The 56,319-nt window shown below is 51.5% G+C and carries 52 protein-coding genes, 1 tRNA gene and 1 pseudogene; 27 read left to right on the top strand and 27 right to left on the bottom strand.

Annotated elements, in window-relative coordinates:
- A pseudogene (locus Q1A69_RS14700) lies at positions 1-395 on the bottom strand (hypothetical protein); the annotation flags it as partial.
- Positions 396-674: 279 nt separating this feature from the next.
- A complete protein-coding gene (locus tag Q1A69_RS14695; RefSeq protein WP_299586850.1) occupies positions 675-905 on the bottom strand; it encodes a hypothetical protein in 231 nt (76 codons plus the stop codon).
- A 101-nt stretch (positions 906-1,006) separates the two neighbouring features.
- Between Q1A69_RS14695 and Q1A69_RS14690 the strand changes: the two genes are divergently transcribed.
- Positions 1,007-1,666, top strand: a complete 660-nt coding sequence (locus tag Q1A69_RS14690; protein ID WP_299586847.1) for a LexA family transcriptional regulator — start codon at positions 1,007-1,009, stop codon at positions 1,664-1,666.
- A gap of 1 nt (position 1,667) precedes the next feature.
- On the opposite strand, the gene Q1A69_RS14685 is transcribed toward Q1A69_RS14690, so the two are convergent.
- Complete coding sequence (locus Q1A69_RS14685) at positions 1,668-2,537, bottom strand: exonuclease domain-containing protein (protein WP_299586845.1); 870 nt, start codon at positions 2,535-2,537, stop codon at positions 1,668-1,670.
- Positions 2,538-2,667: 130 nt separating this feature from the next.
- Between Q1A69_RS14685 and Q1A69_RS14680 the strand changes: the two genes are divergently transcribed.
- From Q1A69_RS14680 to Q1A69_RS14635, 10 genes are all read left to right on the top strand, one after another.
- Positions 2,668-3,009 (top strand): LuxR C-terminal-related transcriptional regulator, encoded by a 342-nt coding sequence (locus Q1A69_RS14680; protein WP_299586842.1) that lies wholly within the window; start codon positions 2,668-2,670, stop codon positions 3,007-3,009.
- A complete protein-coding gene (locus Q1A69_RS14675; RefSeq protein ID WP_299586840.1) occupies positions 3,006-3,194 on the top strand; it encodes a hypothetical protein in 189 nt (62 codons plus the stop codon). Before Q1A69_RS14680 ends, Q1A69_RS14675 begins: the two co-directional genes overlap by 4 nt.
- The gene (locus Q1A69_RS14670; RefSeq protein ID WP_299586837.1) at positions 3,191-3,493 is read left to right on the top strand and encodes a hypothetical protein; all 303 of its coding nucleotides are present in this window, start codon (positions 3,191-3,193) and stop codon (positions 3,491-3,493) included. Before Q1A69_RS14675 ends, Q1A69_RS14670 begins: the two co-directional genes overlap by 4 nt.
- A gap of 166 nt (positions 3,494-3,659) precedes the next feature.
- Positions 3,660-3,809 carry a hypothetical protein gene (locus tag Q1A69_RS14665; protein WP_299586834.1) on the top strand — a complete coding sequence of 50 codons (150 nt, stop codon included), beginning with the start codon at positions 3,660-3,662 and terminating at the stop codon, positions 3,807-3,809.
- Entirely contained in the window at positions 3,806-4,093 is a 288-nt protein-coding gene (locus Q1A69_RS14660) for a phage antirepressor KilAC domain-containing protein (protein WP_299586832.1), read from the top strand. The genes Q1A69_RS14665 and Q1A69_RS14660 overlap by 4 nt, the downstream gene beginning before the upstream one ends.
- Positions 4,094-4,178: 85 nt before the next feature.
- Positions 4,179-4,448 (top strand): hypothetical protein, encoded by a 270-nt coding sequence (locus Q1A69_RS14655; RefSeq protein ID WP_299586829.1) that lies wholly within the window; start codon positions 4,179-4,181, stop codon positions 4,446-4,448.
- A 67-nt stretch (positions 4,449-4,515) separates the two neighbouring features.
- Complete coding sequence (locus tag Q1A69_RS14650; RefSeq protein ID WP_299586826.1) at positions 4,516-4,962, top strand: hypothetical protein; 447 nt, start codon at positions 4,516-4,518, stop codon at positions 4,960-4,962.
- Entirely contained in the window at positions 4,959-5,891 is a 933-nt protein-coding gene (locus Q1A69_RS14645) for a hypothetical protein (RefSeq protein WP_299586823.1), read from the top strand. The genes Q1A69_RS14650 and Q1A69_RS14645 overlap by 4 nt, the downstream gene beginning before the upstream one ends.
- The gene (locus Q1A69_RS14640; RefSeq protein WP_299586820.1) at positions 5,884-6,129 is read left to right on the top strand and encodes a hypothetical protein; all 246 of its coding nucleotides are present in this window, start codon (positions 5,884-5,886) and stop codon (positions 6,127-6,129) included. The genes Q1A69_RS14645 and Q1A69_RS14640 overlap by 8 nt, the downstream gene beginning before the upstream one ends.
- A 30-nt stretch (positions 6,130-6,159) precedes the next feature.
- Positions 6,160-7,362 (top strand): tyrosine-type recombinase/integrase, encoded by a 1,203-nt coding sequence (locus Q1A69_RS14635; protein ID WP_299586817.1) that lies wholly within the window; start codon positions 6,160-6,162, stop codon positions 7,360-7,362.
- A gap of 60 nt (positions 7,363-7,422) precedes the next feature.
- Here the strand turns inward: Q1A69_RS14635 and Q1A69_RS14630 are convergent, their stop codons facing one another.
- The 3 genes from Q1A69_RS14630 to gltX form a co-directional block, all read right to left on the bottom strand.
- A complete protein-coding gene (locus tag Q1A69_RS14630) occupies positions 7,423-8,286 on the bottom strand; it encodes a DUF4238 domain-containing protein (RefSeq protein WP_299586814.1) in 864 nt (287 codons plus the stop codon).
- 352 nt (positions 8,287-8,638) lie between these two features.
- Positions 8,639-8,714: transfer RNA gene (locus Q1A69_RS14625), tRNA-Ala, on the bottom strand.
- Between the two features lie 146 nt (positions 8,715-8,860).
- Entirely contained in the window at positions 8,861-10,336 is a 1,476-nt protein-coding gene (gene gltX / locus Q1A69_RS14620; RefSeq protein WP_299586812.1) for a glutamate--tRNA ligase, read from the bottom strand.
- A 276-nt stretch (positions 10,337-10,612) separates the two neighbouring features.
- Between gltX and Q1A69_RS14615 the strand changes: the two genes are divergently transcribed.
- The 6 genes from Q1A69_RS14615 (at position 10,613) to Q1A69_RS14590 (ending at position 19,181) form a co-directional block, all read left to right on the top strand.
- Positions 10,613-11,140: a hypothetical protein gene (locus tag Q1A69_RS14615; RefSeq protein ID WP_299586809.1), complete on the top strand. Its 528-nt coding sequence runs from the start codon at positions 10,613-10,615 to the stop codon at positions 11,138-11,140.
- Between the two features lie 48 nt (positions 11,141-11,188).
- Positions 11,189-13,705 (top strand): TcfC E-set like domain-containing protein, encoded by a 2,517-nt coding sequence (locus Q1A69_RS14610; RefSeq protein WP_299586806.1) that lies wholly within the window; start codon positions 11,189-11,191, stop codon positions 13,703-13,705.
- Positions 13,692-14,642 (top strand): hypothetical protein, encoded by a 951-nt coding sequence (locus Q1A69_RS14605; RefSeq protein ID WP_299586804.1) that lies wholly within the window; start codon positions 13,692-13,694, stop codon positions 14,640-14,642. The genes Q1A69_RS14610 and Q1A69_RS14605 overlap by 14 nt, the downstream gene beginning before the upstream one ends.
- A 479-nt stretch (positions 14,643-15,121) precedes the next feature.
- A complete protein-coding gene (locus Q1A69_RS14600) occupies positions 15,122-15,655 on the top strand; it encodes a hypothetical protein (RefSeq protein ID WP_299586801.1) in 534 nt (177 codons plus the stop codon).
- A gap of 56 nt (positions 15,656-15,711) precedes the next feature.
- Complete coding sequence (locus tag Q1A69_RS14595; protein ID WP_299586798.1) at positions 15,712-18,219, top strand: TcfC E-set like domain-containing protein; 2,508 nt, start codon at positions 15,712-15,714, stop codon at positions 18,217-18,219.
- Positions 18,219-19,181 (top strand): hypothetical protein, encoded by a 963-nt coding sequence (locus Q1A69_RS14590; protein WP_299586796.1) that lies wholly within the window; start codon positions 18,219-18,221, stop codon positions 19,179-19,181. The genes Q1A69_RS14595 and Q1A69_RS14590 overlap by 1 nt, the downstream gene beginning before the upstream one ends.
- Positions 19,182-19,601: 420 nt before the next feature.
- On the opposite strand, the gene Q1A69_RS14585 is transcribed toward Q1A69_RS14590, so the two are convergent.
- Together Q1A69_RS14585 and Q1A69_RS14580 are read right to left on the bottom strand one after the other, a co-directional pair.
- Positions 19,602-20,285, bottom strand: a complete 684-nt coding sequence (locus Q1A69_RS14585; protein WP_299586793.1) for a fimbria/pilus periplasmic chaperone — start codon at positions 20,283-20,285, stop codon at positions 19,602-19,604.
- 103 nt (positions 20,286-20,388) lie between these two features.
- Entirely contained in the window at positions 20,389-20,712 is a 324-nt protein-coding gene (locus Q1A69_RS14580) for a hypothetical protein (RefSeq protein WP_299586791.1), read from the bottom strand.
- 451 nt (positions 20,713-21,163) lie between these two features.
- Here Q1A69_RS14580 and Q1A69_RS14575 point away from each other — a divergent pair, with 451 nt between their 5' ends.
- The 5 genes from Q1A69_RS14575 (at position 21,164) to Q1A69_RS14555 (ending at position 25,636) form a co-directional block, all read left to right on the top strand.
- Positions 21,164-21,856, top strand: coding sequence for a glycerophosphodiester phosphodiesterase family protein (locus Q1A69_RS14575; RefSeq protein ID WP_299586788.1), 693 nt, complete (start codon positions 21,164-21,166; stop codon positions 21,854-21,856).
- Positions 21,840-23,048: a glycerol-3-phosphate dehydrogenase/oxidase gene (locus Q1A69_RS14570; protein WP_299586785.1), complete on the top strand. Its 1,209-nt coding sequence runs from the start codon at positions 21,840-21,842 to the stop codon at positions 23,046-23,048. Before Q1A69_RS14575 ends, Q1A69_RS14570 begins: the two co-directional genes overlap by 17 nt.
- A 121-nt stretch (positions 23,049-23,169) precedes the next feature.
- Positions 23,170-24,147 (top strand): tRNA dihydrouridine(20/20a) synthase DusA, encoded by a 978-nt coding sequence (gene dusA, locus Q1A69_RS14565; protein ID WP_299586783.1) that lies wholly within the window; start codon positions 23,170-23,172, stop codon positions 24,145-24,147.
- A gap of 54 nt (positions 24,148-24,201) precedes the next feature.
- On the top strand, positions 24,202-25,197 hold the full coding sequence (gene tal / locus Q1A69_RS14560) for a transaldolase (RefSeq protein WP_299586780.1): 996 nt from the start codon (positions 24,202-24,204) through the stop codon (positions 25,195-25,197).
- Positions 25,178-25,636 (top strand): TerB family tellurite resistance protein, encoded by a 459-nt coding sequence (locus Q1A69_RS14555; protein ID WP_299586777.1) that lies wholly within the window; start codon positions 25,178-25,180, stop codon positions 25,634-25,636. Before tal ends, Q1A69_RS14555 begins: the two co-directional genes overlap by 20 nt.
- A 61-nt stretch (positions 25,637-25,697) precedes the next feature.
- On the opposite strand, the gene Q1A69_RS14550 is transcribed toward Q1A69_RS14555, so the two are convergent.
- The 7 genes from Q1A69_RS14550 to hrpA all read right to left on the bottom strand — a co-directional run bounded on the left by Q1A69_RS14550 (position 25,698) and on the right by hrpA (position 34,868).
- Positions 25,698-26,216: an STAS domain-containing protein gene (locus tag Q1A69_RS14550; protein ID WP_299586774.1), complete on the bottom strand. Its 519-nt coding sequence runs from the start codon at positions 26,214-26,216 to the stop codon at positions 25,698-25,700.
- A gap of 206 nt (positions 26,217-26,422) precedes the next feature.
- Positions 26,423-27,601 carry a response regulator gene (locus tag Q1A69_RS14545; RefSeq protein ID WP_299586772.1) on the bottom strand — a complete coding sequence of 393 codons (1,179 nt, stop codon included), beginning with the start codon at positions 27,599-27,601 and terminating at the stop codon, positions 26,423-26,425.
- Positions 27,602-27,639: 38 nt separating this feature from the next.
- Positions 27,640-28,545, bottom strand: a complete 906-nt coding sequence (locus Q1A69_RS14540) for a VacJ family lipoprotein (protein WP_299586770.1) — start codon at positions 28,543-28,545, stop codon at positions 27,640-27,642.
- Between the two features lie 174 nt (positions 28,546-28,719).
- The gene (locus Q1A69_RS14535; RefSeq protein ID WP_299586768.1) at positions 28,720-29,502 is read right to left on the bottom strand and encodes a putative DNA-binding domain-containing protein; all 783 of its coding nucleotides are present in this window, start codon (positions 29,500-29,502) and stop codon (positions 28,720-28,722) included.
- The gene (locus Q1A69_RS14530) at positions 29,483-30,328 is read right to left on the bottom strand and encodes a DUF692 domain-containing protein (protein WP_299586766.1); all 846 of its coding nucleotides are present in this window, start codon (positions 30,326-30,328) and stop codon (positions 29,483-29,485) included. The genes Q1A69_RS14535 and Q1A69_RS14530 overlap by 20 nt, the downstream gene beginning before the upstream one ends.
- Before the next feature lie 80 nt (positions 30,329-30,408).
- A complete protein-coding gene (locus tag Q1A69_RS14525; RefSeq protein ID WP_299586763.1) occupies positions 30,409-30,723 on the bottom strand; it encodes a hypothetical protein in 315 nt (104 codons plus the stop codon).
- Positions 30,724-30,953: 230 nt separating this feature from the next.
- Positions 30,954-34,868 (bottom strand): ATP-dependent RNA helicase HrpA, encoded by a 3,915-nt coding sequence (hrpA, locus tag Q1A69_RS14520; RefSeq protein ID WP_299586760.1) that lies wholly within the window; start codon positions 34,866-34,868, stop codon positions 30,954-30,956.
- 150 nt (positions 34,869-35,018) lie between these two features.
- Between hrpA and Q1A69_RS14515 the strand changes: the two genes are divergently transcribed.
- Positions 35,019-36,515: a peptide MFS transporter gene (locus Q1A69_RS14515; RefSeq protein WP_299586757.1), complete on the top strand. Its 1,497-nt coding sequence runs from the start codon at positions 35,019-35,021 to the stop codon at positions 36,513-36,515.
- A gap of 86 nt (positions 36,516-36,601) precedes the next feature.
- On the opposite strand, the gene Q1A69_RS14510 is transcribed toward Q1A69_RS14515, so the two are convergent.
- The 10 genes from Q1A69_RS14510 to dnaX all read right to left on the bottom strand — a co-directional run bounded on the left by Q1A69_RS14510 (position 36,602) and on the right by dnaX (position 45,280).
- Positions 36,602-37,783: a VWA domain-containing protein gene (locus Q1A69_RS14510; protein ID WP_299586754.1), complete on the bottom strand. Its 1,182-nt coding sequence runs from the start codon at positions 37,781-37,783 to the stop codon at positions 36,602-36,604.
- Positions 37,784-37,880: 97 nt separating this feature from the next.
- Complete coding sequence (locus Q1A69_RS14505; RefSeq protein WP_299586751.1) at positions 37,881-38,726, bottom strand: MoxR family ATPase; 846 nt, start codon at positions 38,724-38,726, stop codon at positions 37,881-37,883.
- A gap of 142 nt (positions 38,727-38,868) precedes the next feature.
- On the bottom strand, positions 38,869-39,549 hold the full coding sequence (locus Q1A69_RS14500; protein ID WP_299586749.1) for a YEATS-associated helix-containing protein: 681 nt from the start codon (positions 39,547-39,549) through the stop codon (positions 38,869-38,871).
- Between the two features lie 379 nt (positions 39,550-39,928).
- Complete coding sequence (locus tag Q1A69_RS14495) at positions 39,929-40,309, bottom strand: hypothetical protein (protein WP_299586747.1); 381 nt, start codon at positions 40,307-40,309, stop codon at positions 39,929-39,931.
- 56 nt (positions 40,310-40,365) lie between these two features.
- Complete coding sequence (locus tag Q1A69_RS14490; RefSeq protein ID WP_299586745.1) at positions 40,366-40,815, bottom strand: YcgN family cysteine cluster protein; 450 nt, start codon at positions 40,813-40,815, stop codon at positions 40,366-40,368.
- Between the two features lie 7 nt (positions 40,816-40,822).
- The gene (locus tag Q1A69_RS14485; protein WP_299586743.1) at positions 40,823-41,110 is read right to left on the bottom strand and encodes a YcgL domain-containing protein; all 288 of its coding nucleotides are present in this window, start codon (positions 41,108-41,110) and stop codon (positions 40,823-40,825) included.
- Positions 41,107-42,237, bottom strand: a complete 1,131-nt coding sequence (gene rnd / locus Q1A69_RS14480; RefSeq protein ID WP_299586740.1) for a ribonuclease D — start codon at positions 42,235-42,237, stop codon at positions 41,107-41,109. Before rnd ends, Q1A69_RS14485 begins: the two co-directional genes overlap by 4 nt.
- A gap of 5 nt (positions 42,238-42,242) precedes the next feature.
- Entirely contained in the window at positions 42,243-42,851 is a 609-nt protein-coding gene (recR, locus tag Q1A69_RS14475) for a recombination mediator RecR (RefSeq protein WP_299586738.1), read from the bottom strand.
- A gap of 29 nt (positions 42,852-42,880) precedes the next feature.
- Positions 42,881-43,225, bottom strand: a complete 345-nt coding sequence (locus Q1A69_RS14470; protein WP_299586735.1) for a YbaB/EbfC family nucleoid-associated protein — start codon at positions 43,223-43,225, stop codon at positions 42,881-42,883.
- Positions 43,226-43,288: 63 nt separating this feature from the next.
- A complete protein-coding gene (gene dnaX, locus Q1A69_RS14465; protein WP_299586732.1) occupies positions 43,289-45,280 on the bottom strand; it encodes a DNA polymerase III subunit gamma/tau in 1,992 nt (663 codons plus the stop codon).
- 237 nt (positions 45,281-45,517) lie between these two features.
- Here dnaX and Q1A69_RS14460 point away from each other — a divergent pair, with 237 nt between their 5' ends.
- From Q1A69_RS14460 to Q1A69_RS14445, 4 genes are all read left to right on the top strand, one after another.
- A complete protein-coding gene (locus tag Q1A69_RS14460; protein WP_299586729.1) occupies positions 45,518-46,045 on the top strand; it encodes an RNA polymerase sigma factor in 528 nt (175 codons plus the stop codon).
- Between the two features lie 288 nt (positions 46,046-46,333).
- Positions 46,334-47,377 carry a FecR family protein gene (locus Q1A69_RS14455; RefSeq protein WP_299586726.1) on the top strand — a complete coding sequence of 348 codons (1,044 nt, stop codon included), beginning with the start codon at positions 46,334-46,336 and terminating at the stop codon, positions 47,375-47,377.
- A gap of 109 nt (positions 47,378-47,486) precedes the next feature.
- The gene (locus Q1A69_RS14450) at positions 47,487-50,396 is read left to right on the top strand and encodes a TonB-dependent receptor (RefSeq protein ID WP_299586724.1); all 2,910 of its coding nucleotides are present in this window, start codon (positions 47,487-47,489) and stop codon (positions 50,394-50,396) included.
- Between the two features lie 236 nt (positions 50,397-50,632).
- Positions 50,633-53,644 carry a TonB-dependent receptor gene (locus Q1A69_RS14445; protein ID WP_299586721.1) on the top strand — a complete coding sequence of 1,004 codons (3,012 nt, stop codon included), beginning with the start codon at positions 50,633-50,635 and terminating at the stop codon, positions 53,642-53,644.
- A 77-nt stretch (positions 53,645-53,721) separates the two neighbouring features.
- On the opposite strand, the gene Q1A69_RS14440 is transcribed toward Q1A69_RS14445, so the two are convergent.
- Both Q1A69_RS14440 and Q1A69_RS14435 read right to left on the bottom strand, forming a co-directional pair.
- Positions 53,722-55,392: a tetratricopeptide repeat-containing sulfotransferase family protein gene (locus Q1A69_RS14440; RefSeq protein WP_299586718.1), complete on the bottom strand. Its 1,671-nt coding sequence runs from the start codon at positions 55,390-55,392 to the stop codon at positions 53,722-53,724.
- Between the two features lie 92 nt (positions 55,393-55,484).
- Complete coding sequence (locus Q1A69_RS14435) at positions 55,485-55,790, bottom strand: hypothetical protein (protein ID WP_299586715.1); 306 nt, start codon at positions 55,788-55,790, stop codon at positions 55,485-55,487.
- Positions 55,791-56,319: the final 529 nt, after the last annotated feature.

The following is a 56,319-nucleotide window of genomic DNA, read 5'->3' as shown; positions in this document are numbered from 1 at the left end:
GGTAAATCCGTATCCGGTAAATCCGTATCCGGTAAATCCGTATCCGGTAAATCCGTATCCGGTAAATCCGTATCCGGGTTTTCAGGAAGTGGATCAGCATCTCGTGAGGTATCAGAGATTTCATAGTCTGTACCGACTATTTTTCCCCGCTCACCACGCCGAGTCATTCGCTTGCAATATCCAGCATTAATCAACTCACCTAACAGCTTGTAGATCTTATCCCTGCCCTCCTGAGCCTCTTTAGCCAATGCCGAAGGGGAAACTTCCCAATGATCAGGCTTTGACAACAAGTGCAGCAGCAAGCCGCCAGCCGCGAAAGAAATACGGCGATCACACACAACCGAATTAGCAACCACCAAGTAATTTGATGATGGCCGAGCACTTCGACGAATCATGCCGCAGCCCCCTTGGAACAAAGTAATTTGAACATAGTTTTTTTACCTATCCTTGATTTCACTCGTCGTGCATAGTGAATTCCACGATCAGAAGCACCCAAGACGCAGAGAATTGTTATCGTTTTTCCCCGGTCGTCAGCTGGTTCTCCGACCCTGTATGAATCCCCATATACCGCAATGCATTCATCCCAACCCTCATTCACCGCAGAATGGCAGGGCTACAAAATGGGGATTTGAAAATGATCGTTATTCTGGTTTCACCCACAAACCCGCACCGCCTTAACTTGCCTCCCGAACTTCTGCTGGCTCTTCGTAGCGCTCGGGATACAAAGATTCAAGTTCGGATATCTGCCCATGCGAGGCCCTACAAAGCCGCTCAGCCAAACCTCGGCCAACGGACCCACGAGCAATAGCAATTTGCTTAAAGTTGGCGAAAGTGGTGCCCGCATCCCTGGCAACTTGTTCCACCCTCTCTTTGGGATATGCGTAGTAGAACTGTCGTGGTGTCATAGTTAATCCCCTCCTTGACGAAACAATAGGGAATTACTATTCCTCGGTCAATAGGGTTTTCCTAATAACGGGTAGTGTTTTACTAATGGCATAATTGACCGATGGAAATCAAAGACATCCGCAAAGACAATCTCAACCTGTTGGCCGACAAGCACGGCAGGACCGCTATTTCTGAAAAGCTGGGTTATCCAGACAATAACTACATCAATCAGCTTTGTGGCGGGCACACCAACATTGGCTCACGCACCGCCAGAAAAATAGAAGCCGCGCTAGATTTGAAAGCGGGCTGGATGGACTGGCCCCAGTCCCCTGATTCCAACACAGCCACCTCTGAAAATGTGTCAAAAGGGCCAGAGATTAAGGGGCGCATTCCGCTCATCAGCTGGGTGCAAGCAGGGCAATTCTGTGAGGCTATGGACATATTCCAGCCAGGCGATGCTGAAGAATGGCTTCCCTGCCCCGCGCCTCACTCTGACCTCGCTTACGCATTGCGCGTAAAGGGTGACAGCATGGCAAGCCCCTACCCAGGGCAAAGAAGCTACCCAGAAGGCATCATTATCTTTGTCGATCCAGAAAAACGTGTGATCAACGGCAGTCGAGTGATCGCCCGCCTAAACGGCGAAGCCACATTTAAGACTTTTGCGGAAGATATGGGACGCTTATTTCTACGCCCCATCAATCCTAGCTACCCCACAATGGATATCACGAGTTTGGACGTGACTTTTTGTGGCGTGATTATCGGCTCATACTACCCGGAGTAAGTCACTCCGGGTCCACTCCGCTAGCCAACGCCATAAAATCACCTTCTGTGACTATGCGAATGTGGTGCCCGGTGGAAATCAGCTGTTCAGCTTTTAAGTGTTTACTACTCTTCTCTTTACCCGCCAACTGAGACACATCCTGGTCGCCTACAACCAGCATTGTCACTTTCTTCGACACGCCTCCACGCACCTCACACCCTAACTCAGCTGCAAAAGATTGCGCATCGCGTCTGGGGATCGTGAGACTACCGGTAAATACAACGACTTCCCCCCAAAGTGGGCCTTGCGGATTAGCTTCCAGCGACTCCGGACGAACCCTTTTCACCGCTTCAGGACGCAAGAGCCTTTCGATAGCTGCAAGCCCTGCACCTAATTCAGAAGCTGCGGCTAACACTATTTGCGCAACCACCTTGGCATCTTCAAGCGCATCATGGTGCTGAAACTGGACCCCTAGGTGAGCAGCCAAATTTGAAAGACCATAACCAGAAAGCGCAAACTGCTCCCAAGTCCGGCGAGCCAACATCATAGAGTCCAGCCACCGAACCTCACCTAGATCATCTCCGTGAGATTCAAAAGCCTTCAGCAAAGCACGGCGATCAAAGCCCGAATGGCTTGCGATCACCCGCCCCCCAAACAACCTTTTAAGTTGATCTATGACATCTGAAAACTTTGGAGCCTCAGCTACATCTGCAGCATTAATCCCATGAATAGCAATGTTCGCAAAGTAAAAATCCACTTCAGGATTAATTAGCGTTTTCCACTCTTTGGTAACTTTCCCATTTTCGACAACAACCACTCCTAGCTGGCAAATACTCGCCGCATCAGGGTTTGCCGTCTCCACATCTACCGCCACAAAACTCAATTCATCCATAAATCATGCTCCGCGTGTTGAGCATCTGAGCTTATCAGTGGCAACAAATACGACAAAATAGTAAAACCCTATTGACGGAAAAATAGGATTTTACTATTGTCGACATGTCAACTAAGGACAGGGCACCCAAATGGACACCGCCACTCACCTCAGACCACTGGCCCCACGCCAAGCCGAAGCGCTGACGCATCGAGCGCGTGGACTCTCCAATCGCGAGACCGCCCAGGCGATGCAGTGCTCCGTCACCAACGTTACCAACCTGCTTGCCGAGTGCTTTTACAAGCTGCACGCCCGCAACAGCACAGACGCGGTGGCCAAAGCGGTTAAACACGGATTAATTCAGCTCGCCTTAATCGCCTCGATCATTAGCGGTATTGGTTCCGATGCACAGGATCAACTGCGCACCCGCATCCAACGCCGCCCCTCTGCTCGAACTATCCGCATCCGCAACAACCGGGAGGGAATCGCATGACCGCCACCGTATTTGTACACCCAACGGCTATGAGTAAAAGCAATATTGAACGCCTTAAACGCCGTATTGCATTGATCGACTGCGGCAGCCACAAATCGCAACGTATCCACTTAGTGCAGCCAAAGCCCGCCGCTGCACAGCCTGCTCACAACGACTGGCTACCGTTTGGAGGTGATGCCGCATGAATACTTTCAGTCCCACCCAGAGCGTAGAAACCCTACTCCACGTAGCCAATGGAAACTCCGGCGCGAGTGAAGTCGCCGCACAGGTTTTGCTTTCGGCCTGGAATAGCAGGGATTTCGCCGTCCCCGTTGCCAGCCTCTCCCTGCTGGATGGCGACAACTATGAACACGCAATCAACGTAATGAATCTGCGCTACCACGGCAGAGCACCGCAAAGCGTAATTGCAGACGGCGAGAAAAAACTAAACGCCCTCTACCGCGAATGGAACCACCTGGAAATACAGAGGAAGGAAGCCGCGTGAGCCAAACCCAGCCGCTCCCGCAAATGCCTTGCCGCCAATGCGGGAACCCCGCAGAACCCGTATTTAACGGGCAATTGCAATTACGCAGCTGGAACTGTCAGCCCTGCCGATACTGGGAGCAGGCCATCGGCAGAGAAAGGACGTTCAAAAAAAACGGGGTTAAGCCATGAGTCAATTTAGCCGGATTTTAGAACTTTACGAAGAGCTAGCACGCACAGTACAGCTACAACAAATCCAAATAAATCAACTGCGCAAACTCGCAGCTCAACAAGCCCAAACCCCACAAATAAAACCCAAAAAACAGGAGGCAGTGTGAAAAAGGTAAAAACCTTCACCATCACCCAAGCCGCCAGAGAGGTAAAACTGGGTAGAAATACCCTACTGAAATTAATGCGGGAAAACGGCTTGCTGTATAACCGCGAACCCATGCGCAACACGCCAACAAAACAGGCTGTTTCGCAGCAACTGCTCATTGCAGAGATCTCCGAATATAACCGTGGTCCGGTAAAGGTGCAGTACATCACCACCAAGGTAACCGCTAAAGGCATGGTCTGGATCCGCGACTTTGTTGAAGACAAGCCAATACCCAAAGCCAGCTAAAAATTTAACCGCGCCCAGGCGCATCAGTCAGCTGTAACCGTTAGGGCTGCCGGTATGGAGCCCATTTTAAAAATGGGAGAAACCAATGAAACGATACGCTCTATTTAGCGGCGCCTACAACCTAATGATGGGTGGCGTGAAAGATTTTAAGCAGTCATACCACACAGAAAAAGAAGCCTTTGAAGTGGCAACACAAATTGCTAAAAACGATATTTTCGCCAGCTGGGTACAAATATTCGACAAGAAAACAGACACCGCAAAAATTTACAGCGTAGTGGATGGAAAGCTAAAGGAACGGAAAGAAAAGACCTGCCCAGCAGGGTTTTTCGAAAGCACCCAGCCCCAGGCCTGCTGAACACTAAATTCCGATCCAAGCCCGCCCAGTGCGGGCTTTGTGGGTAGAAGAGATTGAGTAATAGAGAATGGCCAAGTGTAAACCCCGCAAACCCATGAGCAGACAGGCTCAACATGCCCGCTTGGTTAACCGCTGGCTACCCGGTTTAATCCTCACCGCGCGTAGCAGTACCGGCCTGGATACAGAGGGCGATCCCATTTTAAAAATCACCCATCGACGCCAACGCGGTGCTGTGGGTGATATCGCCCGCGCCAAGCTCCAGCACGAAATCCTCAATTGGCAACACCACTGGCTGGTAACGGTATTTGTTGAGTGTAAAACCCCAGAAGGTGAAACCTACACTGATTCAACCGAATTCGAAGCCTACGGTGTCCGCCTTAATGACCTTGCCGAATTAGTGCGCCCAGAATTAGACACCATCCAAAACCAAGCCAACCCCAACCACTACAAAGACCACGGCTGGCAGGCGGAGATTCTGCCAAGTCGCAAACAGGAAAAAGGGAGAGCCGCGTGAAGCTCTGGCAATCCCTCACCGGCATCGCCGCGTTGATCTTCTGCGGCACCAGTCTCGTGTTTACCGTGCAGCTGTGGGTATCCATGCCCGCAGGCTTGGGCGGGCAGCTGGTGGCCGGTGCCACGGCGGTGGCCCTGGAGCTGTGCAAGTTCAGCTTCGCCCCGCTCGGGCTTTGGTTGCGCAACCAGGGCCAGGTGAGTGGTTATGCCCTACTCAGCCTTTGGCCCCTGCTGGTACTGATCAGCATTGTCGCTACCGTTGGATTCCTCGCCACCCACAGCGAAGAGCAGCAACAACGCAGTGCCCGCAACAGCCAGGAATACCGAGCGTTGCAACAGCAGCTCAACAGCCTGCAACAGCAGATCAACACCTTAAACGGCCTGATCAATACCGATGCCAACAACGGCTACCGCCAACGCGCCCTTCATACCGCTGCGCAGTTATCCACATTGGAGACTGAGCGCACCCAGCTGATAGAAAAGCTATCCACCATCGAGCAAACACCCAGCACGCACAGCGCCTTTAGCAGCTTGGCGGGCACCCTCAAGGCAGACCCGGCAAAGGTTCAGCATATTGGCTTCCTCGTCCTGGCCATCATCACAGACATAGTGGGACTGGTCGCATTGCTCGCATTTAACGCCGCTGCAACAGTTGCAAAACGCGCCACTAAACCGTTGCAACAGCCTGAAACGCTGGAAACACAACCGTTACACACCGCTCACCTTAATGAAGAACAACAGCAACTGGCCCAGCGAATCAGTGTTGGGGAGTTCGGCCCGAAGCCAGTGATGCGCAACATCATTAAAGATCTACGCCTTCGCTACGAAACCGTTAATCCTGTTTTCAAAGCACTGCAACAAGCAGGAACACTCAATAAAAATGGCCGGGGATACTTCCTGGCGAGTCAGGGAGGGCTGCCCAATGGGTAAGCTGGTTAAAGGGATCACCTGGGCCAAAGAGCAATTCGAAAAAGGCTCCCGCCCAGGCAAAGAGAAAATCTTGGAGTGGATAGAGGCCGAGCATATCCCCGGCCAGATCATCGCCGGGGAGCCCTATGTGGATGCCGACCGATTCGCCATACGCGACCATACCGGCAAAACCCCAGCCCAGAACACTTCTGCCAACGATGGCCAGCCCAGAAGCGGGCTAGACCTGTTGGCAGGCTGAGAACAGATTAAGCAGTAGGCGAGCAAGGAAATGGCCAGACCTAAAAAACCCCGTATGGTGGGTGACACTTTATTACCCGATAACCTATATCCAGATTCACGCGGGCGGGAAAACTATTGGCGCTATCGTCGCCCCGATCTTACGGATAAAGTTTTCTCTGCATCGCTTGAAGAAGCTATTCGCATGGCTGAGCAAGCTAATGCTCAACGAGGTATAAAGGTAGAACGCAAGCCGGCGAAAGCGCCTGATAGAGCTAGCTTTGCCTACCACGCTGCACGCTATATAGATTGGCGCATTGAAAATGACCCACGCCTATCCAACAAGTCCAGCTGGCGCAATCGTTGTAACGCCCTGAAAAGGTTTGGCGAAGACTTCGAAGCCATCTCTATACATAAAGCCAAATTGGCTGACTTGCGCAAATGGTGGGAATCCCTTACCTATCACCAGCAACATGCGCGCCGCGCGGAGTTTAATAAATTCTTTAATTTCCTAATGGCCGAGGGATTATGCAAGCTCGAAAGCAACCCCTTCACCACAGCCGATGACCGACCGCGCCTGCTGGAAAAAGGAAAGCCCATTAAAAAGCGCCAACGCTTAACCCTGGAAGCTTACTGGAGCATCTATGAAAAGGCCGGGGAGTTAGGCTATGAAGCGCTACAGGTTGCCATGGGTGTCAGCATGCTAACTACAATGCGCCGGGCTGATATTTGCGAGCTGAACTTTGAGAAACACCTGCAAGGTGACCATCTGCGCAAGACAATTAATAAATCTGAAGCACAAAGGGATAGCCTCGCCGCCAGCCATTTAAGTTTTAATTTAAAAACCCACCAACAACTCGGCAAACTTATTAGCCGTGCAAGAGAACTCAGTCTAAGAAATTACCGCTGCCCCTACATACTGAGCCACACACCCAAGCAACGGCGGACAGGAAAAATTAAAGAGCATGTTTGCCAGGTAATCCCCGACCGACTGAGCGATATGTTTACCGAAGTTCGCAACGCTACTGGACTTTATATCGGCTTGCCCAAAGACCAAACCCCACCCAGTTTCCATGAAGTGCGCAGTCTCGCCTCAGACCGGTTTAAGCGAATGGGGTACGACGTAAAATCAGTACAGCAATTGATGGCGCATACTGATGAGCGGGTAACCCAATCGTATCAAGCAGGACACGGTATTGATTATGAGGAGATCAGCATCTATTTGGATGAGCAGGCAATTGGGAGAGAATTCTAAATGAGTGGAATACACATTTATAAATCACGTTTTCACCCGACACTTTAAACGCAACTATAGCTAAAATTTATTTTCTAACCCCTCCCGGCTAGAACTAATCACCCAACGCTTAGCATTACCCATAAGCAGGCTATTTACCTCTTCGACATGCTTTTTCTTCATATAAAGATAATCAATATCCCTCTTTTTAGGCGACAAAGCCAAACACAATTGCCGAGAAAGAGGAACTAAAGCCAGGAAACCATCATTTTTATTAAACAGTCCACCAATCTCGATCGGTTCATTTTTCATAATGAATGGATTGTCACAAAGCAAAAGATCTTCCTCAAGTGAATACATGAATAGCCATCTCATAGAATCATGGATATATTCAGCATTATTCTTTGCATTTTCAACCATCTTTAACAGCGAAATATTCCGCGACTCTGAAAATGACAAGTCCACAAATTGACTATCATCACTCAGATCCAACCCCATCTCCTCAGCCATAACCCAGCTCCGCTCGTCTTGTCTCACGCGCTCTAGTGCGTGACGTATAATCGCTTCATCAAAATCACTTTGGTAATTTTTAATGGTTACGGGGTGTCTCGCCGATAAGAACCCCAAAAAACTCGCTAGAGCGTAGAGACAAACATCACTTTTATCTGTATTACTTGATATTAACTTCTTTACCTCGTCAGAGAAACGTCCATCAATGGTAGACAATATTGGATTTTCAATTGTGGTTGTTGAATCAGCAGTTTTTGCTGCCTCCCCTGTCAGAGAATAAAGATACCCTTCGACACAAAAACTCTTAGGCCCAGCAGGGCCTATAGGTCTAGATTTGGGATTTTCCTTATCAAAATAGAAAAGATTTTTATCATCTAAAGAAAACAGAAGTTGATACGACTTAGGTATGTAGTGATGCTTCTTAGGATTATTCATAATTAAATTTAACCAAGCGTATATATACAAAAAATATAATTTAGCACCTTTCTTTATGCGTAGGTATTTGCAATGAAATTGCAGCTTAATTTCACTTATGGGTCAAGAAAGCAGAGCACATAGCTATCCAAGTTACCTAAAAATCAATTACACACTAAGTCGCTATCTAGCCCAATTCGTAAATAACAACATTAGGAAGGAGGGTAAGGAGAAATTCCAGACGAAAAAAAAGGGCCAGAAAGGCCCTTTTTTGTAACCCGTAAGTTTATGTACGGGTTTGTGTGCAGTTTATGTACACCTTGCAGAAGTCGATTTCTCTTCCTCCGCAACCCCTTGATAGACAAGGGAAATTTGGTGGAGCTAAGCGGGATCGAACCGCTGACCTCAACACTGCCAGTGTTGCGCTCTCCCAGCTGAGCTATAGCCCCAAATCCTTTTTGCTTTGCTTAACGTTTCCGTTGAAAGCGAGGCGCATTTTAGCAAGGTTTAGGCGCCTGTCAACAGAAAAAATAACTTTTTAATCAGTTAGTTAGCGTCAAACCCGGAACAGCCCCCTGCCGGGGGCTGTGAGTACTTACGGGAGTAAGGCGTACTCCTTTTCCCAGCGCTTGAGCACTTTCTTCCCGGCGCCACCCAGGGCGTCGATGGCCTGGCGCAGGCGGGCGCGGCTGAGGTCGGGGCCCAGCAATACCATAGCGTCCATTACTGAGAAAGAGGCGGTGGTGCCGCTGATGGCGACAAACAGGGGCGCGTTGAAGTCCTTGAGCTTGATCTCCATGGCCGTGGCCAGAGCCTTCACGGCCTGGAAGATGCTGTCGCGGTCCCAGGCGCGTAGGGCTTCCAAGCGCCACAGGGCGAATTGCAGCAACTTCTTCTGCTCATCCAACTCCAGCTTGTTCCCCTTGAAGCTCTCTTCACTGAGTGGCAGCTGGCCCGCGGCAAGGAAACTCACCAGTGGTGCGAAGTCGCCAAACGTCTCCATGCGCTCCCTGGCGTGGGGCAGTACCTTGAGCAGGTTTTCGCGGTTAAACATCCAGTCGATCAAACGGTCGGCGAGCTGTTCGTTCTCCAACTCACGAATCCACAGACCATTCAGCCAGGACAGTTTTTCCACGTCGAATACCGGGCCACCCAGAGAGACGCGGTGAATATCGAAGTCTTCCAACATTTCTTCCAGTGAAAACTTCTCGCGCTCATCGGGCATGGACCAACCCATGCGGCCCAAGTAGTTGAGCAGGGCTTCGGGCATAAAGCCGGCGCGCTGGTAATAAAGAATAGAAGTAGGATTCTTGCGCTTGGACAGCTTGGTTTTGTCCGGATTACGCAACAGCGGCAGGTGGCAGAGCACCGGCATATCCCAGCCGAAATATTCGTACAGCAATTTGTGCTTGGGTGCCGAGTTAATCCACTCTTCCCCGCGCAGGACGTGGGTGATCTCCATCAGGTGATCATCTACCACGTTGGCCAGATGATAAGTGGGCATACCATCGGACTTAAGCAGAATCTGCGCATCCACTTGAGCCCAGTCGATCTCGATAGAGCCGCGCAGCAGATCTTCCACCACGCAAGTACCGCTCTCCGGTACATTCATGCGCACGACGAAAGGGGCACCGGCGGCACGACGTTTTTCCACCTCTTCTTCCGGCAATGCCAAATCGCTGGGTTTCAGTGAGGTGCGCCCGGCTTCACGCAAACCTTCGCGCAACTGTTCCAGTTCTTCTGACGTGCGATAGCAGTGGAAGGCGTGGCCCTTTTCTACCAGCTCATCGCAGTGGGTTTTGTAAATATCGCCGCGCTCGCTCTGGCGGTATGGGCCGTGCGGGCCACCTACATCGGGTCCTTCCTGCCAGTCCAGCCCCAACCAACGCAGGCTGTCGAGAATCGCCTGCTCAGATTCCGGAGTGCTGCGCTGCTGATCGGTGTCTTCGATACGCAACACAAACTGGCCACCCTGGGCACGGGCAAAACACTGATTAAACAGAGCGATATAGGCGGTACCAACATGGGGATCACCGGTTGGAGACGGTGCTATTCGGGTTCTTACGGTCATGACAAACCTGACTGAGGGTGAATGAAGGACTCTAAAGGCGCGAGATTATAGCGCTGGCCGGGCGTTCGGCACAGGCGCGGAGCTTTTAACAGAAAGATCTTTTTGACGCCATAAATCAAAAATCACCCACAAATGGCGTGACTTAGATCACAAAAAAAGTATTATCCCCGCCACAAAGATGGAATAGCTTGACTAACGCAGTACCCCTGACCCGTGCAGGATCTTCGCGAGCAGCTTTTCACAGAACGATAAATCAACGGCTCAGGAAGATACGCCATGCACAAAAATGTAGTTCGTTCACTGGTCTCTGCGCTCACAGCAGGCATCTTTTTCAGCACCTCGGCAGCCACCATGGCAGCCACGGCTGACTCAAGCAGCATAATTAAACTAGAGTTCACCCCAACTATTGAAATTGCTGCAGTTGGTGATATTTCAATTACCGATCCCGCGCTGGGTTCCAATGCGGTTGCCAGCGAAGATTTTTGTATTGGCGGTTTTGGCTTCCCTACCTTCAGCATCACCTTCGAAAGTAATGACGGTATTAACGATAACGCATTCAGCCTTTCCGGCAACGGTCTCGATGTACCCTACAGCGTAGGCTTCGATAACAGCACCAGCGGAACCTTTACCCAAGTCAACGAAGGTCAGGCAGTCACCGGGCAAACCCGCAATGCCGCTTCCTGCAGTGGTTCAGACAACGCCAGATTCCAGATCACTATTGCCAATGGCGATTGGCAGACCAGCGATGTCCTCAATGGCACCAGCTATACCGATACCCTGCTGATCACCGTAGCCTCTGAATAATTTTGCGGTGTGACCGGGTAGGGTCTCGAGCCAAACCGGTCACCGTCTATGGCAGGATGTCTCAATAAATGGCATGCGCTGGTTTTTTGCCTGGCGCAGGCCATTCACACCGATACCTTCGCAGCCACAGCAGCGACTTTCCTGCTGGAAACCTCTGCGCCGGAAGGGTTTGATACACTAATCGAACCACAGCAGTTGCTGGCGGATCTCTACTATGGCGGCCGTTATATCGGCGCAGCGCAGATTACCGCTGACCCCACCCATATTCATTTCGACCAGCCCGAATTATTACTCCCGCATCTGCCAGAATTACTGGATAGAGCGGCGGTGCTGACGGCAATCAGCAAGCCTTTGCTCAAAAACTCGCAGTATTTATGTCGCACTACCCGGCAAAAGCACTGTGGCTACCTACTACCCGAACAGGTGGCCGTGATTTACGACGAGAGTCGCTATCGGCTCGACCTGTTTTTTTCCGCAGACCTATTGCCACAAGAAGCGGCTATTACCGATCCTTATCTCCCTGCATCTACCAGTGCGTTTTCGATTGTTCAAAACCTCAACGGCACCTGGAGTGGAGTGGAAAGTGATCGCGGAGGCAACAGCCACAGCGCAACTTTGAATGGTAATACTATCGTCAGTTTCGGCGAGGGCGCCCTACACGCCCGTTGGTCCGCCGCCACAGAGCAGCACAACCAAATTGGCGCACTGCATTGGTACAGGGATTACCGCGGAAAAGCCTACTCAGTTGGTTTATTACAACCCCAGGGAGGCTGGCACTATTTCGGCAGCCAAAACACACTGTATGGACTGGAGTTGCGCAGCTCACAGCTCAGTCGCACAGACACCAAACACCGGCAGGGTGCACCGCTTGAAATCAATATGCCGGTGCGCGGGCGCGTGGAAATTTATCGGGATAAGCGGCTGATTCACACGGAAATGCTGGAGGCCGGTAACCGCCTGCTTAATACCAGTACCCTGCCCCACGGCGCCTACGAAATAGAAGTGCGCACCTTTGATGAGATGGGCCGGGCATTGCACCGTCACATTGAATTTTTTACCAAGGATTCCCTGCTGCCCGCCCCTGGGGAGTGGTCCTGGAATTTTCACGCGGGGCAGCCTGCGCAGTCCTTTAGTAATACGCAAATGCTGCCCAAGCGCTACGATGATTTGTTAGTGCAAGGATCTATTTCCCGCCGGCTCACCAGCAATCTGGGGCTCTTTGCTGCGGCGAGCTCTACGCGGGAGCAACAACTCTATGAACTCGGCACCCGCTGGGTAGGGCATTACTTTGAGATTTCGCCGAGCCTAGTGACCAGCGACGATGGACGCAGTGGCCACAGGATTCAAGCACTGCTGAAAACGCCTTTCGCCACACTGAGTGCCATTGATACCAGGCTGGATAACGCCACCATTTTTAATGAGCCGAATAGCCTACAGTTACTGCCCAGTGGTTATTCACAGCGCAGCCTGGCTGTGCAGAGTGGTCTATTTGGGGGGCAACTGGCTTTGCGTTTGCGCGAGCGGGATAGTTCCTACCATTTACTACCCGGAGAACAGGCCGATAGGCTGGAAAGTGCACGCAAACTCACCACGCTCTCTTTTAAGCGCAATATTTTCAAAAGCGCAAAGTGGCTCGGCAGCGCAACCCTCTCCTATAGTGAGGCCGACGAACATGAGTACACCGGCCTGGAAGTAGAATTCCGGCGGCGCTCCAAACACTGGCAGCACAGCGCAAATCTACATAGTGAACGCAGCAACCACAGTGGCCGTGAACAGCGGTTGGCCCTGCAAACCCGCTGGCACGATAGAGACTTATGGGCTGCGGAATTTGAGCAACAGCTTTCCGCGGAGAAAAGCACACAGACTCGCTACTTAGAAAGTCGCAGTTATCTCGCCGGCCATTTCGGTTATTTAAACAGCACCTTGGGTTTTAATAGCGATAACACCGGCAAAGCTTTCAATTACCTGGGCGGTTTCAGCACCAATTTGATTGCAACGGGGAATACCCTCGCCTGGGGCGGCGAGCGCACATTGGAAAGCGCAGTCATTATTGAAATTGATGGGAGTGATCAGCAGTATTTTGAAGTGTTAGTGGACGGCACCCGACGCGGTTATGCCAAGGGCGGTAAAAAATCTGTCATCAACTTACCCGCTTTTAAAAGTTATGACCTCTCTCTGCGTCCATTGGATAACGGTTTCTTCGATTACCGCGAGCAGAGTGAAACCTTTACCCTGTATCCCGGCAATGTGAACGCCACGACCTATCAAATAGAGCAACAGCGGCTCATTTTGGGGCGCCTTACCGATATGGGAGAGGGATTGCCAAACACCCGTCTTTCCATCGGCGGACACAGTACCACAACCGATCAGTACGGCGTATTCCAGCTGGAAATCAATACAAACCAGAAAAGCCTCCTCTCCCAGGAATTAACCTGGGATTTGTGCCGTGCCCCCATAAATATTCAGTCTGCCGGAGAGAATTGGTTGAATATCGGTACCATTGAACAATCCGAGGCAAGCTGCCAAGTTGAATACACCGCGGAGGTAATCGGTGCGCAACGTTAAAGACCTTCTCGGCAAACTCCTGTGGCTGAGTTTGCTTTTTCTGTCTTGCTATACACCGGCCCAGGCACAAAGTTGCTCCAGTAATGACAGCTTACGCACCTGCAACCTTGGTGGCACACACAGTCTGAATTACCAACCCAATACCAAGGAGATAGCCTTTACTTTGCGCAGCCGAAGCGCATTCAGTGGCCGCGCCTTCTCCTACTATGCAGAGCTTGCGCCTTTGAGTGGGAATAGCTTTACACTGACTGCCGACAATGGCGATATCCTGGATATATCCTTTACCCTAGACCCCAGCAATAGCGATGCCCAGTCGCTCACGCTCAACACTCTCGCAGGCCCTTTTAACGGTAGCCGCAACGATACCAACGCCTCTCTTTTAGTAGAAATTGACAACGCCAAAACCCCCTCCTCCAATCAATACACGGGAAGCTTCCAGTTAACCCTGGAGCAATACTTCCTTGTCTTCGTGACCGATAGCGAAACAGTAGACTTTGATATCATTTTGGAGGTGGAGCCAAACATTACCATTCGCCATCTGGGGGATGTTGACCTGAGTAATTCGGGTATCTCGTTTGGTCAGGCGATTGAGGGGCATGAAGATTTTTGTATAGGTGGTATTGGCTTTGATCGCTACAAGGTCAACCTATCTAGTGGTAATGGCAGTACGGGAGGGACTGGTACTCACCCCTTTGCTCTGCGCGGGGCCAGTGAGAGCATTCCGTATTCAATCAGTTTCTCTGATAATTTAAATAGCAATAACTCAAGTTTCCCAGGCAGCCAGGGTGACATTGCCGGCTCTTTTATCCGGCGTACCGATGAATCCTGTATCAATGAAAATGCCAGGGTCTATATCACCGTAGCCCCTTCCGACTGGGAGCAGGCCGGGGAGCCTATTTATACGGACGTACTAACTATTACGGTCAGTAGTCAATAGTTAACGGCTACCTCATTCGTTACACATTTTAAATAAACCCCGCCTGTTTAGCTTAAAATAAAGACACTTTTAAAACAGCTTAAAATCAGCAATCTAAACCTTCGCCACCAAAACGCCAACAACCTGAATACCGTATAAATACTCATTTAATAAAAATTACATCAAGTCATTGAGCACCTCAGCAATAAAATTGACATACCAAAAAAACTGCCTGCATCCCCAGCTAATTTAATTCTTGCATATCCCCACTTATAAACAACCAAGCAACCGTCACCCCTACCCACAAAGATAAAATAATCAATAAAAATGTCGCATAAAACCTTACAAGACACTCAATGCAACCAATTACAGAGCAAACCTAGAATAAATTACTATCCTTGCGGGGCCGCATAATGAATCGGCAAGAGTGCAACTCGGAACAAACAATAAAACTGGCAATAATAATTAGGATGCCAACTTTCCCTTAAAAGGATAAAAATATGAAAATAAATAATTTTAATCACGCCTTACTCGGCGGAACAATAGTCTGTCTAACTCTTGCAGTATCGCCAGGGTCTTTTGCCGTAGATGATACGGCGCTATCGGATATCTCTTTACAATTCACTGATGCTATTGATATCGCTGCTGTAGAAAATGTACAGATTGTTGACCCTGCAACTGGTACAGATGCTACAGCAATCGAAGATTTTTGTATTGCGGGTATGGGTTTTAGTACCTTTCAAATTCTTTTCGAGAGCGACAATGGCACCGGTGTATTCGAGCTTGTCGGTGGCGGAAATAAGGTTCCCTACCTTGTCGGCTATGACAATAGTACCGCTGGCACATTTACACCTATCGTTGAGGGTACACCCCTTATTGGGCAAGCACTCAATGATATAGCCACCAGCTGTATTGGCGTTGCGGACAATTCCCGCTTTGAAATCACCATTTTGAATGCAAGCTGGGAAAACGGCACTATTCTAAGTGGCGGCCCCTATACCGATGCACTAACAATAACGGTAACCTCTGAGTAATTGGTTCGGCGGCTGCATCCTAGATTCAGCCGCCAACAAGATACCCTAGAAGCCCTATGACAATAAAATTTATCAAGTTATTTACTTACTCCTTCTGCATTCTCTTTGTTGTATCTAAAAGCGCGCTCGCAGAGATAGCAACCAAGCCACCGATTGAAACAAGTATCCCAAGTGGATTTGAGGACCTGAGTGGCCCACAAATTACAGGGGCTGACATTTACTACGGCGGCCAGTTAATCGGCGTATCGGAAATCACCGTATTCCCAAAATATATAGAATTTAATGACCCCACAGCTGTGTTTAATTTGCTTCCAGTCACGTTAGATTCCGAACGACTTAAAGAGCTCCTGCAACAGCCACAGAATAAAAATACACATCGAATATGCCACAATTTATCACAACCTGACTGCGGATATTTAACGCCTGAAGATTTCGCAGTAATTTATGACAATGACAATTACCGCCTCGATGTGTATTTCTCCCCCGACTTATTGCCGCATCAAGAAGCAATCAGCGATCCTTACTTGCCAGCCTCGAGCAGCAAATTCTCCCTGGTGCAAAACCTAGGGGCAACTTGGTCAGGGACAAAGTCCGAAGGCATCGATAACAGCTATAGAGCAACCTTTAACGGCACCACCATTGCCGGGTATGGCGAGGGGGCTCTACGCAGTGATTGGCACTTCTCGGACGAGCAGGGCACTCAGATTAGCAGCTTGCATTGGGCCAAGGATTTTCGCGGAAAAATCTACTCCGCGGGATTATTTCAACCACAGGGAAACTTCGGGTACTTTACGCCTTCACAAACCATTTTTGGCGTAGAATTTCGTAATTCAGACCACACCCGGACAGATATTTCGCATCAGCAAGGTGCTCTTATTGAAGTCAACATGCCTGTGCGCGGGCGAGTGGAAATCTACCGGGAAAACCGCCTGATTCACAGTGAGTTGCTTAGCGCAGGCAATAAATTGCTCGATACATCAAACTTGCCTAGTGGCGCTTATGATATTGAGATTCGGACCTTTGATGAATCTGGCCGCCCCCTCACAAGCTTCTCAGAATTCTTTGCCAAAGATTTTTATCTGCCGGCCCCAGGAGAGTGGCACTGGAGCTTATTGGCGGGGATGCCCACAAAATCGAACAGCTATAGCGACCTGCCAAATTACTACAATGAAGGACTTCTACAAGCCTATTTAGGCCGCAGAGTCTCAGAAAATATCGCTTTATTCAGCGCAATTTCCGCCACTGAAAACCAACAACTCCTGGAACTGGGAACCCGTTGGATAGGTGCACAACTCGAACTCTCACCGAATGTTTTAATAGGCTCAAAAGGACAGTATGGCTACAGGCTTGACGCGCGTCTCAGAACGCCACTCTTTACATTAAATGCCTCAACGGCGGACACCAACAAAGAAGACTCCTATGACTTCTCTAAATACGCATTGCTTCGCAATGGCTTGTCCTACAGAAGCGTAGGTATTCAAAGTCAATTTTATGGTGGGAGTCTTGCCTTTAGATACAGCAAAAGAAACCGTACAAATATTTTCTATGCCGACACCTCATCACTAGAGAATATCACCCGCAGCAATCGCAAACTTGCCACCCTTTCTTACCAGCGCACAATTTTGAAAAAAAATAATTGGTTCGGAGATATTACTTTTTCGTACAACGAAGCAGACAATGAAAAATATTCAAGTATTGATTTTCAACTTCGACATCAAACTAACCAGTGGCAACACCTCGCCAACGTTCGCAGAGAATTTGGCGACAACCCGAGTAATGATCCCCGTAGATTCAGCCTTGACAGCAAATGGAATGATCGTGAACTTTGGGCCGCCGAAGTAGAGCAAGCCTTGGGAGTAGAATCCACAAAAAATGGCTACTATCTAGAAAGCCGTAGCCGCCTGTCAGGCCACCAGGGTTTTATTCACTCATCAATCAGCCTGAGCGATGAAAACAACAACCGTACAACCAATTATCTCGGCAGTTTCAGCACAAACCTTATTGCCGCAGGAAAGCAGTTTGCCTGGGGAGGGGAGAGATCTCTGGAAAGTGCCATTATCGTTGATATCGATGGCAGTAAAGATAAGGATTTTGAAGTTCTCGTGAATAACTCACGCCGTGGTTATGCCAAAGGCGGTAAAAAATCCGTAATTAATCTCCAGCCTTTTCGCAGTTACGATATCACTTTACGGCCTCTTGACGATGGTTTTTATGAATACAAGGAAAAAAGTCAGTTTGTCACACTATATCCAGGAAATGTGACCGAGGCCAATTATATCATCCAACCACTGTACGTAATAATGGGAAGGTTAACGTCTTTTGGCAACGGCATTCCAGACACATTAGTTACCATCGACAGCCACCGAGTAACAACTGACAGATTCGGCGTGTTTCAATTAGAAATCCCCATTGACATTAACGGGTATTCCAACCTAGAGGTTAAGTGGCTTAACTGCAGCATTGATGTTCAGGTAGAAGAATCTGGGGAAAACTGGATCAATCTTGGCACACTGCAACAATCCGATGCCTATTGCCTGCCCCCCTTCAAAGTAAGCAAAAAATAATGAAAAATATTAAAAAACGGTATCAAAGAATTTCCCAAATTTGGATACATACCTTCGCAGGCGTGATATTAATGCAGCCCTTTGAAGCCCTGGCCGTTTGCACGGGAAATACCCAACTACGAACCTGCAATCTACAGGGCAGCCATACGATCAACTATGAAGCTAGCAGGAAAGATGTGGATTTTACCTTACGCAGCAATAGTGGTGGTCATGCGCAACCTTTCGCTATTAAGGTTGAACATGCCAGCGGAGGCAACTTTCGTTTGCTTTCTGACAGCGGTGAAGAGCTGGAAGTAAATCTCACTTTTTCTTACAGGAGTAGATCCTCCACTCCATTATACCCGGGCCAATTTAGCCAACAATTTCCAGGCAATCTCAACGACATAAATAGTCTACTGAGTGTTAACGTTGATCCGTCCTCCTCCATAACTTCCAGTTATTACCACGGAACCTTTCAAATGGAGGTTATGCAGTATTTGAACACCTCCTCAGAGATTTCTCAAACCGTGAATTTTGATATTGAACTAGAGGTTAAGCCAAGCATTAAAATTCGAAATCTCGGCAATATTTATATTAATGGTTCTCACTTCCATCCCGGCCAAGATATTATGGGCTATGAAGATTTCTGTGTGGATGGTAAAGGTTTTAGTAGTTACCTGGTGAGCTTGTCCAGTAGAAATGGGATTTCCTCAGATTTCAAAGGAACAACCATGTTTCAACTCAGCAACCCCATGGACAGCCTCCCATACGCTGCATCTTTTACCGATGATATGAATCAAACTAAAAGTACCCGAACACTCAATTCAGGGCATACTCGGGCCACCCTTACGAATAACCACCGGCCAGGCGCCTGCCTAACAGACAACGCTAGACTCATTGTCTCTATTCCAGCCGGCAGCTGGGAACAGGCACGTGGCTCCTACTATACTGATGTTTTAACCGTGACAGTGACCAGCCAGTAACGCTAAATAGTAAAAAGAAAAACTGTTAAGGCCTGCACTATTCATGGGAAGGTTAAGCATTTTTAGCTAACACTGGCTATAAAACCTAAAAACCTAAAAACCTAAAAAAGAGCATCCAGCCTTCCAGAATCCATAAATCCAAACATACCCCAAAATGGCCATAGCAACCTGTGAAGGCAAGTGGGTATTTACCTAGCTGTCACAGACATAACCTGTCACCGTAGAGAAAGCAATTACTCCCTTAGGGGCATCGCTATAAGGTTTCGCCTTGATATCCGTTAGCGCCAATTTAGGAGAGTTTCAGAGCAATAAAACTGAGGGGAATTAATATGAGAACTGCCTTTAAAGGATACTAAAAGGGCCATGGATGTGACGGTACCGCAAGACAGAATTGCAATGCCTTGCGGTATATCCCCATACTCACCCCTCTAGAGGGAAGCGGATTCTTTCACTTTTTTGTCCACGCAGTAATACTTCAAGCTCACCTTTGGCCGGCACATCGGCCACCTCGATACTGGTACCAGCATACAGTCGGCCTGAAGTTTCTATTTTTTCGCATTCTGTTTCAGAAAAACAATGGCGCACCTCAACAACTTCGACATTAATATTGCCCTTATTGGTGAGATGATAAGTACCGCCGTCCTCTAACAATCCAACCTTGTAAGCTCCGTCCTCTGGCTGGACAAATACCAGCGCCTGATAGGCTACAAGAATTTTCAATGCGGTTTGCTCGGCTTTAATTTCACCGACTACTGGTCTAAAGGTTACCCGATAGACCTTTTCCTCATCCAGGTTGCGATCGAGGGCCATAAAACGGAAGCGCTTTCGCTCACCAGGGCTTAACACAGCCTTTGCGGGGCTCACCAGCAGCTTGAATTCATCGGGGTTTACGACCCTGATTCTCTCTTCATTCTCCCGACCGGGATTGTCTACACGGAAAATTTCCGTTTTTACATAAAGCGGCTCTTCATCCGGATTACTGACGACGATATCATCCCTTGAACTGGGACCATCTTCCAAATAGAGAACAATTTTATCCACCGACATAGCGGCCATTGCTGGCTGGACAACCAGCAATATAAAGACAATAAATAGCTTTTTCATAAGTAACCGAGTAATTTTAGAGGTTCTTATTCGAAATACGTTATTACGCTTAGACGAAAATGGCGACTGTTTAAACTTGCATAGGAATTCATGTGCAAGATAGTTATTCTGCGCTAATTATCAACTCTGAAACTCCTTTGGTATCCAGTTCAGATAAGCACCCCTGTGCACCCAAATCGAAAGCTTGCGCACTGTTACTGAGTTTCTGCTTCAAAATCGACACACTGATGTGCTGGGTCGGTACATTTTGTAGACAGAAGTCATGTTGATTGCCAGCCTCAGCCTGCCTCCAAGTTGTTTTCGACGGAAAAATTAACATAATTTGTGCCGTAGCTGTGGCTGAACTATTAGCGGCAGCTGTATTCCCTGCAAAAATACAAGTGAAACACCCAACAAGGAAAATCACTATCAATCGAATACTGGCCATAGGCGCCTCACACCTCTTTACAATACGGAAAACTACATCCGTACAGACTACAAATGGGCGATCCACTCTAATTTTAGCAATGGAAGTGCACGCTGCCACTTGGGCAGCCAGAAAGAACCGCTAAATAGGCCTGGGTAGCCCTGCGGGCATTTCAAGCAGATCTCTATCGGGCACTGTGGATCGCACAAAACCTCCGCCCTTTACGAGAGCTACCGCACAGTGACTTCAGCCCGCAGGCCTCATCCGGCGAGGACTCTAAAGATTTCACTCATCTAAGGGGAAGCTTCATTCGCCTCCAACTTTCACCCCCACTCCACTTGCAACAGCCCCGCCAAGGTCTATTTTTCCTGTAAGCCCCGGTTCCACCCCGGGCCGATTGAGCCTTGGGTTACTGAGCGCCAAGCGCCCATATCCAGCCAACAATAACGCCTGCTTTCCGGATTTTATTCACATGCTAATCGCACACCGAGGCGACAAAACCCGCCACCCGGAGAATACGATCGCCGCCTTCGAGGCTGCCCACAACCTAGGCGCCTGTGCCATCCAGTGCGATGTTCGCTTTAGCCTTGACGGCACCCCCTGGTGCTTTCACAGCGATACCCTGTCTCTGCCCAGCGATAAGCGCCAACACTTTTTCCACGAGCTGAGGGATTCGCAACTCAATCGCCAACCGATTGATTCTTTTTTGCAGCTCGTGGATTGGGCCAGCTGTCACCGGCACCTGGATTGGTTTGTGGGTATTTCCGCAGCCAATATCGCTAACATCGGCTTTACCAAAGCGGTGCAGAAGCTCTTGGAACAAATGCGCAATGAGCGCGAGTCCTTTGCCCTGCTCACACAGGATTGCCGCAGTCTCCGCGCCGCCCGCAATATGGGCTGGGATCGCGTGGCACTGCAAATCAGTAACGTGCCCCGCTGCCTATCGGCCGATATCGTCACGCTTGCCCCGGAGTACCTCCTGATTCGCGACAGTTTTGTCGACTGCGAGGAACTACCGCCCGGCCCCTGGCAGTGGGTTATCTACGAAATAAACGCCACCGAGGAGGCCGTACTTTGGCGCCGCCGCGGTGCTCACCATATTCTCACCGGTAATCTGCCTTTGCTGATGCGCTCTCGGGAAGCCAGTGATGTCTACGGATTTTGATGTTCTGGTAGTTGGCGCGGGAATTCTCGGCGCCGGTACCGCCGAGGCCCTGGCCAAGGCCCGTCACTCGGTCGTCATACTGGAACAACAGGGTATCGCCGCAGCGACTTCCTCACGCTCCTCCAAACTTATCCACGGCGGCTTGCGCTACCTGGAAAGTGGGCAGTTTAGTCTCGTCTACGAATGCCTGCGCGAGCGCAGCTGGCTACTGGAAAACAAACCCCAGCTGGTGCGCATGGTGCCTTTTTATATACCCGTCTACCGCCACAGCAAGCGGCCGCCGTGGATGGTCAGGCTGGGGCTCAGCCTTTACGCCCTGCTCTCTGGTATTGGCAGTGAGGCCTCGCGCTTTCGCGCTTTGTCCAAATCCGAGTGGGATACATTGCCAGGCCTGAAAAGGGAGGACCTACTCGCGGTATTTCGCTACTTCGATGCACAAACAGATGACGCCGCCTTAACCCGCGACGTCGTTGCATCCGCCATCGCTCACGGCGCACAAATTATCTGTCCGGGCAGCCTGGTGGGTGCGGAACTCACCGAAGAGGGAGTACGGGTTGACTACGTAGCCGACGGTAAGCTGAACACCCTGCACACCCGCGCTCTGGTCAACTGCAGCGGTCCCTGGGTGGCCACCACCAATGCGCGCTGCTCACCCCCAGTGTCCCTGCCCCCCATCGATCTCGTAGCCGGCACGCACATACTGCTGCCACTGTCTCTGGGCAATAAGATTTTCTATGTTGAGGCGGAAGACAATCGTGCAGTTTTCGTGATGCCCTGGCAGGATAAGACCCTAGTAGGTACGACCGAGCGCCCCTTCTGCGGCGATCCTCGGGAGGTCGCTCCCACAGTCGAAGAGGAAGCTTACCTACTGCGCACCGTACAGCAGCACTTTACCCAAACCCGCGGCCTGCGGGCCGAGGATATTTGCGAAAGTTATGCCGGGCTGCGCGTCCTGCCAGAAGCGGAGAAGAGTCCATTTGCCCGCTCGCGGGAATCTATGATTTGCTGCGACAATGAACGACGGCCGCGTATCCTCGCCGTTGCCGGCGGCAAGCTCACCAGCTACCGTGCCACCGCGCGCAAACTGGCGAAAAAACTACAGGCTACCTTGCGAGAAAAAGGCCCTTCGCGCAAAAATCCTCCACCGAGCAGTAGCCCTACCAGCGCCTCGGAAAGAGAGCGCAACCTGTAACATTCCCCGCAGCCCCCTCGAATTTCACGACACTGATATATATCTTCCTTAGGGTCTGGGTTTTACATCCCATATAATGCCCGGCTACTCTGATTTTATGACTTATTTTTACACGTAGTTTATGTCCCAATACAGCCCCCACCGCTTTTGTACTGCCCCTCTGCTCGATTGGAGTGACCGCCACTGTCGGTATCTGTGGCGCCTAATGAGCAAGCGTGCGCACCTGTACACGGAGATGGTGACCACTGGGGCGATATTGCACGGGGATCGCGAGCGCCACCTGCAGTTCGATGCCGCCGAGCTGCCCGTTGCATTGCAACTTGGCGGTAGCGATCCGCGCGAACTGGCGGAATGTGCCCGTATCGCCGAGGAGTGGGGCTACGCAGAAATCAACCTGAATTGCGGCTGTCCCAGCGACCGCGTGCAATCCGGCCGTTTTGGCGCCTGCTTAATGGCGGAGCCCGAAATCGTGGCCGCGGGCCTGAGTGCTATGCGCGATGCCGCCTCGATTCCAGTCACCGTCAAACACCGTATCGGTATTGACGATATGGAGGACTATCCCGGCCTGACCCGTTTTATCGAGGCCCAGGAAGCCATTGGAACTGAAACGTTTATCGTACATGCGCGCAAGGCTTGGCTGCAGGGCCTCAGCCCAAAGGAAAACCGCGAAATCCCACCACTCAATTACGACATGGTTTACCAATTGAAAAGGGATTACCCGCAGTTACAAATTGTTATTAACGGCGGCATCCAATCGCTAGAGGAGTGCCGGCAACATTTGCAACAGGTGGACGGTGTTATGCTGGGGCGCGCGGCCTACCAGACCCCGGCGATTCTGTCACAAGTCGATCGCGAATTATTTGGGGAGAATGAGGGGCCGGATGCCGCGGAAGTGGTCGCGCAAATGCTGCCCTACATCGAGCGGGAACTGAGTCGTGGCCAGCGCCTCAATCATATTACCCGGCATATGCTCGGGCTCTTTCAGGGGCTGCCTGGAGCGCGTAGATTCCGACGTCATCTCAGTGAGAATGCACACAAGAAAGACGCGGGGCCAGAAGTTGTGGAACAAGCTTTATCACTGGTCACTCAGGCAGCTTAGGCAAGGCCCAGAGTTTCAGCTGAAAGGAAGCCAACAATTACCGAGGGATTCGCTATGAATAAACTGGAACAACTCAAACAACGCAGCCAAGTGGTGGCCGACACAGGTGATATTGATGCCATTCGCCGCTACCGCCCACAGGATGCCACCACTAATCCCTCCCTACTTTATAAGGCCGCCCAACTCCCCCAGTACAAAGGCCTGATCCGAGAATCCCTGGATTGGGCTGCGCACCACCAAGGCAGCGCCAGCCCTACCGAAACGGCCCGCCTGGCCACGATCAAACTGGCCGTTGCTATCGGCAGCGAGATATTGCAGTTAATTCCAGGTGTGGTCTCCACGGAAGTGGATGCACGCCTTTCTTTTGATACACGCGCCACTATTGACTATGCCCGACACCTTATCGCGCTCTATGAGCATGCGGGCATAGCGCGCGAGCGGGTACTGATCAAGATTGCCGCCACCTGGGAAGGCATCGCCGCCGCTGAGATCCTGGAACGGGAGGGGATTCACTGTAATCTGACGCTGTTGTTCAGCCTGAGCCAGGCTATCGCCTGCGCCGAAGCCGGGGTCACCCTAATATCCCCATTTGTCGGCCGTATTCTCGATTGGCATCTGGCCAATGGAGACCGCAAGGCTTTCAGCGGTGAAGAGGACCCCGGCGTACTCTCCGTGCGCAATATTTACCACTATTACAAATCACGCGGCTACAACACGGTTGTGATGGGAGCCAGTTTTCGCAATACCGCAGAAATCGAAGCGCTGGCAGGATGTGATCGACTGACGATCAGCCCACAACTGCTTCAATCCCTGGAAGAGAGCGAGGGCTTACTGGTCGGCGGGCTTCCCACGGTCAACGAGCCGCTACCACGCCCGGAAGGACGACTTGGCGAGGCGACATTCCGCTATCTGCAGAACAGCGATGCCATGGCCACCGAAAAGCTCGCCGAGGGCATTCGCAATTTTGTCAAAGATCAAGAGCGGCTCGAAATGCTTCTGCAGAGCCAAGTAATGGGACACCGGGAAACTGATGCTGCAACAAATCCGTAAGCTGTTTGAACAGATTGGCAACAGTGCCGATGTTGAAATGCACGATGAAAAAGACGTGCGTATGATCAGTGCTGCCCTACTGGTTGAGGTGGCAACGGTGGATCAAAAGCTCGACCAACGCGAGCGCGATACCCTGATTGAATTGCTGCGCCAGCACTACGCACTGGAAAACCAAGATGCCACAGAGATCATCGATGAGGCTATTGGGCAGCGCGAACGCGCCACTTCCCTGTTTGAATTCACCCAAGCGGTCAACGACCAGTTCAATGAGCGGGACAAATATCTGCTGGTGCGGCAAATGTGGCAGGTGGCCTTTTCCGATGATGTTATCGAGGCTTTCGAAGAACACCTTATTCGCCGAGTCTCCGAATTAATCTACCTACCCCACGGGCTGTTTACACGCGCGCGGGCCGAAGCTCGGGATATGCGCGGTAACTGAAACACTGAATCGGTACAATATTAAAGTGGCGTGGTGGGAGTCTTTCTTAGACGCGCGGGTTTTAGTGTAGGCGCGCAGAGGGTTTGCCGTGGGGCTCGCATTCCCGCTCCAGGGTATGGACCAAATCACGAAAGGTTTCCGCATTCTGCTCGTTCATGCTCATCAACACCCGGTGAGCTTCCAGCACTTTTTCCCGCGCGGCGCATTCGTCGGGTGTTTGGCAAACCAGTGGCTGTGTCTCCACAGAAAATTTGCACTGTTCGTCGCTGATCTCCATCAGGGTGTCGAACCCCATCGCATCCAGCAAGTGCCAAATACCTTTATTGGCAAGGAAAACCAGAGGTTTTTGGCAACCGCGTTCCTGTGCGCGAATAGCTATCTTAGCCATCAATCCGAGAGTCGTGCTGTCGACACCCTCCGCTGTGTGGAGGTCGAAAGCCACGCCGGCGAAGTCACTTCGCGCAAACATATTGTCGATAAAACTATCGAACGAAGTGCATAGGTTGAGCCTGACATCACCCATCAACTTGATGATATAAACGCCTTCGTGGGCGCCAACCATAATTTGCCCGGACTGCATAACAACCCCTGGCTCACCCGCACACACTTAGAGGATGGAAGTGCGCTTAGATGGCTAAAGTTCACTGGTAGGGCACAAACGCTTTTGGCGGTTTTACCGCCTCGGCACTTTTGTGCATAAAGTGGGCGGAGCTTACTCCTGACTGCATGGACTGACAAGGGCGCTAGGGCATGAAATTCGACTACCTGGTCGACAAAGAATAGGCCCTATCCACGGGTGAGGGTGAGAATCGTAATATCGTCGGGCAGCGCGCCAAAAGTATCTACTTTCAGGCTTTCACACAGCATATCCAGTTCACCATCCGCAGCGGCAATCAACTGTAATAGCCGATCCTCTTTCTCCAATAAATCCCCTTCGAGCAGCTCCAGAACACCATCGGAACAGGCTACCAGTCGCCAACTGGCGGGAAGCTCCGCGCGCATTACCTGCCAGTCACCTCGCTCAAAAATCCCCAGAGGCCGCCCCTTGCCCGGCAGCCAGTCAGCCCCCGCGGCACTGGCGAGCGCCGGCATGGGAATCTGCCCTGCAACCGCGTAGTGCAGCTGGCTCGCGGCGGTATCCACCACACCGACAAACATACTGGCATGTTTGCCCATGCCGGTGGATAAAAGCTCGCGGTTTATCAGCTCCAGTACCTCCAAAAGGTCTGTGCCGAGCGACTCCAGCTGGGAAAACAGCGGGCGCTCGCGCAAGCGGTGCATGATGGTATTTTTGATTAGTGCAGTGACTAACGCGGAGGACACACCATGGCCGGAGACATCCACCAGGTAAAAAGCCACAAAGCGCTCGCCAAACAGGCCGTAGTCAACGAAGTCACCACTGAGGTACAGAGAGGGGACCAGGCGATAGGCAACAGCGATGCCGCCGGGGTAAACATAGGGGCTGCGGGGCAACAGGTGCTGTTGCAACAAGCGGCCGGCCTCTTGGTCCCGCCGCAACAGCTCAATATGGTCGCGCAGCTCGCTGTTGCGCTCCTCCAAGGCCTTGCGGTATTGAATATTCTGCTGGGCGAGGTTTTCCTCTCCGGTGATACGGCAGATCACACTGTCGATCAGTGCGGCCTGCTGAATAGGCTTTATCAGAAAGTCACAGGCGCCCAGGCGCATGGCCTGTAGCACTTGATGTAACTCGCCGCTATCGGCGATCATTAAAACCGCAGTGCCCGGAGAGAGATGCTTGATTTTGCGCAGTACTTCCAGCCCGTCCATATCGGGCAGAAGCAGATCTACGACCACCAGCTGGAAAAGTTCGGGGGAGAATTGCTCGATGCCCTGCTGGCCGCTGTCGGCTACAGCGACCGACAGCCCCTGACGCGAAAGCGCTCCGCGCAAGAAGTTGCGGGAGCACTCATCATCGGTCAGTAGCAGGCTACTGGGGCCGGCCACGGCAGGCCCTTATAGGAGAGGGTTTAACTCGTTGATGCTCAGTAGTCACTAGACTCTTCGACTTCACCCTGATCGATGGCCTCAGCGGCTTCGGTCTCGGTGTCCACATCCACTTCACCATTCACGATGAGGAAGTCGCGACGCTGTAGATAAGCATCGCGCAGCAATACATAGCGATCCCCCTGCAGCAGAGATTCCGCCTTTAACAGGCTGGCGCGGCTTTGGATAATGTCGGTTGCTTTAAGGGTATAGCGGGTGGCATCGTGATCCACATAACTCAAGGGATTGGTGTAGTAATCCACAACTCTGGCCGGGGTATCCCGCACAGTAGAGGGGCCCAGTAATGGCAACACCAGATAGGGACCCGAAGGTACCCCCCAAACCGCGAGGGTTTGCCCAAAGTCTTCGCCGTCTCCCCTCTCCAACCCCATATGCTTGGCGACATCGAAAAGGCCGGCGATACCAATAGTGGTATTAATCAGCAAGCGGCCCGCATCGTTCCCAGCCTGACCCAAGTTGCCTTGCAACACACCGTTAAAAGTATTGGACACTTCACCCAGGTTACTGAAAAAGTTACTGACACCCTGCTGCATAAAGATCGGGGTAATCTGCCGATAACTCACCGCAGCCGGCTTCAGGACATAGCGATCCGCACCATCATTAAAGCTGAATATTGCACGGTTGAAGCCTTCCCAGGGATCGCGCAGGGCAAAGTTTGCCCCTTCTTCGCCACCAAATTCATCCGCGGGATCAAAACCGTATTCATCCTCCAGTGACCCACTTTCATCACCGGTGGCCGTATTCTGCTCAACAGGCTCAGACTGGATTGAAACTGCGGGGGTGGCCGCCGCTCCAAATGGATCTTGTTGCGCCAAAGCGCCCAACGGGGAAGCGGCCAGTATCGTGGCCATCAACCAGGGCGATAAATCTCTGCGTCCTAGCAAAACCCTGCTCCTCTTTTAACAAAAATTAAGGCCAAGGATTCTAACGCCCTCGCAAACTGTAAACCACCCTCGGCAGCATAGCATCTGGGATTCGTCAAAGATGAGGCAGTTTCAGGCAAGCACACGCCGTCACCAAAAAGCAAATTGCGCCAAAAAATGGAATGCCGAGGACGTTTACCCGATACTCTGGTGCCGCAGCCCGGCAATCACACCTTTATCCAAAAGCTTTTTCAGTAACTCTCCCCCAAACCCATAGAGGGTTTCTCGGTCGACTTGAGGCAGCTCCGTGGCAATCTGTCCCAGCAGTTGCTCCCCTGTACTCTCCCCTTCAGAGGCCAACTGTAACAGGCGCGCAGTCACCGCATTGATCTCCATAAAGTTGACCTCTTCGTCGAGGCCGCGGTAGACCAGCAAAAAGGTGGGCGATTCTGCCGGCTCCTGTGGTTGAAAGTCGGGGCCGATACGATGCACCGAGTAGCTGTAGCTGAGACTCCACACCAGCGGTGAGACCACCGGCACAGAAGTCAGCAGATCGCCCTGTCGATCCAAGCCAGTAGGTATTTCCTCAGTACTTACGTCCAGGGCCAACTCCACCCACTCGTAGTGGGCCAACTCCAATAAAAATGGTGGATCACCTTTCCGGTGGCCCCGCTCATGTTGCAGATAGGTGAGAAATTCCTCACTAATCTGCAGGAAGTAAGGGCTCTTTGCGCTATGGCTCTGGACAAAATCCCGTACCATTGCGTGCCAGTATTCATCGCTGTAGAGACTGCGCAATACAGGAAAACCACTGGCAATAAATGATTCGATATTGTTGTAAATCAAGTCCCGGTATATAGCCACGCGCCGGTCTTCAATGTCCCTAGGTGCTGCGATGTGTTCGGGGGCCCGTAAGTGGGCGACAAAGTCCCGTTGCAGTCCCTGGAATCTGGCAGTTTTATCGGCGACTGAGGACATAGGGTTCTTCTACTTGGTAGCTGGCCTGGGTACGCTTGATCTGCTGAACCTCTTCGAGCAGTTGTGGCATGGGCGGAATATTAAAGTCACGCTCCAGCAGTGTGGGCATAACACCGTGAATTTCGTAGGCCTTATCCAAAAGCTGCCACACTGGATCAATCACCGCGGCACCATGCGTATCCACTTTCAGGTCATCCGCTTCATCGTAATGCCCCGCCACATGCACATAACGCATTCGCTCAGAGGGGAGCGAACAAAGAAATTCGAGGGGATCATAGCGGTGGTTGATTGAGTTCACATAAATATTGTTGACGTCCAATAAAAGATCGCAGTCCGCCTCCTGCAACACGGCTTGCAAAAATGCCAACTCACTCATTTCCTGACCTGGAGCGGCATAATAAGAAACATTCTCCATGGCAATGCGCTGTTCCAGGGTGTCCTGTACCATACGAATCCGCTCGGCGACATACATCACCGCTTCCTCCGTAAAGGGGATCGGCAATAAATCGTAAAGATGTCCCTGGTCCGAGCAGTAACTCAAATGTTCACTGTAAAGACGAATATCGTGCTCGCGAATAAATTGCTTAATAGAAGCGAGCAGTTCCATATCCAGCGGATCTGACGAGCCGATGGAGAGAGACAAACCGTGCAAAATAAATGGATGCCGCTCGCTCAGCTGGCGAAACCAGCGGCCATAGCGACCACCAACACCGATCCAGTTTTCCGGTGCCACCTCGAAAAAATCCACCGCATTCGATGACAGATCCTCTCCCATCATAGAGCGACGCAGTCCGAGACCGGCCCCCTCCACTGAATAATTGCGCACCTCGATTTGCCTCTGTTACTTATGGAAAGAGCTAGGGCGGTACTTTATGCCGTACCGCCCAAGTCGTGCGGGACGGAATATTAATTACCGCATTTACCTTCGCCGCACTTACCTTCTTTCTTCTTACCTTCGCCGCATTTCCCTTCGCCGCACTTACCTTCTTTCTTTTTGCCTTCGCCGCACTTACCCTCTTTCTTCTTGCCTTCGCCGCACTTACCTTCTTTATCCTTATCCTTGTGATCGTGATCGGCCAATGCCAGGTTGTAGCCAGAGTTCAGCTCTTCAGCGGCAAACGGGTTGGCGTCGCTATTGGCTGCAGACACATTCATAGCCGCAGTGGCAATAAAAGCCGCACCAACAGCAGCCGCAACCGGGGAAAGATGTTTCTTGTTCATAAAAAATCTCCTAACTAATACCCTGTGTAATAAAAACCTTTAAGACTTTTTCTAGATCCGGCGACAGTATAATGAAACCGGGTGAGAAACCGTCATTTAGTGAACCCAGCCCATAGCACACGCACTAACGCTCTGCGCCTTTCGCCGACTCTACATTGATCTGTCGGGCCAGAGAGAGGAATCTTACACAAGGCGCCCTACTTTTTTTGTGATCTGCGCCCACTGGTCCATCAACCCAGCCGCACCTTGCCATCAACCTCGGTCCACAGCTTGTGTAGGCGCTTGGCTGAGACTGGCATTAGCGTCTTGAGTGTTTGCGCAAATAAGCTCACACGGAATTCTTCCAACATCCAGCGGTACTCCGCCAGGGCCGGCTCTGAAGCCAGTTCCCTATTTGAGAACTTCTCTGCTTGATCGCTGTAGGGTTCGGCCGCCTTGTGGTACTCCACTTGCAGTTTGCGGTCCCGATTGGGATCGAGAGCGGCCTTTTCAAGGCGCAGTGCGATCGCCTTCAAATAGCGGCTATACTGACGCAGCCACTCCAGCGGCGTATCGAATAAGAATCCCCGGTAGAAGAGCCCGGTTAGCTGCTGCTGGATATCCCCCACAGCCATGGCGACCGCCAGATTTTTTTGTTGCTTAATCTGTTTGCGCAGAGGGACTAACTGCCCCAAGGCTTTGACCAACAAGTTTCCCATCTCCTGGGCCGCACCCACCAACTCGCCATCGTTCTGAAGCGCAGAGAGGAATTCAGTCTCGGTACGCGGCCAGTTTTCATCCGGCCAGAAGACTTCGCGCACGGCGGCCATCAGAATATCGTCTGCCACCTCCTCACGCCGGCCCAGGTCTGCAGCCGATAAACCCAACTCTTTACCGCGCAATAGCTCTTTGCGCAGGTATTTCACTTTTTCCGGTAAGTGCAGTAGGGCCAGACGGCAAATACCGGCACGGCTCACCCTGCGCGCCTCGGCGGGGTTATCCAGCAACTTCAGGGAGACACTATCCTTGCCCTCCACCAGCGCCGGATAAGCCCGCACTTTAAGACCGCCCTGGTCGAGGGTATGGGTTTCCGGTAGCTCGCCAAAATCCCAATGGATAATACCGTCGCGCTCAAAACTGTCGCCAGCATCGGCCAGGCCCTGCTGTACCCGATCGCGATAGCGCGCCTGCAACAGGGCAAGATCGCGATCCTGGTCGAGCAGCTTGCCCGCCTCATCCATTACCTGAATATTGACGCGATAGAAATCTTCCAGGGACTGCTCGGCGGACTCCCAAACGCTATCGGGTAACTGCTGGGCGGTCTGGCGCTGCAGTTCCAGGGCCAGGGATTGCCACAAGGGCGTATTGTCCGTACGCAGCTTGGGCAGAGCCCTGTCGACTGCCGCCGGAACTGGAACAAAATATTTGCGCCACTGCTTCGGCAGGGCTTTTAACAGGGCGATGCATTTATCGCGCAATATACCCGGCACCAGCCAGGACAAGCGCGCGGCGGGCACCTGGTGCAAAGCGCCCACAGGCACCTGAATACTCACACCGTCATCCACACTACCCGGCTCAAAATGGTAGCTGAGAGGATAAACAACCCCTCCCGCCTGTAACTCATCGGGAAATTGGGCCTCGCCCACATGGTCCGCACTCTGCTGCATGAGCAACTCACGGGGCATAAACAGCAACTGGGGATCGCTGGACTCCACGTCCTTACGCCAGTGTTCAAAACCTGCCAAATTCACAATATCTGCGGGCAAGCGCTCATCGAAAAAGCGATAGATCACTTCGTCATCCACCAGAATATCCCGGCGGCGGGACTTGGCTTCCAGCTCTTCCAGTGACTGCAGAAGATCGGTGTAATGCTTGTAGAAACGGCCTTTTCCACGATAGCGCTGCTCTACCAACGCCTGGCGAATAAATACTTCACGTGCAACTTTTGGGTCCAGTTTGCCGTAGGGAATACGGCGTTTTTCCACCAGGACCAAGCCGTAAAGTGAGACCTTCTCGAAAGCCATCACCTGACCGGAGCGGGCATCGTAGTGGGGTTCGAAATAATTGCGTTTGACCAAATGCTGCGCTGCGGCCAGCACCCATTCCGGCTCTATTTTGGCAACGGTGTGGGCAAACAGGCGGCTGGTTTCCAGTAGCTGGGCGGAAACCACCCATCGCGGCGGCTTCTTAAACTGGCCGGAACCCGGAAAAATATGGAAGCGGCGATTGCGACAACCGTTAAATTCTTTATTTTCATCGCGCACGCCAATATTGCCGAGCATGCCCATAACAATGCCCCGGTGCACGGCCTCATACTCCGCCGGTTCTTTATTTTCCTTCACATCCAGATCGCGACAGGCCACCCGCAACTGGTGATGAATATCCCTCCACTCGCGCATACGCAGCCAGGATAGATAGTTTTTCTGGCACCACTTGCGCAGCTGATTTTGGCTCAGTTCCTGGCGCTGAGTTTCAAAGGCATCCCACAGCTGAACATAAGACAGAAAATCCGATTGCTCGTGTTGCCATTGACGATGTTTTTCATCGGCGGCCTGACGTTTTTCCGCCGGCCGTTCCCGTGGATCCTGCACAGCCAGGGCGGCGACAATAATTAACAACTCGCGCGCACTGCCTTTATCGGCCCCGGCCAGCAACATCCGGCTCAAACGCGGGTCCAGTGGCAATCGCGACAGAGCCCGCCCAAGCTTAGTCACCCTGCCCTGAGCATCCACCGCCAGCAATTCCTCCAATAGCTTGTAGCCGTCATTAATCAGGCGTGGATCGGGTGGGTCGACAAAGGGGAAGTCGCGAATATCGCCGATACGCAGTTGCAACATTTGCAGGATTACTGCGGCCAGGTTGGTACGCAGGATTTCCGCATCGGTAAATTCCGGGCGCTGCTCATAATCGCGCTCTTCATAAAGGCGGATACACACACCCGCGCTGACACGACCGCAGCGGCCGGCACGCTGATTGGCGCTGGCCTGAGAAATCGGCTCTATCGGCAACCGCTGAATTTTGCTGCGATAGCTGTAACGGCTGATGCGCGCAGTGCCCGGATCAATCACATAGCGAATGCCGGGCACAGTAATCGAGGTCTCCGCCACATTCGTGGCCAGTACAATACGGCGACCTTTATGGCCGTGAAAAACCTTAGCCTGTTCGGCCAGGCTCAAACGGGCATACAGAGGGAGAACTTCCAGCTGCGCAATCTGTGCATCGCGCAGAGCCTTGGCACATTCACGGATTTCCCGTTCGCCGCTCATAAATACCAGTATGTCACCACCGCGCCGGCTACTGGATTTTTCTTCGTGCAGGAGTTCCTCCACGGTGGCCACCACCTGCTCATTCAGATCCGCATCGCTGTCTGCGGCGGGTCGGTAGTGAATATCCACCGGGTAGGTGCGGCCCGACACTTCAATAATCGGTGCATCGGCAAAATGTCGAGAAAATTTTTCCAGATCAATGGTGGCTGAGGTAATGATCAGCTTAAGATCCGGGCGTTTGGACAATATAGTTTTCAGATAGCCCAGTAGGAAATCAATATTGAGGCTGCGCTCGTGGGCCTCATCGATAATCAGCGTATCGTATTTATTCAGCAGGGGATCGCGCTGTATTTCCGCCAACAAAATCCCATCCGTCATCAGCTTGACATGGGTGTGCTCGGTACTGTGATCGGTAAAGCGCACCTGGTAACCGACAGAGTCCCCAAGGGGTTGCTGCAATTCCTCGGCAATACGATTAGCCACTGTGCGCGCGGCAATCCTGCGCGGCTGCGTGTGACCAATCTGCCCATAAATACCCCGCCCCAGGGACAGGCAGATTTTTGGCAGCTGGGTGGTTTTGCCCGAGCCAGTTTCACCAGCCACCACGACAACTTGATTATTTTCAATCAGCTCGGCGATTTCCTCCCGTCGAGCCACTACCGGCAACGCCTCCGGCCACTGCACTTCGGGCAATTTACCCCGACGCGCCGCTACCAATGCCTCGGACTCCTGCAGCTGCTGCTCCAGCTGGGCCAACATACGGTCTGCCGGCTTCCCCTCTTGCAGGCGCCGCCGCACATTCTTCACGGTTCGGCGCAACGGATAGCGGTCCTGCCCCATGCAGGTGGAAATACGGGTCTGCAGAATACCCAGGTTTTTTTCTACTTCGGAGTGACTCATGATTCGTACAGAAGTGACAAACCCTGGATTATACCCCCACTTTGCAATGGGACTGAAAACCGTCGGGTGGCGCTCAACTATACTGAATTGGATAGAGGTCACTTCTAGGGGCGCTATCACGCCTCTGGGTCACACCTTGCGAGCAGTAATATGCAAGAGATCAAGCCCAAGCCACCCGCCAGTGCCGGTCAGCTCTTCGGCCACCCCAAGGGCCTGTTCCTGCTGTTTGGCACCGAGATGTGGGAGCGCCTCAGCTACTACGGCATGCGCGGCATTTTTGTCTTCTACTTAACTTCCACCGCCGCCGCCGCGGTATTCGGCTGGGGACAGCTCTCGGACACCGAGCTACAATCCAAGGCGCTGAGCTACCTGGGCTGGTACGCGATGCTGGTCTATCTGACCCCGATTATTGGTGGCTGGATGGCGGACAACCGTTGGGGACAGCGGCGTTGCATTATGTTCGGTGGCACCCTGATGATGCTGGGACAGTTTTCCCTGGGCTTTCCCCACGCCTGGCTGCCAGATGGCAGCCAAATCTATATGCTGTGGCTGGGATTAGCGCTACTAATTATCGGTAATGGTTTTTTCAAACCGAATATCTCCACGATGGTCGGCGACCTCTATGAAGAGGGCGACAAGCGACGCGATACCGCCTTTACCATTTTCTATATGGGGATCAACCTGGGCTCCATCCTCGGCTACCTCGTCGTAGGCTGGATTGGAGAAAAAGTGGATTACCAACTGGCCTTTATTGTCGCAGGTATAGGTATGCTCCTCGGCCTGCTGCTACAAATGACACAGGCCAGGCGCTACCTCGGCCAGATCGGCATTCAACCCTCCGCCCACCTGGGCCTGGAACAGGGGAGTAACGGGGCCACAGACAAACACCGTCCACTCACTCAGGAGGAGCGTGACCGCATCAAGGTAATTTTGGTACTTGGTGTCTTTATCGTAGTTTTCTGGGCCGGCTTCGAGCAGGCCGCCGGCTCCATGAACCTTTTTGCCAAATACCGTACTGACCTAAATGTACTCGGTTGGGAAATCCCAGCCAGCTGGCTGCAGATGGTCAATCCCCTCTTTATTATTATTCTCGCGCCGATTATAGCCAGTATCTGGGTAGGCATGGGGGATAGAGAACCCAGCTCACCGGCCAAGTTCAGCCTGGGCTTGGTATTTCTCGGAATCGGTTTCCTATCGATGTGTGGCGCAGCGCTACAAATCGGCGATTCTGAAACCATAAAGGCGAGTATATGGTGGCTGGTCTTCGCCTATATTTTTCATACCATTGGCGAGCTGTGCCTATCCCCGATTGGGCTGTCTGTGGTTACTAAACTTTCGCCCCTGCGCTATTTATCCCTAATGATGGGGCTTTGGTTTGCCTTTATCGGTATCGCCAATAAAGGCGCGGCAGAAATTGGCAAATTGGTGGGCGTTTCCGGTCCACTCGCCACATTCGGTGGTGTCGCACTCGCGGCAATTGTGGCAGGTTTTATTTTGTATCTGATTCGCGAAAAGCTCGTGGATTGGATGCACGGCGCGGAAGAAGTACATGTAACCGTGGGAGAAACCACCAAAGAAGAAATCAGCATCACTGCCGATCATGAAGGCACGCCGCCCCGGCACTTTAGCGGAAACCAAAAAGAGTAACTGCGTATCCCTGAAAAAAAGATGAGGCATTCATGCAGCACGCAATGTGCCGCATGAATTCGAGCCCGCAGAAGAGATCGCGGCGATCAGCGCCCTTTCACCAAATAGGCAATCGCTCTATCCAAACCCTCCAGCGTCATCGGATACATATGCCCATCGACCAAGCGCTGGGTCATACCAATACTGGGCGTATATTGCCAATACTCTTCACCCACGGGGTTCAGCCAGATCAGGTTACTGTAAGTTTCGGTGATACGCTCCATCCAGGCCGCGCCGGGCTCTTCATTCATATGTTCGACACTGCCAAAACGGCTGCTAATCTCATAGGGCGCCATCGAGGCGTCCCCGACAAAAATTACTTTGTAATCTTTACCGTAGGTGCGCAGCACTTCTAACAGGGGCGTGTTTTCGCTAGAGCGGCGCTGGTTGTCTTTCCACACATGCTCATACACAAAATTGTGGAAATAAAAATATTCCAGATGTTTGAATTCCGAGCGGCAGGCAGAGAACAGTTCTTCACAGACCCGCACGTAGGGGTCCATAGAACCTCCCACATCAAAAAAGATCAGTACTTTAATTGCATTGTGCCGCTCCGGCACCATTTTAATGTCCAGTAGACCGGCATTGCGTGCGGTGGAGGAAATAGTGCTATCCAGATCCAGCTCCTCAGCAGCACCGGTACGGGCAAATTTACGCAACTTGCGCAGAGCTACCTGAATATTACGGGTACCCAGGCCTACACTGTCATCCAGATTTTTAAACTGGCGTTTTTCCCACACTTTGGAGGCCGAACGGTTGCGCCCCTGGCCACCAACTCGAATGCCACCTGGGTGATAACCGCTATTCCCAAAGGGGCTGGTACCACCGGTGCCAATCCAGCGGTTGCCACCGCTATGGCGCTTTTTCTGCTCTTCGAGGCGTTTTTTAAATTCCTCTAATAGTTTTTCCAACCCTCCCAGGCTCTGGACCTTGGCCTTTTCCTCTTCGCTTAATTGCTTAAGGAACTCCGCTCTAAGCCAGTCCTCGGGGATCATTTGCTCAACGATATCATCGAGGGTTTCTAGATCTTTGAAATAGGCCTCGAAGGCACGGTCAAATTTATCGAAGTGTTTTTCATCCTTCACCAGGCAGACACGGGCAAGAAAATAAAATTCCTCCAGGTCAGCAAAGACCAGACGTTGCTGCAATGCCTCGAGCAAGGCCAGTAATTCGGTAATGGATACCGGTAATTTATAGCGGCGTAAATTCAGGAAAAAGCCAATCAGCATAGTAATTCGCGGTCAGCACAGGAAAAAAGAGACTCGGCAAAACCGAGCGGATTATCGCCAGGGCTCACATTGTCCCTGGCGAAAAAACTAGGCTAGCCTAGCGGTTATCACGGCGAGCCATAAATGCCAGACGCTCAAGCATATGGACATCCTGCTCATTCTTTAGCAAGGCGCCATAAAGCGGGGGAATAGCGCTGCTGTTATCACGATTTTTTAAGACTTCCTCAGGAATATCATCAGCCATCAATAACTTCAACCAGTCGATCAGCTCTGAGGTGGAGGGTTTTTTCTTTAAGCCCGGCACATCGCGCAACTGAAAGAAAATATCCATAGCTTCTGCAACTAACTGACCTTTGATATCCGGGTAGTGCACATCAACAATTTTGCGCATAGTTTCGCGGTCGGGGAAACTAATGTAGTGGAAAAAACAGCGGCGCAGGAACGCATCCGGCAACTCTTTTTCATTATTCGAGGTAATAATAACGATAGGGCGTTGCTTGGCTTTAATGATTTCGCCAGTTTCGTAGACGAAAAACTCCATGCGGTCCAATTCCACCAACAGATCGTTGGGGAATTCGATATCCGCTTTATCGATTTCATCAATCAATAACACTACACGCTCTTCGGCCGCAAAAGCCTCCCACAATTTGCCACGCTTGATGTAATTGCCGATATCGTGAACCTTATCCACCCCCAACTGGGAATCCCGCAGTCGCGATACGGCATCGTACTCATACAACCCTTGCTGCGCCTTGGTGGTGGATTTGATATGCCATTGAATCAGCTTTAAGCCAAGACTCTCAGCAACCTGTTCCGCGAGTAACGTTTTGCCGGTGCCCGGCTCGCCTTTAATCAGCAGGGGGCGCTGCAAGGTAACGGCTGCGTTCACCGCCATCTGCAGGTCTTCGGTGGCTACGTAGCTGTCGGTACCGGTAAATTTCATGCTTACTCCAATCCTGTCATCACGCTAACTTCTGATTTGGCGAATGATAATTGATCACTAGGTCGGGAGGCGAGGCTGGAACGATCAAATTGGATGACCAGCCCGAGTAGGCATTTTGAAGGGACGATGAGCGGAGGGCTGCTCAGGCTATCTGGGTACTGCGGCGGTGTATCACTTGGCGCCCTTTACCGGTGATGTACCAGCGAATTCCCAAGTGACTGTGGATCTTGCCCACCATCTCGAGTACCAGCAGGCTGTTGAGGGCTCGGGCGATAGAGTTGGTTTCCATACCGCTATCCTGCACCATACCGGACAGCGAGCGAAATACACACTCACCGTCATTTAACAGGTTGAGCACCTGCAGGGCATTGTCATCCAATTTGCGAATCTGATTGAAATCCAGCACAGGTCCCTGCTCCAGATCCCCCTCGATCTCGTGCTCCAGCAGAGGCATCATCTCCAGCTGCATAGTCCGCAGTTCCTGCTCCAGGTTTTCAACCCGGGCACGGGCAATACTGGCATCGCGCAATTGGCGGCGTGCCGCATTAAAAACAAACATGCGAGAGGCAATCGCGGCCAAAAGACAATAACCGGTAAAAATCAGCAGGCGAGAGGGGTCTCCTTGAATTTCTATGAGCAAATCACTCTGGGTGAATTTAAGGAAAATAGGCACCATCAAGGCGCCGCACAACCCCATAATCAGGCAGCGGGCAAGGCCGGCCGGATCTTCCTCGGTAAACAGCATCTGATAATAATTTACCAACCCACCGAGAATACCCGATACCAGCATTACCGCAGTGAGAATCAGCAGGTGGTCGAGCATCAGGGTTCCTCAGCCATCTGGCAGCCAACACCATGAAAAAGGGTGGAAAACGCATACCAAGGGCACTTTATCGTCATTATCTGTAGTCAGTCCGGCTTATCGACAGGCAACCCCTTCCAAACAGGTTTCATATAACCCTCGTGGAAATACAAATCATCATGTTCCGGCAGTGAGTATGGGTATTGAGTTTAGATCAGTAAGCCGGCTCGTCTGGCCTCACGCCAAGCGCGGAAGCAGCCTAATAGATATAGCAGCTGTCATCGCCAACAGAGAAACTAGAGAATGGATGGAACGCCTTTGATGGACAGATGGAAGAAAGATCACAGGGCCTACCAAAAGTAGGCCCCACGTTAAGGAGGCAGGAGGCGCTGAGTACCCCTCACTGCTCGTTGAAATATGGGTCTTCAGCAAAGCGACGGCGTCGCTCGCGACGATACTTCGACAATAGGGTAACCAGCCCCCACACCAGCATGATCGTCAGAGCGCCGCCGGAAGCGAAGACCAAATTCGCAATAACTTCCGGCGCGGCTCCACTTTCTTCAAATAATACCTGGTAGAGATACAGGGGAAGCAATGGTATGGCCACCGACCCAGCCACCGGTGTCTTTACCGGGACCAACAAAACCGCAGCCAAGACCAGCAGTAAGGTGCGACGCAACCAGCTCCAGCGCCAATTGCGCATAAACCACCAACCGGCCGCTAACAGAACCAGAGTCGCGCCGGTATAAACCGACCAGGCAATTTGAAAATCTTCTGACATTTTTATTTCTCTATATTTCCCCACCCCAGATAGGGGTAGTGGCAACACTGCTCAATTCACCCGGCTTCCACCCAAGTGACAATATGCTCTTCCATATCATCCGGGTGAACCAACTCTTCACTGATAACACTGCCACGCACCGACATGCCCGCTTTATGTACTGATTGCCAATCCCCACTCACTAGCGGGTGCCACTCCGGCAGTGGCTGCCCCTGCGCTAGGCGGCGGTAGGCACAGGTGCTCGGCAGCCAGGTGTATTGATCAATATCCTCCACCCGCAGCTGAACACAGCCCGGCACTAGCTCCTTACGTCGAACGTACTGGCTACAGCGAGAGGAATCTGTATCCAATAGGCGACAGGCGACATTGGTGTTATAGAGCTCTCCAGTATCCTCATCCTCAAGACTGTGCAGGCAGCAGCGCCCACAGCCATCACAAAGAGCCTCCCATTCGGGCTCCGTCATTTGCTCTAGCGTTTTTCGTCGCCAGAAAGGCAGCTGTGCCATATGCGATTCAGCGCTGCAGTTTGCTGTTTTTCAGCACGATTTCACGCATTTCGGAATCGGCCACCGGGGGCATTTGCAAATAGTAACCCTGCATGCGTAACTCCTGCAGGACCTTGTCAGCATTTGCACGGGCCAATTTACGTTCCGTTGTCATCACCATGGTTGTGACATGCTGAGGACTGCCAAACAACGCCAGCAGGTTTTCCGGCACACGGGCAACCCCCTCGCGCTTATCGACATACAAATACATTTCTTCTTTTTTCGGGCTGCGATAAATATCACATAAAACTTTCACTTCACTTCCTCATTGCGCAGTTGTCGCAGCGCGTTAAGCAGGGGCAGGCCAACCACCTCGGCGCGCCAGCCACATAGGCGCCCTTGTAACTGGGGTTCGTGCGCCTGAACCAGGGTTTCTAGCTCTTTCTTGCGGATCAAAATTTCTGTGGGCAAATTCTCTCGCGCCGCAATATTGGCGACCTCCTGGCGCAGTAACTTAAGCAGCTCCCCCTGCTGTCGGTTGAGTGGCTGCGGCAGGCGCGCAGGCGCATCGCTTCGCTCCACAGCAGCGGAAATCATCTGCAATAAAGTATCGCCGTACTCTCGCAGCACACGCCCTTCAAAACCCGCCTGGCTTAAAGCGCTCTTGCTGCGCGGCAGCTGCTGGGCCAGGCTCATACAGACGGCTTCCTTCAGCAGGTGATTGCGCGGCATATCCTGGGCCCGAGCCTCAGACTCGCGCCAAGTACAAAGATCCTGAAGCACTGCCAAGTGTTTGCCGCGCAGACGCCAAGCGCCCTTTACTTTCAGGTAGTAGAGTTCTGGGGGCTGAGGGTTACGCGCCGAGGCTACCAGTGCCGCGCAGTCCTCCTCCAGCCAGGTCTCCCGCCCATGATCCTGCAATCGCTTTAGCAGCGCGCCATAGAGGACCGGTAGCCACGCTACATCGAGCGCAGCATAGGTTTTCTGCGCTTCACTCAGCGGACGCTGTAGCCAGTCGGAGCGGGTTTCACTTTTCGGCAACTCAATATTCAATAGAGTACGCACAGTGGCCGCATACCCCAGGCCCGCGCCCATACCGCTGATCGCCACGGCAATCTGGGTATCAAAAATGGGCTCGGGAATTACCCCGAGCAGGCGCTCCAGGGTTTCTAAATCCTCGCTGCAGCTGTGCATGATTTTAGTGACAGCCGTATCCAACAGCAGGTCGCGCAGAGGTTGTAATTCTTCTATCGCAAGGTTATCAATGAGGTAGCAGTGCTTGCCATCACCTACCTGCACCAGGGCCGGCTGCGGATAAAAAGTGCGACTGCGCATAAACTCGGTATCCAGTGCCACAGCGCGCTGCTGCCGCCACTGCGCGCACAGAGCCGCCAACTGCTCGTAGGAATCCACCCAGCGCGGGGTGGTATCTATTTCAACCATCGATTTCACTCAGCAGGGGGGAAAAAGGCCGTGCGGCTATTAAAAGCATGCGCCAAGGTGCCGCCGTCGATGTATTCCAGCTCTCCACCAATGGGCACACCATGGGCTATTCGGCTGACGCTAACCCCTTGGGCCTTGGCCCGCTCGGCAATGAATTGGGCTGTCGCCTCCCCTTCCACGGTAGGGTTGGTGGCGACAATCAACTCCTGCAGCGGCTCACTGGCAAGCCGACGCTCCAGTAGGTCAATCCCAAGGTCCGCAGGACCAATACCATCGATCGGAGAGAGATGGCCATGCAGGACAAAATAGCGGCCGTGGTAGTTACCCGCCTGCTCAATCGCCAACACGTCGGCGGGAGTCTCGACAATACAGAGGAAAGACTGCTCGCGGCGGGTGTTGTCACACAGGCTACAGACCGTCTCTTCGGTCAGTGTACGGCATTGCTGACAGCGACCAACGCTCTCCACGGCCTGGGCCAGGCTGCGCGCGAGCAATTCTGCAGCATCGCGATCCTTTTCCAATAGATACATCGCCATCCGCTGCGCCGACTTGGGGCCCACACTGGGCAGGCAGCGCAGCGCGCGAATAAGCTCTTCGATTAAGGGACTAAACATATAACGCTAAAGCGACCGAAGTGCGCCCTTTAAAATGGGAATTTAAAGCCTTCCGGCAGGTTCATACCGGAGGCGAGATTGCCCACTTGTTGCTTTTGCAACTCCTGGGCCTTTTCCTCCGCACGACGAACGGCATCATTCACCGCGGCTGCCAGCAGATCTTCGAGCATCTCTTTGCCTTCAGAGAGCAGGGAGGGATCGATATCCACAGAGACGACATCGTGTCGACCATTCATAGTAACCTTGACCATACCGGCACCAGATTCGCCGCACACACGTAGCTCAGCCAATGCCTCCTGCAGCTTCTGCATTTTTTCCTGCATATCGGCCTGCATTTTCTGGGCCTGCTGCATCAAGTCGCCCAAACCTTTCATAGGTAACCTCTATCTCTATATTATGTGAAAGCCCGGCTGGAAGCCGGGCAACCAAAATCCACGTCAGTCCGTCTTCGCTAGAGACTCGACGGAGTCCGGTAATAACACTGCGCCCAGTTCGACCTGAAGTTCCTGAACCAAGGGATCAGAGGTAAGTGCATCCCGCGCTGTAGCCAGGCGCGCATCGCGGGTCGCCGCTGCCAAACGCGCCGGCGTACTGCCCTGCACCTGCCCCACCTGAATCTGCGCAATAACCGGTTGCTGAAAAAAGTCTCCCAGCAAATCCCCCAAACGCCTCTGATGCACCTCGTCGTAGAGACTGCTAAAAGACTCATCGAGGGTAAAAGAGAGTATATTGTCCTGGCGCCCCACTAGCTCTAGGTGCTGGGCGATGGAGTGCAGTATGCCGCTAACGCCTAACTGGCTGTACAGCGCCGGCCAGCTTCCGTGCGTCAGAGCATCAAAGTGCGCCCGCGGGGCTTCGGCAACCTTGCGTACAGCATCCCTGCGCGGAGGGGCCTGAAGCTCCGCAGGCTGTGGCGATGATTCCACTTCCGCTACCCGCTGGCGAAGTTCAGCCAAAACGCTTTCCTGTGGGTTTGATGCCTGCCCGGCGAAACTTTCCCCCTCAGGCTGAGGGTCGCGGACCACAACCTGACTGTCTGTTTTCAGCTCATTAATCTGTTCGGTAGTGTCCTGTGGCTGTCGCACACCCTCCTCTTGAGACACCGGCGATCTCTGCTCTCTTTGGGGTACTGGACTCTGTGCCGGGGCTTTATGTGGTACGGGCGCAGCGCTCTCCACCCGGTCTCTGGGTGCCGCCGCATCCGCCTGCGGCGCCAGTTCAGACTTTTTTCCGCCGGCACTCCCCTGATCGTCGACGGATTGCTTCGCCAATTCATGAGAAGCAGGCTGAGCTTGCCCTTCGGCGGAGGGTCCAGGCAGTTCCACCCGTGGAATATTCGCCACGCCCTGTGGACGGAAGGCCAGCATGCGCAACAGGGCCATCTCAAAACCACTGCGCGGATCCGGGGCCAAAGGCAAGTCCCGGCGGGCGTGCAGCGCCATCTGATAGTAGAGCTGTATATTCTCTGGCGCTATTTGGCCGGCAAGGCCTCGCAGCCGCTCGCCGTCCCCAAGGGTATTATCCACCGATTGGGGCAACACCTGCGCAACCGCAAGACGGTGCAAGTTATCGGCGAGCTCTGCCAGAGTCGCGGCAAAGTCCGGCGCCTGCTGCGCGAGCTCAGCGACGGCAGTAAACAGCCCAGCGGCATCTTCATCGGCCAAGGCCTGCAGTAGCTTCCACACCAGTCCGGTATCAATACTGCCGAGCATATTGCGAACTTCGGCCTCACTGATTTTCCCACCACCAAAAGCGATGGCTTGGTCGGTGAGGCTCATGCCATCGCGCATACTGCCATCGGCAGCACGCCCCAACTGCCAGAGCGCCCCCTCCTCAAAGGGCACCTGCTCCTTCTCCAGCACAAAGCGCAGATGTTCAACAACCCGCTCGGGGCTCATATTTTTGAGTTTGAACTGTAAACAGCGGGACAGTACGGTGACCGGAAGTTTCTGGGGGTCCGTGGTCGCCAGTAGGAATTTCACATGGGGCGGGGGCTCCTCCAGAGTCTTCAACAGGGCATTGAAGGAGCTGTTGGAGAGCATATGGACTTCATCGATCAGGTAGACCTTATAGCGCCCTCTTGTAGGAGCGTATTGGACATTCTCCAGGAGCTCGCGAGTATCCTCCACCTTCGTGCGAGATGCCGCATCCACCTCAATAAGATCCACGAAACGACCATCGGCAATCTCACTGCAGGCATTACACTGCCCGCAGGGCTCAGAGCTGACCCCCTCTTCGCAATTCAGACACTTTGCCAGAATCCGCGCGATGGTGGTTTTCCCCACGCCACGGGTACCGGCAAACAGGTAGGCGTGGTGCAGGCGGCCATTATCCAGGGCATTGATCAGTGCCTGGAGCACATGTTCCTGTCCCACCATCTCCCGAAACAGGCGCGGACGCCACTTGCGGGCCAGTACTTGATAGCTCATCCAGTCTCCGGTGCTCTGCACACCTCTGCCAACTTAACTCTCACACGCCCTTGGCGCGGGCGCCATTATACCGGCATAGACGACGAGGCATAGCCGGTAGCAGGCTATGCACTAAATAGATCCATTCGCGCCACTCGTAGCCCGGGCAGTCCTTGTGATATAACTGTGCGCCAGCTCGCACTAAGAACAAACAATCCACAACGAAAAAGCGGGCTTGGACGGGGAACGCATTACGCAATGAATAAAGCCAGGAAGACGCTTCTGGAAAGGCTTTTTGCCGAACACGGCCAAGCCTTGGTGCGCTTTGTCGCACGCATTGTCAAAAGCCCGGACGATGCCGAGGATATCGCCCAACACGCCTACCTTCGCCTGCAAAAGCTCAGCGATGAGAAGGAGCTGGACAACCCCCGCGCCTATCTCTACCAGATCGCCAACAACCTGGCGGTGGATCAATTGCGCCGCGGCAAACTCCATGTGGAGTACCTCAACCAGCAGACCTCTATAGAGGGAGAGACCCAGCGAGATGACCACGCCGACCACCAGTCTCCAGAGCGGGTCCTCGCTGCGCGCCAACAGCTTCAGTCTATCTACGAAGCTATGGATAAATTGCCACTAAAATGCCGACAGGCCTTCTTGCTACATAGAACACGGGGACTCTCTTACAGCGAAATCGCCCACGAAATGAACATCTCAGTGAGCAGTGTTGAGAAATATATCCTACAGGCACTGAAAGCCTGCAGACGCAAGGTGAATCCTTCGCCGTAAAGCCCCATTCTCCGCCCACGCCCCCGCAACAATTTTTGTTGAGGGAGGAACCCCCTCGGCCGTCTCAGTTTGCAAGGACGAGTTTTAATGGCGAATTAAACCTGCAAATCCTGGCACTTACAGAATTATTTACTGCCAAAAGGTTATTCGTGCTGCCATTGTTTTGCAGGTGGACCTCCATTGTCGCCCACATCACACAAGCCGGCGAAATTTGAGTAAGATGCACCAAATCTTGAGGCTAGAGCTCCACTGTCTACAAGCCAAATAAACCCGAGTACCAGAGCGATTATGAACAGCAACCTCCAACAAATAACAAGTGATGAGAGCCTGGATCAGGCCTGCGCTTGGGTTGCCCGTTTACGCTCGGACACTGTCAGCGCGACAGATAAAAGGGAGTTTGCAACTTGGCTCGCGAGCTCTGGAACACATCGCCAAGCCTTCGATGAAATAACTGAACTATGGGGTGACTTGGGTGCCCTCACCCACATGCCCATCGATCACTTCTTTCCCGAAAGTGTGCCAACCGCTCACACAAACGATAAAAAGCAAAAAATACAGCGCGGAGCACGCGACGACCACTGGAGCTTGTCACGCTGGCTATTCAGCGGCGGCCTGGCTACGTGTGGTGCTTTTCTCGCCGCCTGGGTTGGACTGCAGTGGCTAGATTCAGGAGTAACTAGCCAGCAAATTTACATTACCCAGTTGGGGGAGGTTCGCACTGTGAGCCTGGCCGATGGCTCCGAAGTGAAATTGAACTCCAACAGCGAGCTGCGAGTTAGCTACAGTCGTAAAGAAAGACGCACACTGCTTGTCCATGGCGAAGCCTTCTTTGACGTCGCACGCCAAACTGCCCGCCCCTTCACTGTGGCCGCCGGCAATGCGAATATTCGTGTACTCGGAACCGAGTTCAATGTAGAACTGAACCCCGAAAACACACGGGTATCAGTGACAGAGGGTAAAGTTTCCGTCAGTGAAACTGAAAGCGCCTCGGGCCTAAACCCCGAATCCGTCACTCTAGCCAAAAACCAAAAAGTCAGCGTGTCTGAACGTGGTCTCAGCAAAATCCAGCGAACTTCAGAGCAAGAGGCCACAGACTGGACCCGTGGCATTCTAGTCTTTGAGAAAACCCCCCTAAAAGAGGCCCTGCAGGAACTTAACCGCTACCTCCCTGTACCAGTAGCTGCCACCCCAGAAGTAGAAGACCGACTTGTATCTGGCACTTTCGCGGTATCTGACCCGGACAATACCCTGAAAGCCATTACTGCCGCCCTAGATCTTCAACAGGATCACAGCAATACCAACCTGACTATCTTGTCTCCCAGGCACAATTAGGTTATAACCGCCTCAATTGGCGGTCGTTTATTGAGCAATTAGCAATTCCCGCCCACAAAATAACAGAAGCAACGCTCCGTAATTCCTTATATTGCTGGGCACAATAACGATGGGCAACTTCTTGACGGTGAGGCTCTGGGCTAAAGTCTTTTTGGTTTTTCTGCTGTCAGTCAGTCGTGCAGCGGCTGCGCTATGCCCCGAACCCAAGATTGAGCTTCCCGCCAGCTCTCTCCCCAAAGCCCTGATCTCCCTGGGAAAGCAGTGTCAGATTTCGATTTTGGTTCAGACCTCATCAGCCGCCCAATATACTCTGGTAAAGCAGAGCCTGGACACCGAGCAGGAGGAGTTTGAAGAGGTTTTAGAGCAATTACTGCAAGGCCTACCATTTGCCTATCAACGCACAGGACCCTCCTCCTTTGCGATAACACCCATTGAGGGCCTCAGCCCCAAACTTGAGCAACAACTCAACTCTCCCCCCGAAGAAGTTACCGTCACCGGACAAAGCCTTACAGGCAGCCACCTGCGTCACTACCAGCTGGACGATTATGCCCCGATCGACAGGCTCTCCAGAGAACAACTTGAACTGACCGGGGCACAAACTGTTGCCGACGCACTCCAGTTCTTGCCAGCTGTCTCAGGAAATTCTACCAGCACCTCTGTCAGTCAAGAGGATGATGGAACAGCCACTGTTTCTCTTCGCTACCTTCCCGCCAGTAACACCTTGGTATTAATCAATGGCCGACGCATTATTGGCGATGGCTACAGTGGAGAGGCGACCGATCTCAACACCATCCCCCTATCTATAGTTGAGCGCGTAGAAATCCTGAAAGATGGTGCTTCGGCAGTATATGGCTCAGATGCCATAGCCGGGGTCATCAATATTATCCTTCGCAGGGATTTCGAAGGCCTATCTATGAATAGCTATTATGGACAAGCCCATGAAGGTGACCGTGAAACAGAATCCCATTATTTAACATGGGGAAGGCAAGGTGAGCGCAGCCACTTGATGTTCAGCCTGGCAAAGTATGCGCAAGGCGCGGTAATGAGTCGTGATCGCAACCTGTCAGAATCTGCAGATAGCCGTAATTTTGGCGGCACCGACAAACGCTCATCAGCCACTCCAGAAGGATTTATCGCCCTGACCAACAGCTCTGTCCTAACCAGCTCATCACCGGAAACTTACCGCTCCTGGTCCCTGGAAGATAGATACAACTACAGCGACTACACCTCCGCCATTACGCCTATCGAAAGCAATTCTGTATACCTATCGGCTGATTTTGACCTCAGTGATAGCACACTGATATTTGCAGAGGTTATGGGGCAGCACACTTCCGCGGAATCAACCAAAGCCCCAACCCCAGTATTTACCCGCTTTGACAATGGCGACCTAACTATAGCGGCGGATAACATCTACAACCCCTTCAATCAATCTATTACGGATGTCAGGAAGCGAATTACCGAACTGGGGCCTCGGATACAGGAAAACCGCACAAGATCCTGGAGAGTAAATAGTGGAATCAAGGGTGCTCATAAGCAATGGCACTGGGAATTGATCTCATCGTTACACCATACAGACAAAAGTGAAAAGCTCAGTAACCTCATAGACCCTTTAGCGCTCTCTCAGGGCCTAAAGGGACCAACAATCTGCAACCCAGATAGTGGCTGCACCCCCATAAACTTACTGGGCCCCAGCGGTAGCATTAACAGCGAGCAACTGGATTTTATTCGAGGGCAAAGCTCCAACCGAAGCCAAACCCGCATGGAGTCTGCCTCCTTTATCGCAGACGGGCCTCTGGGGAAAAATCGGGCAGGTGAGATCCTAGCAGCAATAGGACTTGAGATCAGACATGAAGCTTTGTCTACCAGCTCCAACGACCAAAATGGCCTTTCCTATATAGGGGGCCACGCACCGGGCGCAACCCGCGGCTCACGCACCATCAAAGAAACCTTCGCAGAAGTCTCAGTCCCACTGCAGTCAGAAAAACTCTGGCTGGATGGAGCAATGCGCCTGTCCAGCTACAGCGACTTTGGTAGTACTTACAACCCAAAGCTCGCCCTGCGCTGGCAACCTTGGAGCGACCTACACCTCAGGATCAGCTATGCGAGCGGCTTTAGGGCACCCACTCTTACCGATATGCACCAGCAAGGCTACCAAAGCCAGGAGTTTATCTTTGATCCCTGCACCAGTGATAGCGCAAGTCTCCTGGCCGGCTGTCCTGCACAATCTGACAGTGCACGAATCCAATACCTCACCGAGTTCGGCGGCAACCCTAACCTGATGCCAGAGACCTCGGAAACCCTTACAGCCAGCCTAGCCTGGTCACCCAGGCAGATAGAGGGGTTGAGCACCGCCATCGAGTTTTTTAATATCCAGCAAGATGACGTCATTGGCAGCAGCCCCCAGTTTCTAGTTGAGCAGAACGCTTATCTCGGGCTATTCAGCAACAGGGTTACCCGTGATGACCGCGGCGAGATTACCAAAATTCTCGCTACACGGATCAATAAAGGCCGACGTACCATCCAGGGTTACGATATCGCACTCCGCTACAATCTGCCTGTGGACAACTTTGGGCAACTTGATCTTGCCGTTAATATAAGCCATATGCTGAGCTACTTAAATCAAGGGGCCACAGGACTACCCGAAGAGGAGCTGGCTGGCACTTTTATAGACACTACGACAGGCGGGACAGGGTCACTACCAAAATTAAAAGCCAATGCTGGCGTTTACTGGAGTAACGAACATTGGAAGGCCGGCTATACCGCCCACTTTGTCGGCAACATGGAAGAAACCTACCTGCACAACGATCAATCCCTCACGCACCGTATAAAGAGCTGGCTTAGCCATGATGCACAGCTTTCTTTCAACCCTACTGATAAGCTTCGCCTTGCAATAGGGGTCAACAACCTGTTTAACACCCCTCCCCCTTTGGCTGTAACGGCTACGGATAATAATTATGACTACCGCACCTATGACTTAGCTGGGCGGTACTGGTATGGGTCCCTCTCCTTAAAGCTGTAAATTTACCGACACTGTCAACCCTTAACCAACGAAATTGCAACCCAGACTCAACCCTCATACCTGCCAAAACACTCATTGCGAAGTATCAGTAAAAGAATGAGATTTTCTTTGAGGAAATCTTTACACCACTCGTTAAAGAATATGTTGGGAGGAAAGTGGCCACTTGGGGGTAGCTGCTTTCGAACTCGTCGTTTTGACAAAAGATTATAAATCCAACGATCAAGAGAGGATTGACAATGAAAAAGAACCTCCTGTCCACAGCTGTGAAAGGAGCCCTTGGCTTCACCGCTGCTGCGATTCTGGTTCCGGCTATGCCTGCTTTCGCTCAACAAGATGCCGAAATGGTTGAAGAGGTAGTTGTAACTGGCTCCCGTATTGAACGAGCAAATGACGTAAGCGTTAGTCCGGTTACTTCTGTTAGTGCAGAAGATCTTAAGGCCACCGGTATTGTACGTGTTGAAGATTTGATTAATGACCTGCCCCAGGTCGCTGCGACCCAGACCGCCGGCCAAGCAAATGGATCTACTGGTACTGCAACCGTATCTCTTCGTGGCCTAGGCTCTCAGCGCACTCTTGTTCTGATTGATGGTCGCAGAATGCCTGCAGGCTCTCCGCTTGCAGGCGGTTCTGGCGCTGATCTCAACCAAATTCCCGGCGCTTTGGTTGAGCGTGTTGAAGTTCTGACTGGCGGTTCCTCTGCAACTTATGGTTCTGACGCAATTGCAGGTGTTGTCAACTTCATCATGAAAGATGATTTTGAGGGGGTCCGCTTCGAATCTCAAACCAGTGTCTACCAACACAATAATGACAATAGCAAAATGCAACGTCTGGTAGAGTCTAACGGTTTTGATGTAGCAGACGGCAGTGTTACCGATGGAGAAACAAATGATTTCTCCATGATCATCGGTGCAAACTTGGACAATGGTCGTGGTAACGTCACAGCATATGCCAATTATCGCAAGATTGATGCTGTTCTTCAGTCTGACCGTGACTATAGTGGTTGCAGCCTAGATGGCAGTGCCAGTAACTTCGATTGCGGCGGCTCCTCCACCGTACCCTGGGGCCGCTTTACCGACTTTGGTTCGAACAAAGGTGATACAACTGAAGGCTTTGATTATAGCCTCGGTGACAATGGCGAGCTTGCCAATTTTGGTCAACTATATAACTACGGCCCACTGAATTATTTCCAGCGTCCAGATGAGCGCTGGACAATGGGTGCTTTTGGTCATTATGAAATTAACGAGCATGCAGAAGCTTATGCTCAGCTGATGTATGCAGATGACCGCACTGTTGCTCAAATCGCCCCTTCCGGTGCATTCTTCGTTACCAGTGATCTTTACTGTGGTAATCCACTACTCTCTGAAGAGCAATTTGAGGCTTTCTGCGGTGTTTATGGCCTGACTGGGGATAATTATGTCAGTGACCTAACGGTTGTTAATACCGACGAAAAGACTGGTGCAGTTACCAGAAACCCTGGCGCCCTTTACATTGGCCGCCGTAATGTCGAAGGTGGCCCCCGTCAAGACGATATGCGCCATACTACCTTCCGCGGTGTATTTGGTCTGCGTGGTGATATCAACGACAACTGGAACTACGACGTTTACTACCAGTATTCCGAAGTAAGCTTAGAGCAGACCTACTTCAATGATATGTCTGTAACCAATATCCGCAGAGCACTTGATGTACGTACCGATGGCCGAGTTAACGCAGATGGCGAACCACTTGCAGAAACTTATGGTCAACCTGTTTGTCAGTCAGTTATCGATGGATCCGACCCCAACTGTGTACCTTGGAATATTTTCCAAGCAGGCGGTGTAACCCAGGAGGCGATCGACTACCTGGTACTTCCCCTCTACGCACGCGGCACCACTGACCAGGAAATCATTTCGGGCTACGTAACCGGTGATCTAACCGACTACGGCTGGAAACTCCCAACTGCAGAGAACGGTATTGCGGTTGTAATGGGCCTTGAAAGCCGTCGTGAAAACCTAGTTTATTCTCCTGACATGGGTTATCAAAATGGCGAAGGTGCTGGTCAGGGCGGTCCTACTTTGCCGGTAGATGGCACTCTCAGCGTGAAAGAAGTCTTTGGCGAGATGAATATACCTCTCGTTAGTGGCATGCCTGGCGCCGAATACTTAGGCCTAGAATTGGCTTATCGTTACTCTGATTACTCAACTGACGAGCAAACGAATACCTACAAGGTAGCCGCTGACTGGCAGCCAATCGACGACCTCAAACTCCGCGCCAGTTTCCAGTCTGCTACACGTCACGCCAACATCCGTGAACTATATCGTGCTCAGTCTATCCAGCTGTTCGATATGGACTACGACCCCTGCGGCTCTCGCACAAAGTCAGATGGCACCGTAGTTGGCCCTGAGTTCACTCTGGAGCAGTGTATGAATAGCGGTATTACTGCCGCAACTTTTGGTAATGAGATCGACTCACCTGCTGGCCAGTACAACTATATTGGCGGCGGAAACCCCAATTTAAGCCCAGAAGAGTCTGAAACCGTATCATTTGGTTTTGTATATTCACCATCGTTTGTTGAAGGCCTTACCCTCAGCATTGACTACTTCAACATCAATGTTGATAAGGCCATTGATTATATCCAGCCAGAAACCATCCTCGACAAATGCCTCGAGAGCGGCGATGAAATGTTCTGTGGAGCTATCAATCGCGGTGGTAACGGCAACCTATGGATTGGTGATGCATCCATTACTGCTGTTGACGTAAATATCGGCTACTTCGAAACCGAAGGTTTTGACATTAACGCTAACTACGGCTTCGATGTTGGCAGCTATGGCGCTGTCGACATGAACTTCATCGCTACCTATTTAACAAAGTGGGATCAGCAAGAATTCGAAGGTGAGCCCACCGAAGAATGTGCAGGCTACTGGAACAGTTCATGTGGCACACCAACGCCTGAATATGTCAGCACGCTACGCGCAACTTGGTCTACCCCCTGGAGCGTGGATATCAACGGCAGCTGGCGTCACATTGGTAGTGTTACTGACCTAGGGGAGAATGGTGCAGACTTTGATGCTATCGACTACTTCGACCTTTCTGCCGCCTGGGTGGCTTCCGACAATGTAACTATCCGAAGCGGTATCAACAATGTGTTTGATAAAGAACCGCCTCTAACTTCCGACGCTGGCGCCGGAATCTACGGAAACGGAAACACCTTCCCAGGCATATATGATGCTTTGGGTCGTTATGCCTTCCTAGGACTGACTGTCGACTTCTAAATACTCTTTATATAGCAATCGAAAGTCATAAAGGGCGCGACATTAAGTCGCGTCCTTTTTTATGTAGGAGTCAGCAATTACCTCAAGAAACGCTCCAACTTCAAGGGAGATAAATATTCCAAGTAATTGTCACTCCGCCCTACCGAAGATAAATAAAGCGGCTCTCGGACCTGCCAAATACTTGCTGTTTTGACATAATTACTTCGACCTGAGAACTTTAAACACTTGGAGTCCCAGGGTAATCCAAGAAAATTTAACACCCCTCCAATCACAATTTTGGGATCAAGAACCAAATCCTCATACTGCAATCTATATATATCACAAGGAAAGATCCTCTCCCAATACTCCATCAAGCGTACATGCTCAGAATAAAAATGGGCGATTCCCTCAAGATCAATTGCATAATCCAATTTTTCACTAAACTGCTGAAAATATATAGATATGCAGTTATCCAATAGGTTACGTCTTGTCCAAATAACCTTTGCCTCTGGGAAAACTGTTTTTATCAATCCAACATGAAGAAAGTTATCCGGCCTTTTATCCGTAATAAGTCTCTCAATGCAAGAGCCCTCCTCAAACTCACTTAAGTATTCTTTTGAAAATCCATCAAAGTAGTCTACCCCCTTCGATAAGACAGAATGAGGGTAACCTACTCCCATCGACTCAACTTGACGAGGAATAAAGTCTCTCTCACCGGAGGCTAAAATAGAGCCATGACCACACAAAATTTGCTCCAAAAGGGTCGATCCAGAGCGAAACATCCCGCAAATAAAAACAGGCGTAGCGCTACTTTTACTATGATGCCCTGAAAACCAATCCTCAGAAAACACATCAATCAAACTATCCACCAACTTTTCTTGTTGGCCATAGACATATCGATCAACTCTTTTCCTTCCAATTTCATTCGCCTGAGTAACACATGAAAATGCTTCATCGTAAAGCTGACAATCATCATACAGCTTCCCCAGTGCAAACATTAACTCTTCCCTCTCCTTATCAGCCAAGCTTGATTTATTCAACAGCTCAGAGATACCTTTTATACGAAAATCTGCTTCAGTATCGGCAACATAAAGATGCGCCATTCTAGACAGAGCTAGACTATTTTCGTTATTTATAGATAGCACCTCTTGATATAGTGAAACAGCCTCCTCCTTCCCCCCCGACTCTTCACTTAACCCAGCTAAATTTAACAACGCTGGGATATATTCTTTATTCAACTCCAGCGCCTTCCTATAATTTTCTATTGCTCTATCTTCCCGCCTTAGCCCTGCGTGAATAACCCCAATATTTGTATACACCTCCTCCGGATCTGAAATCCCCCTAGAAAGGGCCGCCATATACATCCCCAGTGACTCCTCGAACCTTCCCAAAGACTTTAAAAAAAATGCCAAGTTGAAATAGATATCAGGCGAACAATTAGGCTCCCGCTCAACATACTTTCTAAGAGCTTTTACAGCCTTACTTGTATCACCTAAAGACTCGGCCAGTTTAAATAGCTCCAACCAGCAGGCCGATTCCTCCCCCAACTCCAAGGCCAAAGACTCAAGATACCCTATCGCTTTATACTTCTTACCGACTTTTAGATTTATTTGGTAGAGCTCTTTTAAAACAGCAACTTTAGCATCATCAGGAACGGAGGATGCGGACAACAACCCCAATAAGCTCTCTTCAGCGATCGAGAATTGATGCTGGCGTACGAGCTTTCTAACCTCCTGAATTCTTTTGTGAAAAAACAGAGAATCTTTCATAGTGCCACACAGAAACAAAAAAGGCGCCCAGCAAAAAAGGCGCCTTACAAGAACAACAAGTAAAATTTTATTCAAATCATAAATGGAAGAGTTCAGCCCCCATCTGGATTCCCAAGCACCCCCTTCCGATTTTGGTTGTTCACCATATTCGAAGATTCACGCGACATTCTTTTCCATTCTTCAGCTGTCATACATGTTTTCTGCTTAAATCTTGACCCTGTAATTGCCCGAGACTTACAGATCAGTTGATTGCTGGTATTTTCTGCTAAATTACTCTGGGAAACCTGAACAGATTCATTGCCGGTGGTATTTTCCTTCTGATTATAACTTGGCTCGCTTGCGCAGCCCGCAAGCAACCCAAGACCCAAAATAGTGACGAACAGTCCTTTACATTTCATACAATATATCCACTTATCGAAAATCATTCTATCCATCACCCATCAGCATAGGCGACTCTATCAATAATACCTTCTATCGATAATATCATCCAGGGGCAGACCAAATCAAAAAAATAGGAATTGCTTCAACAAACCTCTATTTTGGTCTCATTCAGCAAAAGAGGATTAGCCACACTTAAAGCTCAGCACACGAAATATAAAGTGGGTACTGGTACAGAAATATAGAAAAATTAAGAGAAAAATCTGACCTCAAGATAACCACACTTAGATAGAACCTAAAGGCGGCCAAGTAAAAATATTGAGATATTCACTCCCAAGCAATTTTCAACATGCCAATAGTAAAAAGAAATAAACATACTCACTAGCAATATCCCCTAAGGAGCCCCTGAATAATTTCGAGCTAACTTGACAATACTCAGCTATCCGTCAAGACTACGATGAATCATGCACCATGATCCTACCCACAAAAGACGGACACTCTCTTAAGCGATAAACTACGCAGCAGAGGTGCCCTATGACACGATCAAGT

The organism is uncultured Microbulbifer sp. (assembly GCF_947498635.1).
Classification (GTDB): Bacteria; Pseudomonadota; Gammaproteobacteria; order Pseudomonadales; family Cellvibrionaceae; genus Microbulbifer; species Microbulbifer echini.
The sequence above is the reverse complement of the archived record's forward strand: the minus strand, read 5'-3'. Positions and strand labels throughout refer to the sequence as shown.

Coding starts and splice junctions, on each gene's coding strand:
- Q1A69_RS14695 (WP_299586850.1), bottom strand. CDS start 905: ATGACACCACGACAGTTCTACTACGCATATCCCAAAGAGAGGGTGGAA.
- Q1A69_RS14690 (WP_299586847.1), top strand. CDS start 1,007: ATGGAAATCAAAGACATCCGCAAAGACAATCTCAACCTGTTGGCCGAC.
- Q1A69_RS14685 (WP_299586845.1), bottom strand. CDS start 2,537: ATGGATGAATTGAGTTTTGTGGCGGTAGATGTGGAGACGGCAAACCCT.
- Q1A69_RS14680 (WP_299586842.1), top strand. CDS start 2,668: ATGGACACCGCCACTCACCTCAGACCACTGGCCCCACGCCAAGCCGAA.
- Q1A69_RS14675 (WP_299586840.1), top strand. CDS start 3,006: ATGACCGCCACCGTATTTGTACACCCAACGGCTATGAGTAAAAGCAAT.
- Q1A69_RS14670 (WP_299586837.1), top strand. CDS start 3,191: ATGAATACTTTCAGTCCCACCCAGAGCGTAGAAACCCTACTCCACGTA.
- Q1A69_RS14665 (WP_299586834.1), top strand. CDS start 3,660: ATGAGTCAATTTAGCCGGATTTTAGAACTTTACGAAGAGCTAGCACGC.
- Q1A69_RS14655 (WP_299586829.1), top strand. CDS start 4,179: ATGAAACGATACGCTCTATTTAGCGGCGCCTACAACCTAATGATGGGT.
- Q1A69_RS14650 (WP_299586826.1), top strand. CDS start 4,516: ATGGCCAAGTGTAAACCCCGCAAACCCATGAGCAGACAGGCTCAACAT.
- Q1A69_RS14640 (WP_299586820.1), top strand. CDS start 5,884: ATGGGTAAGCTGGTTAAAGGGATCACCTGGGCCAAAGAGCAATTCGAA.
- Q1A69_RS14635 (WP_299586817.1), top strand. CDS start 6,160: ATGGCCAGACCTAAAAAACCCCGTATGGTGGGTGACACTTTATTACCC.
- Q1A69_RS14630 (WP_299586814.1), bottom strand. CDS start 8,286: ATGAATAATCCTAAGAAGCATCACTACATACCTAAGTCGTATCAACTT.
- gltX (WP_299586812.1), bottom strand. CDS start 10,336: ATGACCGTAAGAACCCGAATAGCACCGTCTCCAACCGGTGATCCCCAT.
- Q1A69_RS14615 (WP_299586809.1), top strand. CDS start 10,613: ATGCACAAAAATGTAGTTCGTTCACTGGTCTCTGCGCTCACAGCAGGC.
- Q1A69_RS14610 (WP_299586806.1), top strand. CDS start 11,189: ATGGCAGGATGTCTCAATAAATGGCATGCGCTGGTTTTTTGCCTGGCG.
- Q1A69_RS14600 (WP_299586801.1), top strand. CDS start 15,122: ATGAAAATAAATAATTTTAATCACGCCTTACTCGGCGGAACAATAGTC.
- Q1A69_RS14595 (WP_299586798.1), top strand. CDS start 15,712: ATGACAATAAAATTTATCAAGTTATTTACTTACTCCTTCTGCATTCTC.
- Q1A69_RS14590 (WP_299586796.1), top strand. CDS start 18,219: ATGAAAAATATTAAAAAACGGTATCAAAGAATTTCCCAAATTTGGATA.
- Q1A69_RS14585 (WP_299586793.1), bottom strand. CDS start 20,285: ATGAAAAAGCTATTTATTGTCTTTATATTGCTGGTTGTCCAGCCAGCA.
- Q1A69_RS14580 (WP_299586791.1), bottom strand. CDS start 20,712: ATGGCCAGTATTCGATTGATAGTGATTTTCCTTGTTGGGTGTTTCACT.
- Q1A69_RS14575 (WP_299586788.1), top strand. CDS start 21,164: ATGCTAATCGCACACCGAGGCGACAAAACCCGCCACCCGGAGAATACG.
- Q1A69_RS14570 (WP_299586785.1), top strand. CDS start 21,840: ATGTCTACGGATTTTGATGTTCTGGTAGTTGGCGCGGGAATTCTCGGC.
- dusA (WP_299586783.1), top strand. CDS start 23,170: ATGTCCCAATACAGCCCCCACCGCTTTTGTACTGCCCCTCTGCTCGAT.
- tal (WP_299586780.1), top strand. CDS start 24,202: ATGAATAAACTGGAACAACTCAAACAACGCAGCCAAGTGGTGGCCGAC.
- Q1A69_RS14555 (WP_299586777.1), top strand. CDS start 25,178: ATGCTGCAACAAATCCGTAAGCTGTTTGAACAGATTGGCAACAGTGCC.
- Q1A69_RS14550 (WP_299586774.1), bottom strand. CDS start 26,216: ATGCAGTCCGGGCAAATTATGGTTGGCGCCCACGAAGGCGTTTATATC.
- Q1A69_RS14535 (WP_299586768.1), bottom strand. CDS start 29,502: ATGTCCTCAGTCGCCGATAAAACTGCCAGATTCCAGGGACTGCAACGG.
- Q1A69_RS14525 (WP_299586763.1), bottom strand. CDS start 30,723: ATGAACAAGAAACATCTTTCCCCGGTTGCGGCTGCTGTTGGTGCGGCT.
- hrpA (WP_299586760.1), bottom strand. CDS start 34,868: ATGAGTCACTCCGAAGTAGAAAAAAACCTGGGTATTCTGCAGACCCGT.
- Q1A69_RS14515 (WP_299586757.1), top strand. CDS start 35,019: ATGCAAGAGATCAAGCCCAAGCCACCCGCCAGTGCCGGTCAGCTCTTC.
- Q1A69_RS14510 (WP_299586754.1), bottom strand. CDS start 37,783: ATGCTGATTGGCTTTTTCCTGAATTTACGCCGCTATAAATTACCGGTA.
- Q1A69_RS14505 (WP_299586751.1), bottom strand. CDS start 38,726: ATGAAATTTACCGGTACCGACAGCTACGTAGCCACCGAAGACCTGCAG.
- Q1A69_RS14500 (WP_299586749.1), bottom strand. CDS start 39,549: ATGCTCGACCACCTGCTGATTCTCACTGCGGTAATGCTGGTATCGGGT.
- Q1A69_RS14495 (WP_299586747.1), bottom strand. CDS start 40,309: ATGTCAGAAGATTTTCAAATTGCCTGGTCGGTTTATACCGGCGCGACT.
- Q1A69_RS14490 (WP_299586745.1), bottom strand. CDS start 40,815: ATGGCACAGCTGCCTTTCTGGCGACGAAAAACGCTAGAGCAAATGACG.
- rnd (WP_299586740.1), bottom strand. CDS start 42,237: ATGGTTGAAATAGATACCACCCCGCGCTGGGTGGATTCCTACGAGCAG.
- recR (WP_299586738.1), bottom strand. CDS start 42,851: ATGTTTAGTCCCTTAATCGAAGAGCTTATTCGCGCGCTGCGCTGCCTG.
- Q1A69_RS14470 (WP_299586735.1), bottom strand. CDS start 43,225: ATGAAAGGTTTGGGCGACTTGATGCAGCAGGCCCAGAAAATGCAGGCC.
- dnaX (WP_299586732.1), bottom strand. CDS start 45,280: ATGAGCTATCAAGTACTGGCCCGCAAGTGGCGTCCGCGCCTGTTTCGG.
- Q1A69_RS14460 (WP_299586729.1), top strand. CDS start 45,518: ATGAATAAAGCCAGGAAGACGCTTCTGGAAAGGCTTTTTGCCGAACAC.
- Q1A69_RS14455 (WP_299586726.1), top strand. CDS start 46,334: ATGAACAGCAACCTCCAACAAATAACAAGTGATGAGAGCCTGGATCAG.
- Q1A69_RS14450 (WP_299586724.1), top strand. CDS start 47,487: ATGGGCAACTTCTTGACGGTGAGGCTCTGGGCTAAAGTCTTTTTGGTT.
- Q1A69_RS14445 (WP_299586721.1), top strand. CDS start 50,633: ATGAAAAAGAACCTCCTGTCCACAGCTGTGAAAGGAGCCCTTGGCTTC.
- Q1A69_RS14440 (WP_299586718.1), bottom strand. CDS start 55,392: ATGAAAGATTCTCTGTTTTTTCACAAAAGAATTCAGGAGGTTAGAAAG.
- Q1A69_RS14435 (WP_299586715.1), bottom strand. CDS start 55,790: ATGAAATGTAAAGGACTGTTCGTCACTATTTTGGGTCTTGGGTTGCTT.